Below are 55653 nucleotides of genomic sequence, written 5' to 3' on the forward strand. Positions count from 1 at the left end.
GTGGTGTTGTGGCTCCCCTAACCCCTCTGCGGGCAAACCCCCGCCCTGCGGGCCCCCGGGGGGGGGGGGGGCCCCCCCCCGGGGGGGGGGCCCCGGCCCTCCGCCGTTCGGCGCCGTGTCACGCGCCGCGCCGCTCCCGCTCCCGGGGGCGCTTCTTCGGCAGCCCCACCGTCACGACCTCGAACGAGTCCTTGGTGAGGTCGAGCCGGTGGAAGAGGTTGTCGGGCCCCGTGACGCACACCGTGCCGACACCGAGGCCCTGGAGACCCGCCACCACGTTCGGCCAGTGGATCGGCCGGTCGAAGGTGTCCAGCATCATCGCGCGCATCCCGGCGGCGTCGCGGACGACCGTGCCGTCCACGTCGTTCACCACGGGAAGCGCGGGATCGGCGAAGTCGTACGCCGCGAACACCTCCTCCTCGGCCTTGCGGCGCAGCTCCGAGAACGACGCGGCATGGACCGGCGGCCGCATCGCGTACATGGAGTAGCCGCCCGCGGCGCTGATGGCCGCCTTGAGCCCGTCGAGCTCCTTCTCCTGCACCGACAGCATGTGGAACCCGCTGTCGAGCCGTCCGGAGATGTCGTACCAGGCGCCGCGGTCGTCGAATTCCGCGAGGATCGCGTCGAACGGCTCCTGCGGCACGCGGACGAAGCAGTGGGTGACGACGTCCTGGTAGGCGTCGGCGAAGTACTCCTCCTCGCAGCGGGCGCACTCCGCGGTGAGCCGCACGACGTCCGCGAAGGACAGCGAGCCGGTGAAGGCGGCGGCGGCCTTCTGGCCGAAGCTGGGTCCGGCGCAGACGTCGGGGGCGTGGCCGAGGGCGTCCACGGCCCGGTCGGCCATGGCCATCGAGGCGATGAGGAAAGCGATCTGCGAATAGGTGGAGTAATCGTCCTCCGTGGCCCGGAAACGGTCGAAGAGCGAGTAGCCGAGCGCTTCGTCCGCCTCGGCGAGCCGCTGGCGCGCGTAGGGGTCCAGCAGCAGGAACTTCCCGATGTCGGAGAAGGACGAGGGCCCCATACCGGGAAACACGACGGCCGTGCGGGTGCGCTCCGCGCCGTCACCGGAATGCGGCTGCCGGGAAAGGGCGGTGATGTCGTTCTCGGGAGTCGGCTGTGAATTGCTCATGATGTGAATGCCTTTGCCGCCGGCCGGTCGCCCGGTCATGGTCGGTGTACGTCTGGAGCGGGTCGGGAAAGGGCGTTCGGACAAGGGGCCGCTTTTCGCCGTCCGTGCCGGACGTGCCGTACGTGCCGGACGAAAGCGGCCCCGCGCACCGGGCCGCGCGGTGCGCGCGGCCCGGTCCACGAGGCCCTGGGAGTTGCGGAATACGGAGGACGAAACAGGCGGAACGCGGACCGGCGGCGCGGATCAGTCCTGCGCCCGGCGCCGGAAGCCCAGGATGCCGATCGTCCCGAAGATCACGATCGCCGCGGTCAGCGCGCTCAGGTCCACCCACAGCGGGATCGAGGCGGGGCCGCCGGCCGGCAGCATCAGGTCGCGGATGCCCTCGCTCACGTAGGTCAGCGGGTTGAGGGTGCACAGCACCTGGTACCACCGCAGGTCCGTCAGGGCCCGCCACGGGAACTGGGTGCAGCCGGTGAACATCAGCGGGGTCAGCGTGACGGCGAAGACCACGCTGATGTGGCGGGCCGGGGCGAGGGTGCCGATGGTCAGTCCCACCGTGCTTCCGGCGAGCGCGCCCAGGAGCAGCACGCCCACGGTCGGCAGGAAGGTGTCCAGCGGCCAGGAGACGTCGTCCAGGACCAGCATGCCGATCGGGATCATCACCAGGGAGGCGACGACGCCGCGCAGCGCGCCGAAGACCATCTTCTCCACCGCGACCAGCGTGGTCGGGATCGGGGCGAGCAGCCGGTCCTCGATCTCCTTGGTCCAGGAGAAGTCGATGACCAGGGGCAGCGCCGTGTTCTGCAGGCTGACCAGGAAGCTGTTCAGCGCGACGACGCCCGGCAGCAGGACCTGCTGGAACCCGCCCCCGGTGAAGCCGAGATCGCCCAGCACCTTGCCGAACACGAAGAGGATGAAGAGCGGTTCCACGAGCACCTGCGCGAGGAAGATGCCCAGCTCGCGGCCGGTGACGAAGATGTCCCGCCAGAGGATGAAGAAGAACGTGCGGGTCGCCGTGCGCACTCCGGTGCGCTCTGGCCGCAGCTCCTCGGGGAAGCCGGCGACGGGGTCGGGGGCGGTGGTCGTGGTCATCGCAGCTCCCGGCCGGTCAGATCGATGAAGACGTCCTCGAGGGTGGCGGTGCCCACACTCAGGTCCTTGATGTCGCAACTGGCTTCCGCCAGGGCGGTGATGACCGTCGGCAGTACCGAGCCCGACGGGGCGTCGCTGTAGATGCGCAGGCGGACCGGGGACTGCGCGTCGGGCTGCTCCGCGGCATCCTCCTCGTTCTGCACCACCTCGACCCGCTCGACCGTCTCGATGCCCTCCAGCAGGCGCGTGACGCTCTCCGCCCCCGGCTGCGCGGGCTGCACGGTGACCGTGAGCGCGGTGCTGCTCAGGCTCTTCAGCAGCGCCTGCGGGGTGTCGAGGGCGAGCAGCCGGCCGTGGTCGACGATGCCGACGCGGTCGCAGAGCTTGGCGGCCTCGTCCATGTCGTGGGTGGTGAGCACGGTCGTCACGCCCCGCGCGCTCAGCTCCGCGATGCGCTCGTGGATGAACAGACGTGCCTGGGGGTCGAGCCCGGTGGACGGCTCGTCGAGGAACAGCACGTCCGGGCGGTGCATCAGGGCCCGGGCGATCATCACCCGCTGGGCCTGGCCGCCGGACAGCTCGTCGCCGCGGGCCTTGCGGCGGTCGGCCAGGCCGACCCACTCCAGGCACTCGTCGGCGAGCCGGTTGCGCTCGGAGCGGCTCATGCCGTGGTAGCCGGCGTGGAAGACGAGGTTCTGGCGCAGGTTCAGGGACCGGTCCAGGTTGTTGCGCTGCGGCACGACGGCGAAGGCGCGGCGCGCCCGCGCCGGGTGGGCCGCGACGTCGACGCCCTGGACGAACGCGCGGCCCGCCGTGGGGGCGACCCGGGTCGTCAGGACGCCGATGGTCGTCGTCTTGCCCGCTCCGTTCGGCCCGAGGAAACCGAAGACCTCGCCCCGGCCCACCGAGAAGCTCAAGCCGTCCACCGCGGGCCGGTCGCGTCCCGGGTATTTCTTGACCAGCCCGTCCACCACTACGGCGGAATCCGTGGTCTGATGTGATGTCATTGACGCCTACGAATCGTGCGGGACGCGGCAACGGCAGTCCGGGGATTCGCACGGGAATGTCGTGTGACCGGCCGCGCGTCGAGCGCCGACTGAAGAGGACATGGATGGTGCGCATCCTGTCTAGCACAAGGGTTTTCGCGGTACCCCGATTCCCTGTCGATCTAGGGGGCGGCGGGGAATGGTAAGGGGGGAATAGGGGCTGTCCCGCCCTTTCCCGCATTGCTTTTCCGGTCGCGTCGGCAAACATTGAGGAAAGTAGTGTTGCGGCCCGCTCGGGAATCCCTCTAGCATCGCGGCGTGATCGCGCCGAATTGCATCTCCGGAAATGAATTTCCGGTGGGTCGCGCCTGTGCGGTCCTTCCCGCGGGCCCCGGGTCACCGGGGCGGGCGGTGCCGTGCGCGACCGGCGCCACTGCTCTCCGCACACTTCCCCCGGGCAAGGAGGCCCCGTGAAGGCACTCGTCGTGCCGGCGAACGGACCGGTCCTCCGGCAGGTCCTGCGCGGCATCGCCGACGCGGGCGTCGTGGACGTGGGTGTCGTCGTCGCCGGCCCGGACGACGGCGTCAAGGCAGAGGCGGGGGACGGCTCCCGCTTCGGCATCAGCATCACCTACCTGCCCGGGCAGCCCCGGCACTCGGGCACGATCGGTGCCGTGCGCAGTGCCCGGGAGTGGCTGGCCGACGACGACTTCGTGCTGTGCGCGGGCGGCGCGTTCCCGCCCGGCGGGATCGTGGAACCCCTGGAGGAGTTCCGGGTCCGGCGGCCCGCCGCGCAGATCATGGCGGACCGGGCCCCGGGTCCGTCGTCCTGGGACGTGTACTTCTTCACTTCCGCACTCCACACGGCCGTGGAGGAGGCCGAGCCCTCGGCCGCGGGCGGCGCCGAACTGTCCGACGCCCTGCGGTGGCTGTACGACCGGGGCCTCGGTGTCACCGCGTGCACGAGCCCCGCCGGTGAGCGCGGCGAACCGGACGGTGACGGCTCCGCGCTCGGGGCGGCCGGGGCGGGACCGGCCGAGGGATGACGTCCGGGGCCGGCGGCCGCCTCCGTGCCGTCACGGACGTCGCGTTCGACGATGTCGTGCTCATCCGGATCGAGCAGCCGGCCGTGCCGAGCCGGTACCGGCTGGTCTGCTTCCCCGACGCGGGGAACTCCTCGGTGTGCTACCTCGCCATGTCCGAACTCCTGCTGCCCACCGTCGAGTTGCTCATCGTCCAGTACCCGCTGGCGGAGCCGGGGGAGGAGGAGCCGGCCGCGCCCTGCCCCGGCCTCGCCGACAAGATCTACGACGCGGTGCGCGAATGGACGGACCGCCCGCTGGCCCTGTTCGGCCACCGTCTGGGAGCCGAACTCGCCTACGGCGTCGCGCAGCGGCTGGAGCGGGAGACCGACACCGGGCCGCTGACGCTCTTCGTGTCCGGCCGCCCCGGTCCCGGCCACCGCGGATTCCTGGGGCCGCCCGCCCTCCAGTGCCGCGTCGTCGCCCTGACGGGGGACCACGACCCGCAGGCGCCGCTGCCCGGCGTACGGGCCTGGCGGCGCTGCACGGCCGGGCCGTTCGACCTGGAGGTCTTCCCCGGCGCGCCCGGCTACCTCGACTCGCACCGCCGCGAGGTCGTCAACCTCGTGCACGACCAGCTCATCTCGCTCCACGGACCCGAGCCCGACCGCATCGCGCCGAAGCAGGGGCCGTAGGGGGCGGAACAGGGGTACCCCGCGATGTGCCCTGGTCCCTAGCGTGACGGGTGGAGAACCGCGTCCACGGGACGGGACCGACAGCACCTCCGCGCAGCGCGGCGCGCACCCCCGCGATCCACCCCCCTGTGAACGGGTCCGGACCCGCCGTCGGCACCGCGCAGACCACGTCAGCACCGGCCACGTTCGGCCCAGAGGAAGGACTCAGTGCCACCGATGACCGCGATGATCTTTGCAGCAGACTCGGTACGGCCCGTCGAGGAGTTCGAGCAGGACGCCCTCCGCGTCGCCGATGTGCTCCGGGAACACGGGATCGGCCTCGGCGACCGCGTCATGCTGAAGGCCGGCAACTCGGCGAGCTGGATCTGCGTCCTGTACGCGCTGATGGAGGTCGGAGCCTCCATCGTCCTCGTCGACCAGCAGGAGCACGTCGAGGAGACCCGCCGCATCGCCCTGCGCACCGGGGTCAAGGTCACCATCGTCGACGACGAGACCCCCATCGACCAGGGCGCCGACCCCGTCTACCTGTACGAGCTGATGGTCGCCACGGCGGGCCTGCCCCCCGTGCCGGGCACCCTGTCCTTCGACGCCTGGGGCGAGCTGCCCGACGGCCTGATCATGTGGACCTCCGGCTCGACCGGCTCGCCCAAGGGCGTGGTCAAGTCCGGTGCGAAGTTCCTGCGCAACCTGCGCCGCAACGCCGAGCAGGTCGGCCACCGCCCGGACGACGTCCTGATGCCGCTGCTGCCCTTCGCCCACCAGTACGGGCTGTCGATGGTGCTCATCGCCTACCTCACCCGCTGCTCCCTGGTCATCGCGCCCTACCGGCGGCTGGACCGGGCCCTGCGCATGGGGCGCGACGCCAAGGTCACCGTCATCGACGCCACCCCCTCCAGCTACCGCAGCATCCTGAGCCTGGTGACCCGCAAGCCGGCGCTGCGCGAACACATCGCCGGCACCCGGATGTTCTGCGTCGGCGCGGCGCCGCTGGACGCCCCGCTCGTGGCGGATTACGTCGAGGAGTTCGGCCTCCCCCTGCTGGACAGCTACGGCTCCACCGAACTGGGCAACATCTCCTTCGCCACCCTCGACAACCCCGTCGCCTGCGGTCGTGCCATGGACGGCATCCGGCTGAGGATCGTCGACGAGGACGGCCGAGAGGTGGCCGCGGGACAGCCCGGCGAGATCGAGGTCGACACCCCCGACGCGTTGGAGGGCCAGATCGCCGACGACGGCTCCGTCGTCCCCAACCCCACCGGATGGCAGCGCACCGGGGACCTCGGGCACCTCGACGACGGCGGCAACCTCCACGTCCTGGGACGCAAGTTCGCCGTCCACCGCATGGGCTACACGCTCTACCCCGAGCTGATCGAGCGGAAGGTGGCGGCCGAGGGCTGCCCCACCCGGATCGTGCCGCTCCCCGACGAACTGCGCGGCTCCCAGCTGGTCTTCTTCGTCGAGGACGAGGAGCAGCGGGACGCCGGCTACTGGCGGGAGCGGCTGTGCTCGGTGCTGCCCGCCTTCGAACAGCCCAACCGGGTCGTCGTGCTGGAGCAGTTCCCGCTCAACCGCAACGGCAAGCCCGACAAGAAGCAGCTCGCGCGGATGGCCGCCGAGTGAGAAAGCGTTCCCCGCCCCGGAAGCCGCGGCGGGGAACGGCAAGAAACGAAAGGTGAGTCGGCTGATGCCCGATAAGCTGACTTTTGTCGTCGGTACCGGACGCTGTGGTTCCACGGCGCTGTCCGCGGTGGTGAACCTGCACCCGGACATCCTCAGTCTCAACGAGCTGTTCGCCAGCGTCACCGATCCGGCGGCGCTCTCCGAAGAGCCGCTGAGCGGTGCCGAGTTCTGGACCCTTCTGACCACACCCAACTGGGTCAGCGACACCCTGGTCCGCAACGGCGCCCCGCCGTCGGAGTTCCTCTACAACCGCCACCCCGAGTGGCGCTACTCCGCCGCGACCACCGGCATCCCCGCCATCAGCATGATGGTCCTGCCGCACCTCACGGACGACCCCGACGGGCTGCTGGACGAGCTGGAGCCGCAGATCAGCGCGTGGCCCGCCCGCCCCGCGCCGCTGCAGTGGCAGGCCTTCTTCTCCGTCCTCGCCGAACGGTTCGGCGCCACCGGCGCCGTCGTCGAACGATCCGGGCTCTCCCTGGGCAACGTCGGGACGCTGCGCGCCCTCTTCCCGCAGGCGCGCTTCGTGCACCTGTACCGCAGCGGTCCCGACTGCGCCCTGTCCATGAGCCGGCACATCGCCTTCCGCATGATCCCGATGATGCTGGAGATCGCGGAACGGTGCGGCGTGGACTCCCCGTACGAGCTGACCGCGGAGCACTTCGCCCAGGTCCCGCCCGACCTGGCCCCGCTGCTGACGGGCACGTACGACCCCGCCCTCATCATGGACCGGCCGATCCCGCTCCCCGTCTTCGGCGACATGTGGTCGCGCTGGATCGTCGACGGCGTGCGGAACCTGGAGGAACTCCCCGCCGGCATCCGCACCTCGCTCTCCTACGAGCACCTCCTGGCGGAGCCGCGCGAGGAGCTGACCCGGCTGGCGGCCTTCATCGGCGTCGAGGCCCGCCCCGACTGGCTGGAGGCCGCCGCCCGCCTCCTCGACGGCGACGGCCGCCGCGGCTCCGCGGGCCGGCTGGACCCCGCTGAACTGGAGGCGCTGCGCGCGTCCTGCGCCGAGGGCACCGCGGCCCTGGCGGGCACGGCCGCCGCATAGGACCGTCGCGGCACGGCGTCCGCGCCGGAGAATCCCGGACCTCAGCAGTCGTAGGGCAGATCGAGGGGCGCGAGCGCCTCGAAGAGGTCACCGGGGCCGGGATTCTCCGGACGCGTGGCGCCGCCCAGGTGCTCCAGGACGCCCCACACCGCGTTCAGCGCCGTCGTGACCGCGCCCTCGGCGAAACCGGCCGTCCAGGAGACGTCGTCGCCGCACAGGAAGAAGCCGCGCTCCGCGGCGGGCAGACCGCGCTGCATGAACTGGGTGAACAGCCGCCGCTGGTAACGGTAGTGTCCCGGCAGGTTCGCCTTGAACGCGCCCATGAAGTGCGGCTCGGTCTCCCACGTGATCGTGAGCGGGTCGCCGACGACATGGGAGCGGATGTCGAGCCCGGGGTAGACGAGGGCGAGCTTGTCCAGCAGGACGTCCAGCCGCTCGGCCGGATCCAGCGTGGCCATCTTCAGCGAGTCGTCGTTCCACGTGTACGACAGGCACATCACGCCGGGGCGGTCCGGACCGTCGTCGAAGAGGTAGACCCCGCGCGGCATGCGGTCCGTCAGCGTCATGCTCATCACCGGCTCGCCGGTGAGCGGGTCCGGGTCGTGCCAGAACGGCCGGTCGGTCAGTACGAACAGCTTGGACGCACCCATGTAGTGGGTGCGTTCCACCGCGGTCCACAGCGGCGCGGTCAGCAGTGCCGGGTCGCACTCCACCCGGTTCAGCAGGGTCCACAGGTGCGGGGTGTACACCACCGCGTCGAACCGTTCGCCGTGCCCGGAGGCGTCGGTGACGCGGAAGCCGTCGCCGTCCCGGACGACCGAGCGCACCCGGGGCCGGGCCGCACCGCCGTGCAGGGACGCCAGCGACGTCCCCGCCGGCCAGTGCGCGCACTGCTCCGGCCGGTGCTCCCACAGGCCGTACGGCAGCCGCTGGGAGCCGCCGGTGATGGCGACCTGGTTGTCGTCGGCCTCCGTGTAGACCACCCGCAGGATCTCCAGCAGCGAATTGGGGAAGTCGGTGTCCCAGCCGCCGGTGCCGAAGCCCACCTGGCCGAAGATCTCCCGGTGCCGGAACGACTGGAACGCCGAACTGGTCGCGAGGAAACCGTAGAAGGACTGGTCGTCGAACTCCCGGACCAGCCGGTTCCACACCCGCTTCAGGGTCTCGGTGTCGCGCCGCTGGACGGCGTCCCGCATCGTGGAGAGTTCGGCGCGCTCCTGCAGCGCCTTCTCCCACGCGGACGCCACCTGCACGTAGACATCGGGGAGGTCGTCGGCCACCCGCGCCCGGTGCCGCTCGCCCATGAGGTGGATCATCGTGCTCGGCGTGCTCGGCGCCAGCGGGTTGGGGAACGGGGTGGTGTGCAGCCCCAGCAGGTCCACATAGTGGAACAGGGACCGGGCGGAGAGCGGGAAACGCATCGCCCCCATCTCCGCCACGCGGTCCGGCTGCCCGGGGAACGGCACCGAGCGCATGCGGCCGCCGATCTGCTCCGCCTCGTACACGACGGGCCGCAGGCCCAGGCGCATCAGCTCGTACGCCGCGGTCATGCCCGCCATCCCCCCGCCGACCACGGCCACCGGGGACCCCAGGCGCTCCGGCGGGAGGGTGCCGAGCCCGGCCGGATGGCGGAGCCAGCCGTCGTACGAGAAAGGGAAGTCCGGCACGAGCATGGTGACGGGGGCCGGGCTGACTGACGTCATCGGGAATACCTCTCGGGCCGATTCCACGGCGCTTCCAGGAAACCGGAGACCAGTCGAGCGGGAGCCGGGGATCGCAGCGCCGGGCCGCGGGCCCCGGGTTCGGGACGCCGCGGCCCGCGGCTGCGCAGTCGCGCCAGGCAATGACGCTATTTCGGCGGGAGTCGGGGCAACAACCCCTATGGACCCTGGTAACCGACCGTGCCCGCACGGGTTTCCGGCTCCGCCGCGCCGAGAGCGGCCGGGAAGCCGATGGCCGTGACGACCAGTCCCCGGTCCGCGAGCCAGCGGCCGGTGAAGCGCTCGACCAGGCGGCCGTCGGGGGCGCGCCGCGGCCGCAGGATGCGCGCCGAGAACGTGCCCTGCGGCCGGGCGGCCGCACCGTCCTGCTGGAACGCGATGTCGGCGTCCTCGAAGTCCAGCTCGGTGCCCAGCAGCGGGTACCAGGTCTTGTAGACGGCCTCCTTCGCGCTGAACAGCAGGCGGTCGCGGCTGAACCGCGGCACGGCGCCGCCCGCGCGGACCCAGGCCAGCTCGCCCGGCAGCGCGATCGACTCCAGTACACCGCCGGGCAGCGGCAGGTCGGGCTCGGCGTCGATCCCGATCATCGCCAGGTCGGTGTCCCGGGCCAGTGCCGCCGCCCGGTAACCCTCGCAGTGGGTCATGCTGCCGACGACCCCGGCCGGCCACCGCGGGACGTTGCGCACGCCGGGCAGCACGGGGACCGGCGGCATCCCGAGGGCGGCCAGGGCACGCCGGGCGCAGGCCCGCACCGTGGCGAACTCCTCGCGGCGCCGGTCCACTGCCCGCGCGACGACCGCGGCCTCCTCGGGGTACAGCGCCGCGGAGTCGTCGGGCCCGAAGACCTCGCTGGTGGCCGCCCCGGGCAGCAGTGCCTCGATCATGACCGCCCCTCCAGGACTCCTGGGACTCCGGGTGCCGCGGCCGTTCTCGGCTGCTGGCCCGTGTACGGCAGGATCTGCCGCAGCAGCCCCTTGGGGTGGCCGCGGCGCCGCCACTCCCGCGGGTAGCCGATCGACACCTCCTCGAACCGCACCCCGTCGTACCAGGTGGTCCGCGGGATGTGCAGATGCCCGTAGACCACGGCGGCGGTGCTGAACCTGCGGTGCCAGTCGGCGGTCAGCACCGTGCCGCACCACTGGGCGAACTCCGGGTGCCACAGCACGTCCGTGGGCTGGCGCACCAGCGGGAAGTGGTTGACCAGCACCAGCGGCACCGACGGGTCCTGCGCGGCCAGCCGCCGCCGGGTCTCGGCCACCCGGGCCCGGCACCAGTCGTCACGGCCGCGGTAGGGGTCGGGGTGGAGCAGGTACTCGTCCGTGCACACCACACCCGCCTCGTGCGCCCGGGCCAGCGACTCCTCCTTGGTCGACGTGCCCTTCACCCGGAACGTGTAGTCGTAGAGCAGGAACAGCGGCGCCACCCGCACCGGCCCGCCGGCGCCCTCCCACAGCGGCCACTCGTCCTCCGGGGTGAGCACGCCCAGCCCCCGGCACATCTCCACCAGGTACCGGTAGCGCTCCTCGCCCCGCAGCTGCACCGCGTCCTCGCGCGGAGTCCACAACTCGTGGTTGCCGGGCGCCCACACGACCTTCGCGAACCGCCCGGCCAGCAGACCGAGGGCCCACGCGATGTCCTCGGTGAGCTCGCCGACGTCACCGGCCACGATCAGCCAGTCGTCGTCGTGGGAAGGCCGCAGCGACTCCGTGATCGGCCGGTTGTCGGCCATGCCGACATGCAGGTCGCTGACGGCGAGCAGCCTCGGGCCGGGAGACGGCGCCCCTCCCGTCGAGAGGGGGGCGCGGGATACGGCGGGGTCAGGCGATATGGGCGACATCGAGGTCCAAACTGACGGGCAGGTCCCTGCGGTGAGAGATGTTGATCTTCCGGTAGACGCGGGTCAGATGCTGTTCGACGGTGCTCACCGTGATGAAGAGCTTCGCCCCGATCTCCCGGTTGGTGTAACCCTGTGCGGCCAAGGAGGCCACCCTGCGCTCCGCGTCCGTCAGCGCCGCGGCCGCCGCCGTCGCCGGCGGCAGTGCCCGCTCGGGCACCTTCGGCGCGGCCTGGCCCGGCTGCTCGGACTGCAGGGACTGACGCAGCTTGTGGGCGCCGCAGCTCTCGGCGATCCGCCACGCCCTGCGGATGTGCAACTTGCTCTGGACCGGGTCGCCCAGCTGCTTGTGAGCCTGCCCCAGGTCACTCAGGGCGCGCGACAACTCGTAGCGGTCGCCGTTCGCCTGGAGGAGCGAGACCGCCTCCGAGAGCAGGGGCACCCGCTCGCCGAGAGGCCGAGCCGCCGCCAGCACGCGCAGCGCCGTCCCGCGGGCCCGCGGACCGGCGTCACGGGTGAGCTGCTCCCGCGCGAAGTGCTCCACCTGGTCGCGGCTCCCCAGCGCGAGCCATGCCTCCGCGACGCCGACCCGCCAGGGCGCCAGCGTGGCGCGGTCCATGCCCCAGCGCCTCATCAGCCGGCCGCACGTGGAGAAGTCCCGCAGGGCGGCGTGCGGACGGCCCGTCTCCAGCTCGTGCCGGCCCCGGGCGTACAGGTACTGCACCCCGTAGCGGGTCGCGAACATCTCCTCGGGCACCGGCCGGCCCACGATCTCGGCAGCGACCTCGTGGTCGCCCATCGCGGTGCTCGCCTCGATCAGGACCGACAGCGGGGCGCCGATGCCCACGCCCCAGCAGTGCGGGGGCAGATCCTCCAGGGCCTCCTCGGCCAACTGCCGCGCCTGCGTCAAGTGGCCCTGACGCAGCGCCATGTGCGCCCGGACGGTGCGCAGGATCGCCGTCGAACTCGCGGGCCAGCGGGCCGTGACCTCCGCCAGCAGCCGGTCGGCCCATTGCATCGCCGTCCCCAACTGGTCGGCGAAGACGAGAGCGAGCAGGCAGGACTGCACGGTCGGCTCGGTCTCCTCCGTCAGACGGAGCGCGGCCAGGATCCGGTCGGCGGTGTCGCAGAGGCGGCCGTCCTCCCGTGCCGGCGATGTCCCGCCCCCGGCGGGGTCGTCGGCGAGCGCGTCGTGCAGCGCCGTCGCCGCCGCCAGCCGGCTCTCGTCCGGCCGCGACACCGGGACGTCCGCCGCGCTGCCGTACAGCGGGGCGAGCGTCGCGTCGACCCGCTCCAGGACACCGGGGAACGTGCTCAAAAGAATGGAACGCAACCACCGTACTTCCGCCGCGAGTTCGGCGTCGGGCTGGGACGCCGACCCGGCCACGTGCCGCATCGCCATGACCGCGTCGTCCGTCCAGCCGTTCCACAGCAGGTCGCCCACGAGCCGCAGCGCGTCGGCCGCCGGCAGCTGACCGGCACGGACCGTCCCGGTGAGGGAACGGACCTGCCGCGGCCACGCGGAGGGCGTGACCCGCCAGATGAACCTGGCCAGGGCGATCCGCACCTGCGCACGCTCGCGTTCGCTCCGGCAGCAGCCCTCGGCCATGCGCAGGCAACTCACCGCGAGGTCCACCCGCCCGGCGGCCATCGCCTCACGGGCGGCGTCCGCCAGCACCTGCGGCGCCCACTCCTCGTCCGGTGGCGACGTGGCGTGCCCCAGCAACTGCTCCGCGACGAGCAGCGGCGGGGCGCCGTCCTCGTACAGCAGGCGGGCCGCGCGCCGGCGCAGCCGCGTCACCCCGTCGTCGTCCAGGCTCTCCACGACCGCCGTCCGCACGCCGGCGTGCCGGAACCGGCCGTCGTCCAGGACGCCCGCGTCGTCCAGGGCGGACACCACTTGCAGGACCGCCCTCTCCTCGACCTCCACCAGCCGGGCCAGCAGCGGCAGCGGGGTCACGCCGCCCAGCAGGGCGATCCCCTGGGCGACACGCAGGCCGTCGGCCCCGACGCGGTGGACGATCAGCAGCGCGCTGCGGAGGAACCGCTCGCCCGCGGCGGGCGACCCGTCCGCGGTGCCGTCGCCGGGCTGAGCCGGCGGGCGTTCGTGGGAGAAGTGGTCCTCGGCCATGCCGTGGACGAGCAGCGGATTCCCACCGGTGGCGGCGTGCACCGCATCGGCCGGCCGGCCGGTGGCCGCGGTGCCGGCGGGGCCCTCGCCCGGCTCGCCTCCGTGCGCCCGCGCGGCGAGCAGCCGCTCCACCCCGGCGACGCTCAGCGGGCCGACTCGCACGTGCAACCCCCGCATGGGGTGCAGGAGTTCCATCAGCGCGCCGGGCGGTCTGCGGCGCGTGTCGGCACCGATGGTCACGATCGCCGACACGGCCCCCGGGCCCGACGACGGGAACCGGCGCAGCGCGTACGACAGGACCTGCAGCGACTCGGTGTCGGCGTACTGCACATCGTCCAGGGCGATCAGGACGGGTCCTCGCGCGGACATCCTGCCCAGTTCGGCGTTGAAGCACTGCAGGACCTCGGTCGCCACCGGTTCCCCGCTCGCACGCGTGCCGCCCATCCCCGACGCTTCGGCCAGTAAGGGCGGCAGGGAACCAGGTTCGGGTTCCCTCGGATCGCGGAGCAACTGCTCCATCACACCGAACGGTATCGAGTGTTCCGCGGGGGAGCCGACAGCGGTGAGCAGCCCGTGCTCCGCGACCGCGCGGTCCTCCAGGACCCGGTGGAGCAGTGCCGTCTTCCCGGACGCCACCGGCCCGCTGATCACGGCTATCCGGTCGGACCCGAAGGCCGTTCCGGAGCTCCGGCCGGATGCGAAGGCGACGAGGCTTGCGATCTGTCCATTTCGTTCCACTAGCATGACGTCAGACCCTCCGCAATGCGTTGTGAAATAGCGCCACGGTGGGCGTGTTTTCCGTTGTCCGGCCACTGTGCCTGGTTCCGTGGACGGGATCGCGAAAATGACGCGGCGGTAACATAGAGAAACTCGCAGGTGCTCACAAGGCGCATTTCGACACCCCCGGTCATTTCATTCCGGCCCCGTTCCGGACTGTATCAACGTCCCGAGCGCGTCGGCATCTCAATCTGTCGCCCGGGTATTGCCGCACAGTGAGCATCCGATGGACGTCCGGTAGCCGGGAGGATGTGTGTTGTCACAGGTCATGGGGGCTGGGCGGAGGGAACAAGAATCGGAACCTCAATAGAACCTCAAATGCGGAATGCAGCCGTCTGGAACCGGGCGTGGGAAGGCGTTCCAGGCAGGGCCCAGGATGGGGGAAAATGGGGATGAGCGACGCACCCGCACGCGGAGGGCCCGAATTGATCGCTCGCGGCTCCGAGTCGAACAGGTGGCGTGAAATACGCTCACAAGAGCGCCGGGGCGCTCTATCCGCATCGGTGGAGCGTCATGATCTTACGCACAGCTCCTCGCGGACCTATACCTGATCAGCGGTGAGGAAGATCACGTTTCCACCGACAAGTGCCGACCCCCCGCACTCGGTTGTGTGCAGGCCCGATGCTTCACGAGGCAGGGACCACGCAGCGAATCCCGGGGCGGAGGAGGCGAACTGCCGCTCGCCGCGTCGAAGTCGGGCGGCCAGGTCGCCGGCGGGCCGCCCGTACCGTCGGATCCGGCTTCCCCGCCGCCGCGCGGCGGCGTCCTATCGGCCTGCGTGCCCGCGGCCTTGGGGGAACTGCCCCAGGTGGACCGCACGGTGGATCACGGCGGCCAAGTCGTGCATGTCCTCGGTGAAGGTGTCGACGCGGATCCGGCGTCCGCTGTGCAGCTGGATCTCGCACGTCGAGCCCATGCCCCGGGCTTCGGCAAGCGGCCGGTCGTCACCGCTGGACGTACCGACCCGGGCGACGTCCTCCCATGGCACGAGGGTGGCGGTGCCTGCCACACGGTAGGTGAACCCGCGCTCGTGGACGTCGAAGCACTGCTCCCGGGTACGAAACGCCTGCACCAGGCGCCAGATCCCCAGACCCCACCCCACCAGGCCGACACCGAGCAGCAACCCCGCCAGTTCCGGAGCCCCCTCGGTGGTGCCCACCGATGCGACCGTCACCGGAATCCCGAACGCCGCGCCGACGGTCCCGACCGCCAGGCAGATCCCTGCCTGCCGCAGGCGCCGCGCACCGTCGGTACGGTGCTCGCGCACGAACCCCCCTAACTGCCTGGCTGCCTCCGTGCGCCTCATGCCGCCCCCCTCGCTGGTTGTGGACATTTCAATCTAGGCCCGCCTCGCCGAGTCAACCACCCCTGCAGTCAGGCGTTGTTGACATCGCAGGACGGGAATCGGCGGCCAGGACGGTCGCGGGTGGCACCGCCATCAGGACGCGGCTGTCCGGGAACGGCGCCGTCACGCCCAGGCCCGTCGCGGCGCGCGGCACAGGCCACCGGGTTAGACTCGCGCCCCGGACGCGGGAAGGAGCGGACAGGTGAGCGCAGCACCCATACGGTTCGGCATCGTGGGCAGTGGCTGGCGGGCCGAGTTCTTCGTGCGGCTGGCGAGGGCGCTGCCCGAACGGCTGGCGGTGGCCGGCGTGGTGACGCGCTCGGCCGAACGGGCCGCCCAGGTGGAGGCGGAGTGGGGTGTGCCCGCCTTCCGGACGGTCGGCGAACTGTGCCGCCGCGAACCGGAGTTCGTGATCCCGTCGGTCCCGTGGGAGGCCTCGCCCCAGGTCGTGCGGGAACTCGTCGAGCACGGCGTGCCGGTGCTCGCGGAGACACCGCCGGCGCCCGACGCGGACGGGCTTCGGCGGCTGTGGGACGCCGTGGGGGGCGCGACGCGCGCCGGGGGCGGCGCACTCGTCCAGGTCGCTGAGCAGTACACGCTGATGCCGGGCCACGCCGCCCGCATCGCCCTCGTACAAGAAGGGGTCATCGGCGAGGTCACGTCCGTCCAGGTGTCCTCGACCCACATGTACCACGCGATGTCGCTGATCCGGCACACACTGGGTGTGGGCTGCGGGCCCGCGACGGTGACGGCCCGGGCCTTCACCGCACCGCTCGCCGACCCGCTGTCCCCCGGCGGCTGGTCGGACGACCTCACGCCCAAGGACGCCGTCACCACCCTCGCACTCCTGGACTTCGGCGGCGCCCGTACGGGCCTGTACGACTTCACGGACAACCAGTGGTGGAATCCGCTGCGCGCCCGCCGGATGGTGGTGCGCGGCTCGCTCGGCGAGATCGTGGACGACACGGTGGTGCGGATGGCTGATCCGCGCACACCCGTGGAGTCCCCGCTGCTGCGTCGTCGCACCGGCACCGACCTCAACCTCGAAGGGGCGGAGGTGCACCACATCTCGTTCGACGGACGGGTGGTGTGGCGCAACGACTACCTCGGCGCGAGCCTGTCCGAGGACGACCTCGCCGTGGTGGACCTGCTGTGCCGCACCGGCGCCTGGGTCCGGGACGCCGGTCCGGAACCGTATCCGCTGGCCGAGGGCTGCCAGGACCATCTGCTGGCACTGGCGGTGGAGGAGTCGGCGCGCACGGGGGCGCCGGTGACCACCGCGGTGGAGGCATGGGCGGCCCGCTGATCCCGCGCCGGCCGCCCCGGCCCCGCCCATGACGGCGGGGTCTACCGCCGGGCGGGCCCACCGTCGACCGGGATCCGGTAGAGCACGTACGGCTTGCGCCGGAGGTCGACGCCGGCGTTGTAGGCCGCCTGCCGGTTGAGCTGATTGGCCATCACGTAGAGGTTCCGGTCGTAGCCGATCGACAACGTGTCGGGCCAGATCAGCCGCTTGTCGTGGACCAGGGTGCGGAAGCGCCCGTCGGTGTCGCGGAACACCAGCGAGTTGTGCTCGATGTCGCCTCCGTACACGCGGCCCGCGCTGTCCGTCTCCAGCCCGTCCGACATCCCCTTCTTGCCGAGATCGCGCACGGTCTTCGCGATCCGGGAATCCGGTACCCGGCGGTCGGTCAGACCGCTGGTCGGCACCGAGTACAGCGTGCGGCTGGAAAGGGGGCAGTAATAGAGGGTCTTGCCGTCCGGGCTCAGCGCGATGCCGTCCGACCCGATGTTGATGGGGCTGGTGGGGCCGTGCGCCGGCCGGTTGAGCATCCGCTTCCCGTCGATGACGGGGACGAAGTCCGGCACGGGGCGCACCGAGGGCACGTTGTTGAGCCGCCGCCAAGAGGTCCCGGAGGCCAGATCCACGACGATCAGACCGTTGGGGCCGTCCGAGGAGGCGTCCGTGAGATAGGCGGTGCCTGCCTTGCCACGGCTGAGGTCGAGCCGGACGTCGTTGACGAAACTACGGGGCCCGGCGACCTGACGGGGCAGCAGGATGGTCCGGACGACCTTGTTGGTGCGCAGGTCTATGGCGACGAGCTTGGGGCCGCCCACGGGTGCGTTGCCGAACTGGATGCGTCCGGTGTCCACCACCCACAACCGGTCGGCCGCGTCGACGACGACGCTCTGCACCCCGAGGAAGTGGTGCGCGGGATCATGTGTGTCGGCGGTGTTGATCTCGCGGTTCGGGTAGGGGACGGCCTTTCCGTCACGCACTTCGGCGACGGAGAAGGGCACCTTGTCGCCCCAGTGGGGAAAGTTCACGAACACGCGGCCGGTGCGTGAGACGGTCACCCCTGTGGGCATTGCCCCGTCGAACTCGGCAACGGGTTCCAGGCGTTCCTTTCTCTGCGTGGGGGAATCGGTCGGCGAGCTTGCTCGGGCGCCCTGCGTGACACCGCCACCGATACAGAGGGCCGCCAGCAGTGCGATGACGCCGCGGCTCGATAGTGAGTTACCAGTCATGTCCTGCTCCTGTTCCTGAATTCGAGGAACGGGTAATTCCAGCTGATGATGTGCGATGACCGAAGTACCCAAAATCTATGACCTGTGCGTTGGGTTCGCAAGTAGAACGTTTGGGAGCGGACCGCCGGTGGTGCGGCCGGTGCACACGCTGAGCGTCTGTTCAAAAACTCTCCGGAATTCGCGGACCGGATATTAGTGCTCGGCTGCGTCCAGGGCAAATGCGGATTACATCTGCGCAGGTGGGAGGCGGTGTCGCCCAGGCTGTCCGGAGTGAGTCGGACTCTGCAGGCCGGCTGTCCCCGTAGCACTTCCATGAACTCGGCAAATAGCCGCCATACCAAGTATTTATTGGACTCGCGGGCGGCCGGAGGAGAAGCTGGTTATCGTGCGACGACCCGGGGTCGTGAATTCGGCACTGCTCTTTCCGGGGAGTGCCATGCCCGTCGCGGGAAACATCGCACCGTCCTTTCGCCGGGCCGACGCCGCCGTATGTTCTCGTCGACAAGGCAGGGGAGATTTCCGATCCAGCCATCGTCGGGCCGCACGGCAATATCGGGCCGGGTGGACGAACGCTGGGCAGCGTGGACCCCGCGAGCTTCAGTCCATTCCCGCCGTGTCCAGCAGGGCCGCGGCGGTGCCTGTGGCCAGCCCGCCCAGGCTTTGGGCCTGGGCCGCGACGCGGGCGCTGGATCCGTCGAAGACGACGGTGAGTTGGCGGGCGAGGAGATCGGGGTCGTGGGCGCCGCCGCGCCGGGCTTCCTCGCGGAAGAAGTCGGTGAGGGCGTCCTTGTAGCGCCGCGCGACCACGCTGGCGGGGTGCTCGGGCTTCTTGAGCTCGAACGCGGTCGCCAGGAACGGGCACCCGAGGTACTCCGGTGATGTCGACAGCGACTCGAGCCGGTCGAAGACGTACATGATGCGATCGCGCGGTGGCAGGTCGGTCCCCGGGGCGGGCAGCACCTGGCTCAGGTAGTCGGAACCGGCGCGGTCAAGGCTGGCCGCCAGGACGTCGTCCTTGCTCGCGAAGAGCTGGTACATCGACCGCTTGGAGACCCCGGCAGCCCGGCACAGCGCCTCGATGCCGACGTGGACGCCCTCCTGGTAGAAGAGCACGGCCGCGGCATCGAGGAGCCGCTCGCGCGTCGGAGTCGCCGCCGCGGCGGCCGCGGGCGAGGCAGGTGTGCTGGACGTCATGGAAGTGAGCTTACGCCTTGTGTTGCCGAGCGGAAACCGATCGGTTTACGGTGACTGCAATCGCAGGTTCGACTGTTCTCGTCACCGGAGGCAGCAGAGGCATCGGCCGGGCCTTGGTCGAGGCCCTGTACGCCCGGGGGGCCAAGAAGGTCTACGCCACCGCCCGTGACCCCCGCACCATCACCCACCCCGGCGCCGTCGCGCTGCCTCTGGAGCTCACCGACCCCGCCGCGGTGGCCGCCGCAGCGGCACAGGCGCAGGACGTCACCATCCTGATCAACAACGCCGCCGGAGCCGTGGAGGCATCGTTCCTGACCTCCCCGGTGGACGACATCCGCCGGGAGTTCGACACCAACTTCTACGGCCCGCTGCTGATGACCCAGGCCTTCGCCCCGGTCATCGAGGCCAACGGCGGCGGCCACCTGCTCAACGTGCACTCCGTCCTGTCCTGGGTCGCGCTCGCCGGTTCCTACAGCGCCTCCAAGGCGGCGCTGTGGTCCCAGACCAACTCGCTGCGTCTGGAGCTGAAGCCACGCGGCATCACCGTCACCGGGCTGCACGTCGGTTACGTGGACACCGACTTGGCGGCGCACATCGATGCCCCGAAGACGTCCCCGGAGAGTGTCGCGGAGCAGGCGCTGGACGGGATCGAGGCCGACGCGTACGAGGTGCTGGCCGACGAGCTCTCCCACCAGGTCAAGGCGGGTCTGACTGCCGACCTCGCGGTCCTGTACCCGCAACTGGCCGGCTGACCGGAGCGTCCCGCCGTACCGCCTCCCGGGCCGGGTCCCCCGAACCATCACGGGGGACCCGGCGTCAGGCGGAGGGCAGCCCGGTTCCGGGGAACGAGACCCCGGTCAGCTCCTCGGACATCGCCCACAGCCGGCGCTGGAGCGACGTGTCGTAGGAGGGCCCGCTCGACCGGACGGCCTTCGGGTAGCCCCTGCTCTGCTGGAATCCGCGCGGGCCGTAGAAGTCGCCTCCCCGGACGCCCGGGTCCGTCGCGGCACGCAGGACGGGCAGGGCCCCCATCGCGGGGGACTGGAGGAGGAGCGGCCGGACGGCCGCGAAGGCCGTACGGGTGAGAGCGGACGCATGCGTCATCGCGTCCTTGGAGCCCGAGGTGTCGGCGCCGCCGGGATGTGCGGCGACGGCGAGCGGCCCGCCCGGGGGCAGCCTGCGCTGGAGTTCGTAGGTGAACAGCAGATTGGCCAGCTTGGAATGCCCGTACGCGGCAGTCCGGTTGTAGGGCCGGGTGCGCCAGTCGAGGTCGGCCAGGTCGATGGGACCTCCCATGCGGTGGCCGGCGCTGCTGAGGGTGACGACGCGCGAGCCGGTGGAAGCGGGCAGCAGGTCGAGCAGCAGCCCGGTGAGTGCGAAGTGCCCCAGATGGTTGGTCCCGAACTGGAGCTCGAAGCCGTCGGTAGTCGTCCCGTGCGGGGTGTACATCACGCCGGCGTTGTTGATCAGCAGATCGATCCGGGAGCAGCTGCCGCGCAACTCGTCGGCGGCATCGCGGACCGAGGCCAGGGAGCCCAGATCCAGGCGCAGCACACGCACCTCCGCGGCGGGCAGTGCGGAGGTGATCTCGGCTGCGGCCCGTTTGCCCCTGTCCGGGTCGCGGACCGCGAGGATCACGCAGGCGCCACGCCGCGCGAGCGCCGTGGCGGTCTGGAAGCCGATGCCGGTGTTGGCGCCGGTGACGACGACGGTGCGACCGCGCTGGTCGGGTATGCGGTCTGCGGTCCAGCGTGCGGGGGCCGGTCGGGGCATGGAGTCTCCACGTGTGGAGCGGGGACGGCCCGGGTTCGGGTCCGCCACGAGGTAAATGCTATTCACCTCGTGGTTAATAGTGTTAACCTCGGAGATGTGACAGTCAACAGGCGCCCCAGCGGCACCCATCACGGAGATCTGCGCAACGCGCTGGAGGAGGCCGCGCTCGCCTTGGTGGCGGAACGCGGCCCGCACGGCTTCACCCTCGCCGAGGCGTGCCGGAGGGCCGGGGTGAGCGTGTCCGCGCCCTACAAGCACTTCGCCGACCGGGATGCCCTGCTGGCTTCTCTGGCGCTGAAGGGCTACCAGGAACAGCAGCGCCGCTACCGAGCGGCACTGGCCTCCGGGACCGACCCCGCCGAACAACTGGCCGCGTTCGCCGCCGCCTACGTGCGCTTCGCCGCGGAGGAACGCGCACTCTTCGACATCACGTTCCTGGCCGGCCTCGACAAGACGCGCCACCCCGAACTGGCTCAGGCGGGCAGCGCCCTGCACGACGACCTGATGCCGGTCACCAGCCGGATCGCCGGCGACCCGGAGGAGGCGTTCGGCCTCCTCGTCCGCATCTCCGCCGCCGCCCACGGCCTCGCCCTGTTCCTGCAGCAGGACATGCTGCCCGGCACGTGGAACACCTTGGCAGCGGTCGAGGCGCAGGCCGCACGCACGGCCCGCGCCCTCATCGACCAACTGGCCCGCCCCACCAGCGCGGAGGGCGCCCGTGTCCACCACGACCGATGACTTCGCGCGCGCCCTCGACCGCATCGGCCGGGGCAGGTACGTCAGCCTGACCACGCTCCGCAGGGACGGACGCACGGTCGCCACCCCTGTCGGCTGCGTCGTCCGCGACGGCATCCTGTACGCCTTGACCCCGCCGGGCTCCGGCAAGGTCAAGCGCATCCGCAACAACCCCCACGTCACGCTCGCGCCTTGCACCATGCACGGCACGGTCCCCGCCGGCGCCCCCGTCACCGCGGGCACGGCCCGGCTCCTCGACGAGGCGGGGACCGCTCGCGTACGCGAGCTGATGCGGAAACGGTTTCTCATGTATCGCGCGGTGCTCCTCGCCGACCGGATCCTGGGCCGCGAACGCCCACTGGTTGCGATCGCCGTCTCCGCGTGACCGCCCAGCGGGGTGGTCGGCCGCAAGAGGAGGGCAATGGGCACCTCCCGTGCCGCGGCCCGCAAGGGGGGCCGTCGCGGGCCGCGCCAGGCCGCACGGCAGGCGGGGCCGGACGGTCGGGGTTGCGGGGCGTCAGTCCCGCGCCGCGTCGTAGTCGACGCGGGACCGGTTGATCTCCTGGGCGTGGGCGTCGGCCCAGCCGGCCAGGGCGCGGACGACGTGGAGCAGCGAGAGGCCGCGTTCGGTGAGTGCGTAGTCGACCTGTGGCGGGACGGTGTGGTGCACGGTGCGGCAGACCAGGCCGTCACGTTCCAGCGCACGCAGCGTGGTGCTGAGCATTTTCTGAGTGATGGGCCGGGTCAGTCGCCGGAGTTCGTTGAACCGGTGGGACGACTCGCCGAGTTGGCAGACGACAACCACGCTCCACTTGTCGCCGATCCGCTCCAGCACGCTGCGGATCAGGGGGCGGGACTCCTCCCGGCATTCCGGGGCCCCATGGGCCGCTTCCGACCGGATCTCTTCTGCAGTTACCGCGGCCACGGTTCCCTCCGGGATACCTGGGCACTTCGAAGTGCTCTCTTGTCGCTGTCGGCTCGGGGCACGACGCTCGACCGTGAGCAGTCGGCGGTGCCGGAGCGCATCGCGCGTGTCCCCCCACTGTAAAAGCCACGAGGCGGTGACCGGAGACCCGCGGCGGATGGTCAACCACGCACAAGGAGAACCCCATGAAAACGATCGGTGTAGGCATCATCGGCGGCAGCACCACAGGCTGGGCCGCGATCTCGCACATCCCTGCCATCGCGGCGTCCCCGGCGTTCGAGCTGCGCGCTGTCAGCACCTCCCGACGCAGCTCGGCGGAGGCGGCGGCGGCGCAGTACGGAGTGGCCGCCTACGACAATCACCAGGCCCTCCTGAACCACCCCGGCATCGATCTGGTCGTGGTCGCGGTGAAGGTCAGCGAGCACCTGGAACTGCTCACGGCCGCCATCGAGGCCGGCAAGCACGTCTACAGCGAGTGGCCGCTGGGCAACGGACTGTCCGAGGCCCAGCACCTCACGGAGCTCGCGGAGAAGGCGGGCGTGCGCAGCGTCGTCGGCGTCCAGGGCCGCTACGCCCCGCAGGTGCGGTACGCCCGGGACCTGATCGACGGGGGGTACATAGGCCGGGTGATCGGCACCACCATGGTCGGATCGGGCATGGTGTGGGGCCCTGAGGCTCCCACCCGCAAGGCGGCCTACTTCTACGACGACGCGAACGGCGCGACACCGCTGACCTCGCCGTTCTCGCACGCTGTCGACCCGCTGAACCACATTCTGGGGGACTTCGCGTCGCTGAATGCCCGTCTCGTGGTGGGCCGCTCCGAAGCACGGATCGCCGAGGACGGCGGCACCGTCCCCATCACCGCGCCGGATCAGGTCGCCGTGATCGGGACCCTCGTGAGTGGCGCGGCCGCCTCGGTGTTCTACCGCGGCGGCACCTCGCGGGGCGACAACTTCCGCTGGGAGATCAACGGCACCGAAGGCGATCTGATCATCACGGCGGACTGGGGCAACATGCAGGTCGCCGATCTCTCCCTGGCCGGGGGCCGTGGCGCTGACACCACCGCGGCGCCCCTGGAGATCCCCGCACCGTACTTCGGCGACGGCCTGTCCGCCGACCTCTCCCGCTCCATGGCGGGCAACGTCGCCCGCCTGTACGCCGACCTCGCCCGCGACCTCTCGGGCGGCGGCCGTACCGTCCCCGACTTCCGCCACGCTCTGGACCGGCACCGTCTCATCGACGCCATCGAGCGCGCCTCCGCCACCGGCATGGCACAGACCCCTGGCTGGTGACCGACTCGTCGGAGGACCGGGCGGTCGGTGGACGACAGGTTCCGTTCACAGGATTCCGAATCGCGGGTCGCGGCAGGGTGTCCTGCGTGATCCGGTGAGGCGAGCAGGCTGCCTCAGTGCCATTGGGAGGACACGATGCTGCTTGACGGTGTGATGCTGCTGTGGTTCATCGAGGTGGCTGCGGCCGCAATGGCCGTCACCACGTTGATTCGTGATCGTCGCGGAGTTCAGCGGCCTTTTCGGCGCCTTCATGTACGTGCTCAACAGACGCGAGCCGCGCACCGGCACACACGAGCAGTGCGTCGCAGCCCGTAGCAGCGACCTTCCCATGCGGGCCGACGGCCTGGTCCGCCGTGGGCGTGCCCTCGTGCGCCAGGTCGCCTCCGCAGCCCTCGTCGGCGCCGCGCAGACTGTCCGGTGAATGGCGCCTCGCTGTGCCGGCCGGGGCCGATCGGACAGGTATCCCGGGCCCGGAGCGTCACGCGGGAGACGCACCGGCAAGTCGGTCGGCGTGGTTGCGTCGGCAGTAGGGCCGTCAGCCGGATCCGGCTGACGGCCATGGCGTGCAGGGCGGAGTTCGGCTGTCGGCCTCCTGCTCGTGACAGCCGGTGTCGTCCCACGTCCACGCCTACAGGGGGCGATGCCGAGGTGCAGGCGGGAGGGGGCCGTGGGGTCTCAGCGCGCGAACTTCTCGATGGCTGCCGGGGTGACGGGCGTGAAGAAGTTGACGAGGTTGCCGTCGGGGTCGCGGAACAGCAGTGACCGGTTGCCCCAGGGCATGGTGGTGGGCTCGGTGACGAAGTCGGTGACGACGCCGGTCAGGTTCTGGTGGACGCGGTCGACGTCGTCGACGAGGAATTCGGTGATGACGCTGTGGTTCTCCGCCGGCCGGGCCGAGCCCGGGGCGAACAGGGGCACGGTGCGGGTGCCGGCGATGGCGAGGGTGGCGCCCGCGGTCGTGAGTTCGGCGAAGTCCTCGGTGGCCCACGTCGCCCGCACCCCGGTGGCTTGCTCGTAGAACGCGACGAGGCGGGCGACGTCGCCGGTGATGATGCGGATCGAGACGAAGTCCATGGGAATCTCCTTGGCTGTGCTTGAGGCGTTGCATGTCGCAGGCTAGGAGAAATAGAGGACAGAATCGGTCCGGTATTCGCGCTAGGCTGTGGATGTGTCCCGCCCCACTGTCCGCGTGCTGACCCTCCTGGAACTTCTGCAGTCGGGCGGCACCCGTACCGTGGCGGAACTCGCCGACCGGCTCGGAGTCGAAGGGCGCACGGTGCGGCGGTACGTGGACCAGTTGATCGACCTGGACGTGCCGGTGGAATCGGTGCGCGGCCGCTACGGCGGGTACCGGCTCGCGCCCGGATACCGGCTGCCTCCGCTCATGCTCAGCGACGACGAGGCGCTGGCCGTGCTGCTCGGCCTGGTCGCCGGCCGCCGGGGAGGCCTGACGACGACGGAGCGCACGGCGAGCGAGACGGCATCGGCGAAGATCCGGCGAGTGCTGCCCCAGCACGTCGCCCACCGCCTCGGCACCCTCCTGGAAGCCCTCGCCTTCACGGATCAGCCTGGTGAGTTCGACACCCCGGACGCCGAGGTCCTGCTCACCCTCGCCGACGCGGTGCGCCACCGCCGGCCGGTCTCGATCCGCTACACCGACCGCGACGGACGGCTTAGCGAACGCCCGCTGCACGCGTACGGGATCGTCGCCCATGCGGGCCGGTGGTACGTCACGGGCAAGGACGCCCGGCTCGACGAGGACCGGACCTTCCGCCTCGACCGCATCGCCGACGCGCGGACCCTGCCTGGCTCGTTCGAAGCACCCGAGGACCTCGATCCGGCACAACGCCTCATGACGGCCTTCGCCACGGCCGAGTACCGGCATGAGGTGACCTTGCGGATCCACGGCACCGTCGCACAGATCCGTGCACGCCTCCCCGCCGGCGTCGCGAGAGTGGAGGAGTACCCGCCCGTGGCGGGCGAGGACGAGGCGGCCGAGCGCTGGCTGCGCGTCGAGCTGCGGGCGGAGCGGCTGGACTGGTTGCCGCCGGTACTCGCCGCACTGGACCGGCCGTTCGTCATCGAGCGCCCCGCCGAGCTGCGCGACCTCGTCACCGCGCTCGCCGATCGCCTCGCCTCCTGCGCCCGTGAGGTCTGACGGCGAGGAAGCGCCGGCAGGGTCGTCTTTGCGAGACTGGTGGTGTGCGGCGCGGCGAACGGCAGATGGACGAGCGCCTGGAGCGAGCCATCCTGGAGCTGTTGGAACGTCGTGCCCCGACCGCGACGATCTGCCCCTCCGACGTTGCGCGGGCGGTGTACGAAGGGGACGACGACGGCTGGCGGGGGCTGATGGAACCGGTCCGGTCTGCGGCCCGGCGGCTGGTGACCGCCGGCGAGGTGGAGATCACGCAGGGCGGCCGTCCCGTCGATCCGGCCGAGGCCCGCGGCCCCATCCGCATACGTCGCCGTCGCTGACCGGCGATGTATGGGGGGCGTCACGGAATGTCGGGCTGCGGCGGGCCGGGGCGGCGTCCCGCCCGCCACACCGCGGGGTGGCGTCGCGGTGAACGGTCGGGAGTGAGGGAGAAGCGGGTGGGTGTTGATGTCCCGTGGGCGTCACGGTAGGGCAACCACCCATCTGCGGGGGCGGGATGCCGGTGGGCGGGGACGCATGATGGTGCCGGTAGGGGGACGGCTGAGGGGGTTGTGGAGCGGTGGAGTTCACGGTTGAGCGGACGTTGAGAAAACGCGGGTCGTGGTGGGTGGGGTGGGGGCTGGCTCTGCTGGCGGGCTCGCTCCTGTGGCTCGTCGCTTCTGGCAGCCCCGAGCCGGGGCAGGGGCTTTTCGCGGCGTTGTCGGTGCCGGTCGCCGGGTACGGGTGGAGCCAACTGCGCAGGGCACGGCAGCCGTTCCGGCTGCGGATCGACGCGTTCGGGATCACGCTGCACGACGCCGTACTGCCCTGGGGGCAGATCAGCGCGGTCTCCCTGTGGTACGAGCAGCCGGCGGACAGCGACACCACGCCCCCCAAGCCGCGGCTGCGGCTGTGGACGGCGCCGGGTGTGACGCTGCCGCGCAAACCGGACCGCGGCCGGGACGCCCTTGACCGCTACACGCTGCTGAACTGCGCGGACCTGGACCAGCACGTCGGGCATCTCCGTGACGCGCTCGCCCAGTACGCCGGCGACCGCTTCGAGACGGCACCGCGCGCGGTGCGGCCGCCGATCCCCGTGACGGTTGCCGGGCCCGAACTGAGCGTCCCCGGCGGGGAGCGGACCTTCACCGCCGACCTGGGCGACGGCCGGCGGACGCGTGTCTGGACGATGTGGGCGCTGCTGTTCAGCGCGGTGTTCGTGTCGGTGTACGTGCTGGTGATCGTCTTCCACAACCGACTCGGCAGCGATTCGGCCATCGGGATCCCGGTGACGGTGTCGATGCTCGGCACTCTCATCTGCTGGATCCAGGTGCGCCAGTCCTACGTCCGCTGGCGCAAGCCGATGGAGCTCCGGATCGATGCCACCGGCATCGCCATGCGCGAGGTGGCCAACCCGGGGAACTTCTTCCGGTGGAGCGACATATCCACCGTGACGGTCGGGCGGCCGCCGTACAGCCTCGACCCTCGCCCCTGCCTGACGGTGTGGGCGCTGCCGGGTGCGCATGACTCGGATCACGCCCGGCATCTGATCGGCGGTCACCGCGGCTACGTTCTGGACCGGATCGACAGGCTGCCCGGGGGCGCGGAGGCAGTGATACCGGTGCTGCGGGCGTATGCGGGGGAGCGGTACGCCGAGACGGCATGACCGCCGCGGCGAGCGGACCGGCTCTGGAGCGGTCGACCGGTCGCTGTGCCCGGCGCCTTGCGGGCCGAGGCGCCGGACGACGCGGTCGGCGCCGCGTCGTCCTTGTCGATGGGCACCAGGTCCTTCGTGTCGGTCGGTGAGGGCCGTGGAGACGTCATGACGCGCGGTGCGTTCGCCGGCGTCGGTGGTCATCACCCACGGAGCGGGACCGAGGGTGAAAGGGCGTCAGCGGTGGTGGGACAGTTCCAGGAGTTCGGCGAAGGTTCCGCCGGCGTGGACGAGGTCGTCGTGGCGTCCTTGTTCGGTGATCCGGCCGTGTTCCATCACGATGATGTGGTCGGCGATCTTGGTGTTCTCCAGGCGGTGGGTGACGACGATCGTGATGCGGTCGGCGGCGATGGCTTTGATCCGCTCGAAGATCCGGTGTTCGCCGCGGGGGTCCATCTGGGAGGTCGGTTCGTCCAGGATCAGCAGGTCCGGGCGCCGGTACAGGGCCCGTGAGCAGGCGATGCGCTGCCATTGACCGCCGGAGAGTTCCGTGCCGCCGAAGATGTCGCGGGCCAGGAGGGTGTCCAGGCCGGCGGGGAGCTCTTCGACGGTCTCGCGCAGCCCGACGGCGTCGACGGCCTGCCACACGGGTGTGTCGTCGTGGGTGCGGGGCTGGCCGAGGGTGATGTTCTCGCGGACCCGCAGCGGCCACTGGGCGAAGATCTGCGGCACCAGGCCCGTGTTCGCCCATACCGAGGCGGGGTCGATGCCGGCCAGGTCGGTGCCGTTCCATGTGACCTTGCCCTTGTCCGGCAGGTAGATCCCGGTGAGCAGCCGGGTGAGTGTGGACTTTCCCGAACCGTTCGCGCCGACGATGGCGAGGATCTGGCCGCGCCGCAGGGAAAGGGAGACGCCGTCCACGGCGGGCTTGTCCTTGCCCGGGTACTGGAAGACGACCTCGTCGAGGCGGATCTCCTCGGTCGGCGCGGTGTGTGTGCGCCGGCCGCGCTGGGGGGCGCGGGCGGCGGCGTCGTCGAGGAAGGCCTGGAGGTCGCCCAGGTACAAGCTGGTGTGGAAGACGGCGGCGCCGTTGACGACCACCTGGGAGAGCGCGGCGAGCGTGGTCTGCACGGCGATGACGGCGGTTGCCGCGACCGCGAGTTCGATGCGGCCGGACACGGCCAGCCACGCCAGCGCGCTCCAGGTCCCGACGAGGAAGACGCCGCCGGCCAGCGCGGCGAGCAGGGCGATCCGCAGGGTACGCGGCGCGGCGGCCAGGGTGCGCCGGTCGCACCGCTCGGACAGGGCCCGGTACCAGTAGGTGAGGTAGTCGGTCATGGAGTTGGCGCGGACCTCGTCCGCGTACTTGGACTCGGTCGCCCACCAGCGCATCATGCCGCGCACGTTGCGGTCGGCGATGTTGGCGTAGTGGATCTCGTAGTCGACCCGGGCGGTCAGCACCGCGCCGACACCGGCTGGCAGCACCGCCAGCAGGAGCGGCGGCAGCATCAGCGGGTTCAGCACGGACAGCACGCCGCCGGCGGTGATCATACGGATCAGCGCGGACAGGAACCGCTGGGCGTCGGTGACCATGACGTGCGTGCGGATCACCCCCATCTCGGCCGCCTCGTGCCGGTCCGAGAAGCCGTCCTGCGCGTACGCTGCCGCCTCCACCCGGCACACCGCCTCGACCAGCGCGGAGTCCGTCTCGGTGGTCAGCCGCGGGGTGATCCGCCGCTCGGCGTACGTGGCCACCGCGCCCGCCGAGCGGCTCAGCGCGGCTGCGAGCGCCACCAGCAGCAGCGCCGGTAGGGCGTCGCGCAGCCGCTCGCCGGCGCTGCCGTGGCCGAGGACGGGCTCCATGGCGCGGGCGGTGGCGGCCAGCAGCACGGCGGCGGCGACACCGGTGACCGTCTGGCAGCCGAGGAGCAGTTGCACCGCGCGCCGGTCGGTCCGCCACGACAGCCGGGCGATGCGGCCCAGGACGGAGGGGATCTGCGCGCACATCCGCCGGAAGGAGACCTCGGCGAGCGGATTGACGGAGTACTGCCCGTTGTAGGTGATCTGCGCGGGAGGTGGTGGAGGCGGTGGTGTCTGCTGCTGGTTCGTGGCGGCCGAAGTCAACGTGGTTCTCCCCGAGGGTCGTCCGGCGTGGTCGTGAGGCCCAACGAGCCGCTCCGCGAGTCGAACTGGTGTGTTTCAGTCGTTCCCTGACCCCGGGCACCGGGCGCGTGTCGGAGGGTGGAGGATGCACCGACCCGTCTCCCGCAACAGGAGCACGGGGAAGAAGGATTGGCCGAATCGCCGACGGTGCCCCGCCGAGCGAGAGCTGCCGGCGGTCCCCACGGACCGGACCACTCGATCAGGTGATGGCCGGGATCGGCACCGATCCGGCACGCCGGCCGGCGGCAAACTGTGGCGTGGGGGACGCCCGGCCGCTGGTGGACCACGGAGAGGAGCCGACAGTGGAGACGGGTGCGGGTGTTTCCGACTTCTACTGCCACCAGGCGCTGGCCGGCCGGGTGTCGGTGAAAAAGGTGGCGGAGACGGACCACGCTCTCGCGTTCCACCACACCAACCCCTCGTTTCCGGTGCACATCGTGGTGATCCCGAAAGAGCACGTGCCGTCGCTGACCGACCTGGGCGGCGCCGGCGAGGACCTGCTGACGGAGGTCGTGCACCTGGTACGCACGGTGGCCGCACAGGTCGAACGGGAGCACGGCTCCTGTTCGGTGACCACGAACGTAGGGCTGTACCAGGAGTCCAAGCACCTGCACTGGCACGTGACCTTCCGGGGCGAGACCGACGAGCAGGTCCTGGCCGCCTACGGTCACCACGACGGCTGAATCATGCGGAACGCCGCAGTACCCGGGTCCGACAACACAACCGGACCGCGCGGGGCTTGAGCCCCGTCTCCGCTGCCTTCTCGGGCAGCGCCGCGTGTCCGTTCGGGTAGTCGTGCTGACGAGCCATCGGTTCCCGCGCCCGGATCAGTACAGTTGAGGCATGGGCCATCTTTCCGAACCGATGGCAGCCACGGCGAAGGAGCGCGTCCCCAAGCCCGTGCGGGCCGACAGCGCGCTCACGGTGGCTCATCCGGGCACCCCCGGCGGCGTACTCGCGATGCAGCGGACGATCGGCAACCGGGCCGTCGGGGCGATGCTCGCGCAGGCACGCCCGGCGACCGCGGTGCAAAGAGCCGATCCGCCCCACGACAAGCCCGACCCGGCGGCACCCTACGTCGCCCACCCCGCAGTGCTCGCCGACTGCGCCAATCTCCTCACGCGGCTGTACGCGACGTTGAATCCGGCGACGCTCGCCGTGCTCCGGCAGTGGAAGACGCTCGCGATCGGGGCGGTCGTCGATCCGGACGATCCGGACGTGACGATATATCACTGGACTGCCAGCGGGAACTGGAACGATCCGGCGGTCGCGGCCGCGCTCGCCGGGCTAGGGGTGCGGCGCTGGGACGCGGACGCGGCGAGGCAGCCGCGTGGTGCGCAAGGGGCACCGGGCGATGCCGAGCAGCGCCTGATGTCCGGGGACCACACACTCAAGGCCATCGCGGTGTCCCGCCCGCCCTGCCCGGACTGCGCCGCGGCGCTGGCGGACTACGGCCACGAGCACGGGCAGGTGCTGCTCTCCGTCGTGACCCCGCCGGTGGAGCGCGAACAGCAGGCCCGGGCCAAGGCCGCCGACGCGATCAGGGCCGCGGCCGACCGGGTGCGCAGGCAGCTGGAACTGTACGAGGGTGAGCACGAGGTCCAGGCCGCCCTCATCAACGAGCCGTCCTTCACCGGCTTCGCGGGCTACTGGACGAACCACCTCTTCAACCGCGACGTCCCGCCGCCGACCATCTGGATCAACGCCTACGGTTCGCTGCTGGCCGTGGAGTCAGCACTCGCCCGCGGAGACATCAGGGAAGCGACCGCGCATCTCATCCGGGCGCGCCGGCAGCTGCTCGTCGCGCTGAAGACCTACACCACCTGGAAGGACGGCATCGAATCGGCGGGCACGAAGGCGGAGGTGGCGATCGCCGCAGTCGCGGTCGCCGCGGTCGCCGCTGTCGTCGCCGGGCCGCTGGTCGTCGAATGGCTCGGCCAGCTGTTGGGCGAGGGTGCCGTCGAGGCGAGCGCGGAAGAGCAGGTGGCGGCCCGCATCGCGGAAACCATCGAAAGTTCGGACGCCGCCTTTCTGACCGCGGAGGAGCAGATCGCCGAGGCCGAGATCCAGGCGGACGCGCTGGCGGAAGCCAACGAGTTCTACGCGACGCTGGGGCATTGACCGGGCGACCGTCCGGGGCGCGGGAGGCCATGGCGAAGGCCCGTGAGGGCGACCCGCGGCTGCGGCGGTGACACGCCCGCGGTGTACGGCAGTCAGCGCTTTACCTCGTAAACCCGGCTGACGAGCCCTTGCGTTGCCAGTTTCCAGCTGCCCAGGCCGGCCCTGCTCGCGATATCCCGCATAGCCTCCTCGCCTGCGTGGTTTCCCAAGGCTTCAGGCCCCTTTTGCGCCATCGCGGACGGCAGGCACAGGGCAGTGGACAGCCCCGCGAAAGCACGGCCGACCGGGTTGATGTTGCCCTGGGGTTGATGCGAGGTATTCGGTTCCACGATCATGCAGGTCCCGTCCTGTGCCAAAGCCTGCTCGGCGCGGTGCAGCACATCGCCGGGATTTCCCATGTCGTGGAGGCAGTCGAAAAAGGTGATCAGGTCGTACGTAGCGCCCGGGAAGTCGCCGACTGTGGCGGCCTCGAAGGACACGCGGTCAGCCAGACCGTGTTCCGTCGCCAGTTTTCGTGCCGCCTTGATCGACGGCTCGTGGAAATCAAAACCGTAAAAGCGGGATTTCGGGTAGGCCTCGGCCATCAGCAGAGTGGAGTATCCATAGCCGCAGCCTACGTCCGCTACCGACGCCCCATGCTCCAACTTGTCCACGACGCCGTCGAGGGACGGCAGCCATTCAGCCACCAGCGATGCTGCGTACGTGGGACGGAAGAACGCCGCAACGCCCTCGAAGAGCGCATCGGAGTGGTGCTGCCACCCCACATCCTGCCGCCCGCGGAATGCCTCCACCAGGGCGTCCTCCGTCGCGTACAGGGCCTTCATCAAGGCGAACAGGCCCCCGGCGTAGGCAGGCGAAGCAGGGTCGGCGAGAACCGCCGCGTGCTCGGCCGGCAGGGAATAGGCGTTCGCCTCCGCATCGAAGAGCACGTACTCGCCTGCGACCTGGGTGTCCAGCCACTCCCGCACATATCGCTCGACAAGACCGGTCCGCTCGGCCAGCTGTGCTGAGGTCATCGGCCCTGCCCCCGCCATCGCCGTGTACAGGCCGAGTCGCCCTCCTATCGAGGTCGACAGTCCGGCAACGGCGGCCGCGCCATCGCCGACGACGCGTCCCAGAAATGCCATCACCGCGTCCGGATTTACAGCCCCAGAACCCTGTGTCATGACCGTAACCCTCTCCGTGTGCAGTGCTTCGCCACACGATAGAAACGGTAACAGCGGTATTCGTTAGGGGCATTTGCTCCCGAGCGTCCCCGGTCGAGGTCGAGGTGGGCCGGGGAGTGCGTCAGTCGCTGCCTTCCGGTGGGGTGTCTTCCAGGAGCGTGCGCAGGAGGCTCTCCAGGCGCCCGGCCAGCTCGTTGGGATCCGCTTCGACCAGTGCCGTGTTCCCGATCAGTTTCCGCATCAGCCACACACCGGCGATCAGTGACAGCGCGAGCGCAGAACGTTCCGATGTGTTTTCGCCTGTCATCAGTCCGGTGAGGTGCCGTTCCACATGCCGTTCGATGCCCTGGCGGGCGATTTCGGCGGTTCGTGGATTGGACGCGGACCGCAGCATCAACAGGAAAGGGCTCAGTTCCTCGGCCTCGGGCGCGGTGCGCTCCACCAGCGACCGCGCGATGTCGTGGACCAGGGCCGCCGGATCGCTGCCCACCACGGTCCGCGGGGCGAAGGTGCTGTCCACCACCTCGGCAAACAGTTGCTCCTTGGATCCGAAGTAGCGGTTGACCATCATCGCGGTGACGCCGGCGTCCTTCGCGATGTCCCGCACGCCGGCAGTGTCGTAGCCGAGCCGGGTGAAGGCCTCCACAGCGGAGGAGAGAATCGCCTCGCGGGTCGCTGCCGCGTTACGGGACCGGCGGGGGGCGGCGGGCGGCGGCTCGTGCCGAGGCGATTCGTTGTCCACGACACGAGTGTAGTGAGGCAGAAACGGCGGTCTACGGTCGTAGAGCAACGAGGTTGTCCGCGGCCCGTGCCGCGATTCGGCCCGTGGGGCAGGACTCCCCAGCGGGCCACATCCGCGCCGTGCAGTCGGGCGCGGACGCCACGCGCCCGACCGACGCACGGAGCGACCGTGCGGGCCGCCGCGCGACGCATCCCGAATCCGGGAGCCATTCGGCGGGCGGCCCGCATTGGTGCCCCGCTCAGAACGCTGAACGGATCAGTCCGCCATCCACGCGGATCGTGGCTCCGCTGATGTACTCGGCGTAGTCGCTGCACAGGTACGCCACGGCGGCGGCGATTTCGTCAGGCTTGCCGAAACGCCCGTGGTCGTTCGGAATGAGGGCCTCAACCGCGTTCGGCTGGACTTCCTCCCAGGTCTGCCCCCACCCGCGGGCGGGACCGAGCGCTGTGACGAACTCCTTCGTCGCTTCGACGAGGATCGCGCCGGGCGAGACGACGTTCGAGGTGACGCCGGTGCCCTTGAGGTCGCGGGCGAGCGACACCGCGAGGTTGTGCCGAGCGGCCAGCGTGGCGTTGTACTGCGGATGGGTGTTCATCGGCTGGGAGGCGAGACCGCCACCGATCGTGACGACACGGCCCCAGCCGCGTTCGCGCATGGCCGGAACCAGATGCCGGATCATCCTGACGCCCGAGACGACATTGACGTTGTAGGCGTCGGTCCACTCCGCCGGACTGGCCTCGGCCCACGACAGATGCCGGTAGAAACCGGCGTTGTTCACGAGGATGTCGACAGGACCGTCCGCGGTGGCCGCCTGGGCGACGGTGGCGGCGCCTTCGTCTGTGGCCAGGTCACCCAGCGCCGTGCTGGCGGTGCCTCCGGCCCGGCGGATGCCTTCGGCGACCAGCTCCGTGCGGTCCTTGTCCCGGCCGTGGATCACGACTGCGGCGCCCTCCGCCGCCAGCAGTTTCGCGGTGGCCTCGCCCAGGCCGGCACTCGAGCCGGTGACCAGGGCGCGCTTGCCCTCGATATTGAGGTTCATTCCTTGCTCCCATACGGATTTCTCCCGCGCCGCAGCGCGGGGAGGTCGTGCTGCACCACTAAGTATACAGCTGTAGACTTGAGTGTGTTCCGCGTGGGCATCCGGCACAGGCGATGGCCCCCGGCCGGGTCGCTCCTCGGACAACGCCCCGGTAGTGGAGCCGACCGGTAGCCCGGCTTCGCGCCGCTGGACGATGCGGTCGGCGAGCCGTCCGACGGTCCGCAGGTTCTTCGCTCAGGCGCCGACGCGTACGGACATCAGCTTTGGCGGCCGGGGAGCGTGGCCAGGGCCTTGGCGCGCTGTGCGACGAGGCCGTCGTAGGTGCCTTCGCGTTCGGCCCAGCGGTGCTTGAGGACGCCCTTCACGAGGATCTCGTGGGGCGTGGGGTCCTGCGAGAGCAGCTGTACGACCTCGGTGGCGAAGGCGTCGAGCGGCAGCGCGTGCGGGTTCACCTTTTCCTGGCCCGCTGACGCGACGGCCGGAGGCACGAGCTCGACGACATCGACACCGGTACCGGCGAGCTGCGCCCGTAGTGCCTCGGAGTAGGCATGCACCGCGGCCTTCGAGGCGGCGTAGCTGGGCATAGGGGGGAACGGCAGGAAGGCGATGCCGGACGTGACCGTCATGAACGTGCCTGCACCCCGCCGGATCAGATGCGGGGTGAAGGCGTCGATGACCCGGATGGTGCCGAGCAGGTTGGAGTCGATCGTCGTCCGGGCCGTCTCGAAGTGCGCGGGGTCGCGCAGGTCCTCCAGGAGCATGACGCCCGACATCGTCACCACGGTGTCGAGCTCGGGGTACCGGGCCAGAACGGCGTCGCGGGACGAGGTGACGGAGAAATCGTCGGTGACGTCGATGCCGAACGTGCCGAAGCCTTCTCCGGCGAGTTCGGAGAGCGCCTGAGGCTTACGGCCGGCGACGGCCACAGTGCTGCCCGCCGATGCGAACCGGCGGGCCAGCTCCCGGCCGATTCCCGACGTCCCGCCGACGACGAGCACGGTGCGGTTGGGGAGATCCACGAGATCTTCCTCTTTTCAGATCAGGGCGCCGATGGCTTCCCGGCCCGCGGCGCAGATGGTTCTCCTGGAGTCTTGGTGGCATCCGCGCCATGGGGCAGGACCCCCGTTGTCCCTGGTCCTGTCAGGGCCCCCTATGGGACACGCGCACCGGATTACGGTGGCGGTATGAAGGAACAGGATTCCGACAATCGGCTCGGCCGCTACCTCCGGGCCCGGCGTGAGCTGGTGTCCCCGGCACAGGCGGGACTCCCGCCCGGCGGCAACCGACGGGTGCCCGGACTGCGCCGCGAGGAAGTCGCCCTGCTGGCCGGGATCAGCCCCGACTACTACCTTCGCCTGGAACGGGGCCGGGACAAGAACCCCTCGCAGCAGGTTCTTGAAGCCCTCGCCCGCGTCCTTCAACTCGACGACATCGAGCAGACGTATCTACTCGGCCTCTCGGCGGCACGCCCCAAGACACCGCGCCGAAAGAGGCCCGAGCATGTACCGGCGCGAGTGCACCAGCTGCTCGCCCATCTCCAGATGCCCGCTTTCGTGGAAGGGCGCGCGTTCGACGTCCTGGCCTCCAACCCCATGGCCGTCGCGTTGTCCCCCCGCTTGCGGCCCGGCGAGAACCGGCTGCGTTCCCTCTTTCAGGATCCTGAGGAACAAGCCTTTCACCAGGACTGGACGAAAGCCGCCGCCGATTTTGTCGCTGCCCTGCGCACCACCATCGGGGACGACATCGACAACCCCCGGTTCGTCGAGCTCGTCGGAGAATTCGCCTTGTCCAGTCAGCGGTTCCGCACTCTTTGGGCCCGGCACGACGTCCGCAGTCTGGACGGGGGAACGATCACGGTGAACCACCCTGTCGTGGGTGAACTACGCCTTCACCGCGACAAACTCGCCATCGATGACGTCATCCTCGTCGTCTACTACCCCGACAAGGGCAGCGACAGCGACGAGAAACTGCAACTCCTTGCCGCACTCTCACCTGCCGAGCCCGCCGGCACTGCCCCCGACAGGCCGATCGACGACCCCCGCCGGGTGGAATGGCGAGGCGCGGCACCGCATCGATCGGCCACTGACTGACGCACATCAGGCCGCGCCGTCCTGCTACCTGGTCGGTTCGTGGCTGATGGGGCTGGTCTCGGTGGTCGTTTTCGTTGCGGCGGTGGCACCGCGGTAGCTGTTGAGTGGGATGTTCCCGCGGGACCGGGTGCTGACTGCGGGAGCCTGAGGTCAGCGTGGGCGCAGGCCCTCGACCAGGGTTCTGACCGCGCCTGCGACCAGATCGACTGTAGGTCCTGTTCCTGCCAGTCCGTGCCCGGCCACGAATGCGAGCCCGTGCAGCATGGCGAGCACGGCCGTATTCACGGCGTCGGTGTCGGCAGCTGCGATGTCCCCGGTTTCGGCGGCTTGGCGCAGGAGTTCGACCGCCGGGGCGAAGGCCCGTTCGTTCGCGGCGATCAGGTGTCCGGCGTCGGGCCAGGTCTTGGACGAGAGCATCAGGGTCATCAGTTCGTCGTTGCGCTGGGTGAAGTCGACGTAGGCGCAGGCGAATGCCGTGAGTCGTTCGGTGAAGTCGCCGCCGGTGTCCGTCAGGGCTGATTCGATCCGGGCCCCGAGTTGTTCGTAACCCTGCTCCACGAGTGCGGACAGCAGCGCCTGCTTGTCCGGGAAATGCCGGCGCGGGGCGCCGTGGCTGACGCCCGTCCGCCGGGCGACCTCGCGCAGCGACAGGGCGTCGGCCCCGGATTCGGAGAGCAGTGTCTGCGCCTCGGTGAGGATGGCCGCGCGCAGGTTTCCGTGGTGGTACTGGTTCGGGCCGGTCGGCATGGGTCCACGGTACCAGCAATGTTGACAGCGACTACATTGGCAATGTAGTCGTTGACTACTTCGTTGAGTGCGATCCCCTTCCCAACCAGGAGCGTGACCCATGACCACGACCATCACTCCGCGCCACCATCACGTCAGCATCTCGGTCGGCGACCTCGACCGTCAGACGATCTGGTACCAGCAGGTCCTCGGGTTCGAGACGATCATCGAGCAGTACGAAATCCCCGAGCCGCCCGTGCGCACCGCCGTCCTGCAAGCCCGCACGGGAGCCCGCGTCGAGCTCATCGAGCGCGCCGGCTCCATGCGTCCGCGGGTCTTCGCCGACCCTCTGGATGCCTGCCGCGAGCAGGGCTACGGCCACTGGGCCCTGGAGGTCGACGCCCTGGACGCGGTATTCACGGCGCTCACTGCCGCCGGCGCGCAACCGGTATGGCCGCCGGCCGACGCCGTCCAGCCCGGAGCCCGCTTCGCCTACGTGAAGGACCCCGAGGGCAACCTCATCGAGCTCATCCAGCCCCCGGCCGCTGCCTGACCCCCGAGCGTCGGCGACGACCGCATTCACGGAGGACGTGCCCGCCGGGCGCCGGCCAGGACGGTCGTCGGGCCGATGCGGGTCTCGAGCCTGACTTTCAGCGTCGGCCTGAGTTGCTTCGTGCCCACAGTGCGGCCCGGACGGTACTGTCCTGGATGTCCTGCTGGGGCAGTTGAAGGCCGAGTGCGTCGTCCAGGGCATGGAAGTACAGATCGAATGTGTCGATCAGTTCTGGGTGGTCGAGTTCGGCGCGGCGTATGGCCTGGTTGAGGAAGTCGAGCCGGCCGCCGCGGTAGTAGGGCGCGCGGCCTTCCTCGTACCAGATCAGTTCCAGCGTCCCCCCGCCGTCGTCGACGCTGCGCCCGTCGCGCGTGTAGTGAAAGCTGTAGATGGCCTTCGCGGAGGTGGCGTTCAGCCCCACGGTCTCTGTGACTCCGAGCCGGGAGAGAGCCCCATGGTCGGCCCGGAAGGCCGGTGGCGTCTCGTGGTACATCAGGAACACCCAGTCGCCTGCCTGCCCGAAGCAGCAGGACTCCCAGGCGATCTCCGAGTAGTCGCGGCCGGAGCCTTCCAGCCCGCGCAGGTCCGACAGGCGCATCCCGGCGGCAATCTGTTCCGGGTCGGCTCCGTGGAGCAGGGCGATCTGTTCGGCGCTGACGTCCTTGCCGCGGAAGAAGGCAAGGTGGGTGTAGGGGTCCTGGTCGCGCCACGTGTCGGCGATCCAGGCGAGGCGTTCCAGCGGGTCACGTCCGCACGGCTGCGACGTCTGCGTTGCGTCCATGCCGCCACTGCGGAACCTCCTTCCCCACGCAGGGTCGATCCGGTCCATCATCTCCGCCTGCTCGGTGACGAGATTGGTGGCCAGGCCCAGGGTGGAGGAGCGGACATGCTCGAGGACGTCTTTCTGGGTGAGGTATTTGCAGCTTCCCGTCGGCGTCCATGGCGTGAGGACAGTCGGCACAGTGGCCGGAATCGCTGCGTGGGGGCGTGCTTGTCATGGGTGGTTCGGGTGTTGGTGTGGCTTGGTGGGCTTTCCGGCCCGTATCCGGGACCGTGCGGCCGTCCACGGGCCGACGGTGAGGGGAAGCCCGTAGATGTCGACGCGCATGGCCCGTTTGGGCCTTCGGCCATCCGTCGGCGGGGCGTCGCAGGTGCGTTGGACAGCTTGTCGTCACCTTGGCGACGACCTTCTCGACTAGCTTTGTTACGCAGGATTTCGGGGGATCCAGGCGGAGGGGGAGTCTGTGAGTTCCGACGACGAGGCGGGACCCTACAAGAGGCTGAGCGTCAACTTCGCACCGCCCACGACGTTCCCGGCGATCGGGTTCGGCGTTGCGGCGTCGGTCCTGGACGGCATGACCTTCGGCGGTTTCCTGTCCGCATTCGCGCCGGCACTGGTGGTCGGAGGGGGAAACGCCCTCACGACGCGTCGTGCCGAAGCCGCGGGGATCAAGGTCGCCTCCTCGTTGCGCTGGCCGCCGACCCGTAGGCCACTTCTCGCCGTCATTGTCTACTCGACCTACTTTCTCATCACGGTCTTGGTCAACGCGGTCGCTCTTCCCGTTCTGGCCTGGCTGTGCGGACTTGTCGGCTTCGACACCCCGACCACCGGCTCAATCGGCACCACCCTGGCCGCCGCTGGCACGGTGTCCCTTGCCGCAGTCATCGGAGACAGGATCCCGGAACTGAGCCTGTTCGCCGAACGGAAGGGCAACCGGCCCTGACACGCCTTCGCGGCTGCGTCGCAGCCGCCGCACGTCTGCGGTCTCCGGCGTGGACCGCTTTGGTTTTGTGCTGCGCGCTGTGAGGCGCGGCGGGGGAGCGGGGCCGGCGCATGCGAGCGGCCGATGGACCGATGACCGGCGTAGGAGGCTGCCGGGGGAGGTCACGTGCCGAGTAGCTTGGCCAGATCCAGCAGCTGGTCGACGCGGGGAAGTATGGTCGAGGGCTTGACCTTGCCGTGCCATATTCCCACGAGGAAACGTCCGTTGACGCGCCACAGCGGTGGCATGACTCCTGCCAGATGTGCGTTCATCAGCTTTTGCGTGAGGAGCCGGCGCCCTGCGGCAGGGTCGTTGCAGCGGACCTGGAAGCCCCGGTCGAAGGCCTCGTGCCCCGGCGCGGCCGGCTTCCGGCCTGCCGAGCGAGCCAGGCGGGCAGCCGCGCCCCGCCTTTTCACACGCACGTCCGGGTACCGAACCGGAAGCGGGAGGACGACCACCATCAGGACGTCCACCTCGCTTTCCGTCCCCCACTCGCTGGGCGACTCCCGGATCTTGCACCACCAATGCGCGACCAGCAGATGGCGGCCACGCCGGGCGCCCTCGAGCTGGAGTACCACCCGGCGCTCGATCCCCTGTTCCAACTGCTGGGTCCATGGGCCCCCACCGCCGACCTGGTACGCCCAACCTTGAGCCGCCGCCCATTCACTGAGTCGCTTGCGGTAACGGCGATCTGCCACCGCGCCCAGGACAGCGGCCAGCACCAAGAGCCCGACGATGCCGACCGCTATGAACACGAACAGCTCCGTATTGGAGAATTTCACGCTGCCCCCAACCCCCGGTCCCACGACCATCGTCGTGGCGGTACTCGGGGGTGTCCAGCCATCCGAGGAACCCGCTCGGTCGTGATCACGTGTGCCACCGCGAGATTACAAAACCGGTGTGCTTTGCCCTGCGGACATGTCTGCTGCCGTGATGCGGGGGCCGCCGGTCCAGGGGGTTGCCTCGGCATCCGGCTCTGCGTCGATGCGCCTCCAGCCGGTCGGGACTTGGTGGTTGTGGGGCGGTTACCGCTGCTCTGGCAGGAGCCGCTGCGCTGATTCCTCGGCGGTGCACCGGCGTTCGTGTGCCGTTCCCTCTCGCCATATGTCCCGTCCGTGTGCGGTGACGACAGGAACGTCCGGGCACGTCGAGGCAGCGCATACCGGGGCATCGCCTTCGAACTCGTCGATCGCCAAGTGGCAATGCGTTCCAGCGGGTGGTCTCATCGCGTGGCCGGGGACGCCCGGATCCGCTCCGTGGCGTCCCGGTCCGCCGTGGGCGGGTTGCTCCGCGCGGTCACTGGCATCGGAGCCCGTGGCTCGTCCAAGTCGTTGGCGTAGACCTGGCGCTGCGGGCGCCGGTGGCCGCGGGTGGCGGCGACCGGCGCCCTGGTGCGTCACGGCTTGGGCGGCACGGTGTTGCAGTCGGGGACCCCGTCGAGCCAGGCGGGTCCCTGGATGTAGATGTTGGTCATCCAGGCCTTGTAGTCGGGCAGGTAGGCCCAGACGTCGTTGGAGTAGCCCTCGGCCTCGACGAGTTCGGCGTGCTTCTGGCACTGCACGCGGATGGTGGTCGGGCCGGGGAAGGCGTAGACGCGGCCGGCGCCGAGCGAGGGTGCCTGCTTGGTCCACACGCCGCTGCCCCAGGTGCGGTGGATGTGGCCGGTCACCGTACCGGTGTTGACGCGGACGGCGCCGTAGTAGTCGCCGCCCAGGCGGACGTCACTGACCATGAGGCGGGTGCCGGACTCCTTGGCCTCGACCATTTTGCCTGCGCCGAGGTAGATGGCGATGTGGTGGAGGTCGTCGGAGCGGCCCCAGGCCAGCAGGTCGCCGGGGAGCAGTGGTGCCAGGCCCTGGGCGGCGGTGAAGCGGTTCGCCGCGCGGTGGGTGTAGTACTGGGTGCTGGCGGTGCCGTTGAGGATGTCCGAGCCCGCCGCTCGGGCGTAGGCGTGGCGGACGAGGCCGGAGCAGTCGAAACCGAGGCGTTCGGGGTCGTGTGCGCTGTCGGGGTCGGTCGGGTCGATCTGGCCGTAGGTGGCGCCGGGTTGGGCGCCGTGACCGCCGCCCCAGGTGTACCAGGTGCCGGCCGCCACCTCGGCGCAGGCGGCGGCGATGGCGGCTTCGGCGGCGGCGGAGGCTCCCGGGGCGAGAGCGCCGCACGCGGCGGCTTCCCGTTGCGGAGCGTGCCGCGGGCCTGCGGCGGCGGTCGTGGCCGGTGCGGCGAGGAGAAGGGCGAGAAGGGCGATCAGTGTGTGGACGACTCTCGTCCGGTAGGTCATGCCGGAGTCCCCGTTTTCTGGTGGTGTGCGGAACTGGTCGGACAGCAGCCTGGTGGCCGCGCCCCCGGCCCGTCGAGGTGCGAGGCGTCGCCCCGCTGTGCTGGGCAACGGGAAACCTTCGGGAAACCTCTGCCCACCTGGGAGTACGGCCGTCACCTCCGGCGGGCTCGCGGGCGTCCGGGCCCGCCCGCAGCCGGCAGATCGCTGTCAGCCGGGCCTGCGGGTCGAGGTCCGGAGCCGGACGGTGCCGTCGGTGCTGCTGGCGGCGAGGGTGCGCACCGCGCCGGTGCGGCCGGTGATGATGGCGAGCCGGCGGTGGGTGGTGGCCTTCCGCAGCCGGACGGTCGAGTCTTCGCCCGCGCTCTCGAGGAGGCGTCCGGCGGGGCTGGAAGGGCCTTCGCGGTCCGCTCCGGCAGTTTCTTCGAACGGCCGCGTGATCGGGTTGATGGTCACCGGCAGCCACCGGTCGGCCCCTGGCATCGGGAACTCACCGCCGTGGCGCCGGGAGGGGACCGGCGTGCAGCAGGGACGGCTCACCCGCGCCGGACGGCGCGACGAGCATCGGCACCCGCTGCGGAGCCGTTCGAAGACCCGCCCGATCAGAGCGGCGGTCGCCCGTTCCCGGCCGAATACCCACGCCGAGTTCTGCGGCACGAGCGCCGGCAGTCCCCGGCATTGCGTGCCGGTCCCGTCCGCCTGGTCGCATGGTCCTGGCAGCTGTTGCGGCGGCGCGCGCTCGGCGAGGCGGGGCACCTGCGGTTTCGCGTCCAGCACTTGGTTGCAGAGCCCCGCTCGATCGTGCTGAGGCAGTCGTTGCTGCAGTGGCTCTTGTGGGCCGGGTCGGAACCGGCAGGCCCCGGGTTCTCCGCGTTGTGGTGGTCTGTTTCGGTTGCGTGGCGTGGGTCGGCCACGATGTTCCCCGGGGCAGTACGGCCGTGCCGCGGCGCACGGCAAGGCTGCCGGGGAGACGACCGGGGCATCCCGGCGTTTCTTCGGCGTGCAAAGACGCACGTCCGAAGCCGCGTCGGCGGCTTCGGACGTGCGTCGCTGCGGTGTGTGCCCCCAGGTGAGAGCGGCGCCCCCGCTCGCCGGCCGGGCGGATCAGGTCAGGGTGGCTCCGCAGCCGCCGCTGACCCACTGGTGCGAGCGGATGTTGTTGTCCACGACGTTGCCGTCGGTGAACTGGTTGTCGGACAGGTTGTCGGCGTACAGCTCGCCCGGGTACAGGCAGGTGTGGCCGCCCTGGTGGTTCTCCAGGTAGAAGAACTTCACGATGGACAGGCTTCCGGTGTAGCCGCGGTTCATCACCGAGGATGCCCGGTCGTTCGCGGCGCCCCAGCTGGAGCTGTCGCCGGCGGCGACGACGAGCGGGCTGCCGTTGCAGTCGTAGGCGTCCCAGGCGTACATGTTGCCGTTGCGTGCGCCCCACTTGCTGTCGCACACGGTGCCGGCGACGGCGCTCTCGGCGGCCTGCGACGTGGCGGCCGGGACGGCCACGCCCAGGGCGGTGAGCCCGATGAGCGCAGCTGAGACGGTGAACTTGCGCATGGTGGTTTCCCTCGTTTCTCGATGGTGCCCGGTGGTGGTGCGCCGGCGGGGCGGGGCGTCAGTTGCCCGTGTGGTGCCCGCGCCGGCAAGGCGGGGCGCTTCGGCGCGCGAGATGGTCAGTCACGCTCCGGAACGATGCGCACCGCCCGGTCGTAGGCCTGCCGGCCGAGACGGCGGTAGGTGTCGATGTCCTTGACGTACCGGTCGGGCAGGTGGTCCAGGTAATGCTTCTCTCGGGCCGTGGCAACGGCCCGCAGGCGGGTGCGGCGAGCGCAGCCGGCGTCCGCTACGGCGGTCCGGCGTTCGGCGGCGAAGGACTCGTCGGCGCGGGCCGCGCCCCGTCGTACGGCCGCCGCCCGCACGCCGTCCTGCGCAGCCTGGGGGTCGGGGTAGGGTTCGCCCGCCTCACGCATGCACGCGGACCACCCCCGGACGGCCGCGGTGAGCTGCGGGTCCTTCATCAGCCGCCCGGCGTAGAGGTAGTTGGCGCTCAGCGCGGTCTTGCTGGTGCGGAACCACTCGGCGGGATCACCGTAGAGTGTGCGCTCGGCTTCCTCGGTGCAGCCGCCGATGCGCTTGCGGATCTCGCCGCCGCCCGGCATCGGGGCGGTGAGCATGCGGGCGCTGTCGCCGCCGTCCAGGGCCTGGTCGAACAGGGCGCGGCGCGTGGCGGGCAGGTTTTGGCGGTAGGTCCCGTTGACGTTGCGTTCGCGCAGCCGCGCGCTCTTGGTCTCGATGCGGCTGCCGTAGCCGTAGACCTCGGCCCATGCCGGGTCGTCCTGGACGAAGCGTACGGGCCGGCTCTCCTGGAGCGTCAACTCGCGCTCCTCCTGGTAGACGAAGCCCTGGCGCCCCATGCACCGGCTGGTCAGCCGCTGGAGGGCGTCGTTGACGCGGGCCTCCTCCCGCCAGGTCAGCGCCGGTGTGCGCACGCCAGTGTCCTGGCGGGTTTGTCCGTGGGCGTCGCCGGCGCCGACACCGCTGTCACCGCAACCAGTCACTACGGCGGTGGCGAGCGCGGTCACCGCGCACCACGACATGAGCGCACGTCTCATGGATCCCGATTCCCCCTGCCACCTCATGGCTCCGGATCCCCGGTGCCGCCCGGTCCCCCGTGCGGCACCGGAGAGGGCGCCCCCTTGCGTTGCCGCCGGCCACGGTCGTGCCGTATGCCGACGGGACACAGACTTGTGGCGCCGCCCGCCGGGGTCGACGGGTTTCCCGTTGCCCTCCGGCCGCCGGGCCGGGAAACGGGGGGTGAGGTGGGGGAACGGGGCGGGGGAGGCAACGTCGGCCGGCAGCCCGGCGGAGGGAATACCGACGTCAGCCCGGACGCGCGGGCGGGGGCTCGCCGGCGGTCGCTGATTCCGTCTCGCCGATGTCCTGCGGTGCGGGGTCGGGGTCGCCGGGTTCCGCTGCGTCTCTCCGGGCCTTGCGCCGGTCGTTGAGAAGCGACAGGACAACGGCGGCGAAGTAGAGCACCCAGATCGGCGCGGCCAGCGCCAGCATGGTCAGCGGGTCGGTGCTCGGTGTCGCCACGGCCGAGAAGGCGGTGATTCCTATGATCACGCCGCGCCACCAGCCGATGATCCGCCGGGCGGACAGTACTCCGGTGAGGTTGAGCATCACCAGCAGCAGGGGCATTTCGAAGGAGAGGCCGAAAACGACCGCCATGCGGGTGGCGAGGTTGAGCAGGTCGTCGAGCGGCAGGAGGTTGTCGACGCCGTGCGGGGTGAAGTGGATCAGCACCGTCGCGGTCGTGGGGAGCACCTTGTAGGCCAAGACGGCGCCGCCGAAGAACAGCGGGACGCCCGCGCCGGCGAACGCGTAGGCGTATCTCCGCTCGTGCTTGTGCAGGCCGGGGGCAACGAACGCCCACAGCTGGTACAGCCATATCGGCGAGGCGAGTACGACGCCGGCCATGAAGGACACCTTCAGCGCGAGGGTGAAGGGTGAGAGCAGGCCGTTGATGGTGATGTGCGCGCAGGTGGTGTGTGCGGTCCGCTTGGCCAGATCGGCGAAGGACGTCGGGCAGCCGACCGAGTCCAGTACCGGCCTGGTGGCGAAGTTCACGATGCCCTTGTAGTGGAAGGCTGCGGCAATCGTGACGACCAGGATGGCCAGGACGGCCTTGGCGAGGCGGTTACGGATCTCACGAAGGTGCCCCGCGAGCGGCATCCGCCGCTCGGGATCCTTTTCCTTGTTGCGGGCTGATGGAGGCACGCCACGTCCTCGTCTCGTGCGGCGGACCGGGGACTGCCGGTCCTGCGTCAGTGCGGTTGACCATGGCGCCGGTTGCGGGTTCAGATGGCGGTTGGTCCAGGCCGGAACCGCGGACGGCGTTGCGGGTGGAGCGGGAGCGCGGGAGGCCAGTGGGCCGGCAAGGCTTCGGCCAGGGGCGCCGATTGACGGGGCTCAGTCTCGGCGGCCGGTCGTGCTGTCCGTCGGCGCGGTGGCTTGGGGAGCGTCCGGGATCGTCCCCGGCCCCGGTCCGGGTGCGGGTTCAGGCTCGGGGTGTGGCTCGCGTGAGGCGCCGTCGTCGTGCATGGCCTTGGTCTCGCTCTTGAGGATCCGCATGGACTTGCCCAGCGCCCGGGCGGCGTCGGGTAGTTTCTTCGAACCGAAGATCAGAACGAGCACCGCGATCAGGATCAGCAGGTGCCAGGGTTCCAGTGCATTGCGGAACATGGTCACACCATTCCTTCGGACGTGTCGGGTTTCATGCCCGCCTCGGTGGTCGTGCTGCTTGTTGCTGCGGGGCAGTAGTGGGAACGGGGGCGTCCGCGGTGCGTCGTGTCGTGCTGCCCCGCGCATGTCCCCGGCGCTCTGCGGGCGCGCAGGGCCTCGGCCGCTGCCACGAGAGTTGTCGTCCCGTTCGCCTGATTCAGGTTCCGGGGCGGCCGGCGGCTGTCCAGGCGGCGTATTCCTGGCGGACGTAGAAGCGGCAGGTGGGGGCGGGTGCGGTCGTGTCGGGGTGGTGGGGGCCGGCCACTTGGTCGGGATGGCGGCGGTCGTGCAGGAGGAGTTGTTCGGCGGTTTCTGCGGCTGCCGCAAGGGGGCCGGGGCGGGGGTCGTCCAGGGCCATCCGGTCCATGAGGGCGGCCCGGCGCAGCAGTCGGGCCCGTTCGGCGGCTGTCGCGTTGGCCGGGGGGCGGGTGACGGGTCGGGCTTGGCGGCCGTCGCGTTCGGCGTCGAGAGCGAGTACTTGGTGCATCTCGCGATGCAGATCGGGCGCGTTCGTGTACGCCTCGCGCGCGGGTCGGGCGCCGATGTCCTCGTGGCGGCGGTTCGGGGTGACGTCCACGGTCACCACTCCGCCGGTACGCAGGGGCCGGCGCTGCAACGTGGAGACAGCACCCTGTCGTGGTCGGGGGCCGGTGGATGCGCCGCGGACCGCAGGGGGACCGGGCCAGTGCCGGGGCGGCCGTCGATGGGGCAGGGGCCACGGGTCGCAAGGGCCGACGCACGGGATCGTCGGGTGTCCCGGCGCCACGGCTCGCGCGGAACGCCCGGGCCGGTCATGCCGAACACCTCAGGCAGGCGCGGACCTCGCGGCCGCGGCGTGTCTGGTGGACCTCGGTGGACTGGGCGAGGTCCTGGACGATGCCGGTGCCCCGGCCGTGTTCGTCGGGGGCGATGTCGCGACGAGGGCGCTCCACGGTCGTGCCGGAGTCGGTGACCACGATGTGGAGGGTGCCGTGGTCGAGGACGAGCATTAGGGTCATGTGCTCGCGGCCGTACTGGGCCGCGTTGGTGGTGAGTTCGTCGACGATGAGTACGGCGGAGTCCCGTTCGCCGGTGGGCACGCTCCAGGTCTCGAGCAGGTCGGCCGCGAAGTGGCGGGCGGCGGAGACGTGCGCTTCCTGTGCGGGCAGGGTGAGCAGCGCCTGGTGGCGGCAGGGCTGGTCGAGCAGCGGACTCGGGTGGGGCGAATCGGTCACGAACATGGTCTCTGGCTCTTCTGTGGGGGTGCGGAGCTCGGATTGGGGGACCGCGGGCAAGGTCGGGGCGGTCGGTGGGTCGGTCCTGCATGGGCGCGCTCATTCAGTTCCACGGACGGCGCATGCTCATCGGTTCGAGCCATTCGCACCTTTTGCTCTATTTCTCGTCGGTCGCTCCAGTACGGCGGCCCGGCTGGACCCGTGCGCCTGTGTGAGGGCTTGACCGGTGCCGTATTCAGCCGGGCAGGGCGCCCGTGGCGCTTGGTGCGCCCGGCCGATCGTCGGCGCGCTCGAAGCGTCAAGCCGGCCCAGGACCGCGCTGGTTCGCGGGAGCCGGTGGTGAGGGTGCCCGGCTCCTGGGGGTCCCGGGTAGGGGTGGCCGGCCCGCTATTGCCGAGGCCGTGTGACGGGAGTGGACGACAGCCGGCGGCCGGGCCGCGACAGGTGGTGCGGGCGCAGCGGCAGCGCGGTGTGAGGTGGGCGTCAGTGCCTTACGACCGGATGGTGACCAGCTTGTGGCCGTCTCCTGTGAGCATCTCGAAATGCTCGATGGCTCCCGACGACATGGCGACCGCTCCTGTGATCGTCGTGCCGGGTGGGTACTCGCCTGCCCGCCAGCTGGCGCCGTCCGCCCTGGCGCCGCCGGGCCCTACCGCCTGCAGGCGGCAGGTGATTCCGGCGGGTGCGCCCTTGGCGGAGACCTGCAGGACGCTGCCCCAGGCGGAGGGGTAGACCTTCACTGTGGCCGAGACGCCGGTGGCGGGATCGGTTCCGGAGAACGTGCGCCAGGCGGCCGATGCGGTCGGTCCGGGTGGCGTCGCCTGACTGCTCGGGGGTCCGCCGGCCGCCAGCCATGTGCCGCCGGCCGCTGCCGCGATGAACGTCAGGGAGGCGGCGGCGCCGGCCAGTTGCAGGCGCCAGGTCCTGCGGCGCCGTGCCGCGGCCCGCCCGAGCAGTCCGTCCAGGACACCGGCCTGCGGCGCCGGCGCCGCAGGGCGTGGCGCGGCGTCTCGGTGGCCCTGTGTGCTCATCGCTGCCCGTGCCACCAGCCGGTCGGCCTGCTCTCCGTTCGCCGCCGACACCGTGTGCCCCGCGGCTTCGGCCGCTGCCGCGGTGACTGTCGCGAGCAGTGCGGGCAGTCCCGACAGCCGGATGTGTTCGGCCCGGCACTCGTCGCATTCCGTGAGGTGGGCGCGGACCTGTTCCGCTTCTGCCGGGGGCAGTGTGCCCAGGACGTATCCCCCCAGCGCCAGCCGGAGGGCGTCGTGCTCGGCGCTCATGGTCGCCACCTCCTGCACCCCGCGGTCATGGCGCGGTCCTCCGTTCCCGGGGCGCCGGCAGCGGGTCGTGCAGGGCGTCGTACGTGCGTGACGTCACGGTGCCCGGCGAGATGCCCGGCACCCGTGCGGCCTCCACCGTGGTGCGGCCCCGGTAGGAGGTCTGCGGCGGCAACGCGCGCTGGTCCAGGGAGGGCGTCCGTACGGCGTCGGCGGGCGTGGCCTGCCGGGTCCGACGGGCGCCGATGATCGGAGAAACCGGGCAACCGTGCACAGCAGTGCCCGGGCCGGGCAGCCTGCGTGATCGCATGCGGCGGGATGCTGCCACGCCCGCGGCAGCATCCCCTGCACCACGTCCTCCGGCCATTGCCGATCTCCTGAGTAAGTCGCAGCACGTAGTGGAACAGGTGCCCTGGGTGCAGCGGTCTCCTCGTCCGCGGCCGGAAGAGTCCCTCTACCTGAGACACGGCCTGCGGAGCGATCCGGATCGGTCTTCGGGTCACGTTTTCGGAAATTCCAGGACATGCGTCGGCCGTGGTGCCTGGGCATGGCTCATTTTCTGTGACGCACAGGCGGGCGCGGAACAGCGCTCTGTGAGTGCTGCGGGGGTGCGTCGGCGGCTGTCCCGCGACATCGCCGGGGTCGTGCGTGCACGGGTTCCCGGGCCGGCCGATCTGCGGCGACACCAAGAAGCCAAAGAAGCAGCATAAAAGTCCATATGTGTCGAACCGTATGGCCCTCGTCGTCCGTGGAGTGGGGCAGAAGCCGGCTTCCGCGCAGTTCCTCATCGATTCCCGATGTGCCTGAGGACGGATCGGAGGCGACCGGGACACACCGTGCGACGCATGCGTTCCTGGCGCCGGTCATGCCCGTCGTGCCTTGGCACATCGAATTCGGCGCCACCGAGTGGCCCCGGCCGGTACCCGGCGCACGCCGCGGCGGCGGCTGTGCGCGGCGCTGCACGCGTACAGCACCGGGACAGGCCATGAACACGGCATACGGCATCCACCACACATCCCTGCGGTTGCCGTCGCAGCTCCCGTCTCCTCCCGACCAGTCAGGAACCAACACCATGCATCTGAACTTCCGCACACCGGGCCGGCGATCACGCGCTGCGGCCGGGCTGGGCGTCGCCACCCTCGCCACCGTCGGCGCGCTGGGGCTCCTCAGCTCATGCGTTCTGTCACCCCATCCCTCGTCCTCGGGACCCGGCGCCGTCACACCCGGTCCGGGTCAGCACCGGACGGCCGGGATGCCCGGTGCCGCAGGGCCGGGGAACACGGCGGGCACCCCTCCCGGCGCCTCGCCGATGCCCAGCATGCACATGCCCACGACTTCCTCGAGTGCCGCGCCGGCCGCGCCGGTGAGCGGCAACGCCGTGGCCATCAAGAACTTCGCCTTCTCCCCGGCCACGTTGAAGGTGAAGGCGGGGACGACGGTGACCTGGACCAACCAGGACACCGACGCCCACACCGTCACCAGCGCCGCGGCGGGCGGCCCGCTGCAGTCCGCCGCCCTGGCCACCCACGCCACCTACCGCTACACGTTCACCAAACCCGGCACCTACGCCTACCTCTGCACCATCCATCCGTTCATGACCGCCACCGTGGAGGTGACCTGATGACCGACCACTACAGCCACGACACCGACCGGGGCGGCACCGAACACGGCATGACGCGCCGCCAGCTCATGCGCCATGCAGGGTGGTTCGGCGGTGCGGTCGTACTGACCGTGGCCGGCGGAGAGGTGGTCAGCCACATCGCCGAGGCCCAGGACGCCCACGCTCACGCCAACACGGGTGCCGCCGTGGGAAGTGGCGCGCTGCGGTTCGTGCAGGTCTCCGACAGCCATATCGGGTTCCAGGGTCCGGCGAACACGGACGTGGCCGGCTCGTTCACCGAGGCGATCAACCAGGTCAACTCGCTCGGGTTCAAGCCTGACTTCGTCATGCACAGCGGCGACCTGACCCACCTGTCCACGGCTGGGCAGTTCGACCAGGTCAAGCAGATGATGGCGGGAATGAGGACAGACCGCGTCTTCACCGTCCCCGGGGAGCACGACTCCATCGGCGATGCGGGCCGCACCTACCGGCGGCTCTTCGGTGCGGGCACGCTCGGCGACGGCTGGTACAGCTTCGACACCCACGGCGTGCACTTCATCGCCCTGGTCAACACCCTGAGCCTGGAAAAGCTCGGCCACCTCGGCAACGAGCAGGTCGACTTCGTCCGCAAGGACCTCGCCGGACTGTCGTCGGACACTCCCGTCGTGGTCTTCAGCCACATCCCGCTGTTCGCGATGTACCCGCAGTGGGGCTGGAGCACCGACGACGCCCTGAAGGTCATCGCTCTCCTGCGCCGGTTTTCCTCCGTCACGTGTCTCAACGGGCACGTCCACCAGCTGTTCACCAAGACGGAGGGCAACATCACCTTCCACTCCGCGACCACCACCGCCTACCCGCTGCCCAAGCCGGGCCGGGCTCCCGCGCCCACCCCGCAGGTCGTTCCCGCCCGGCAGCTCAAGGACGCACTGGGCATCCGCAGCGTCGGCTACCGCCAGGGCGACCGCGAACTGGCCATCAAGGATGAGAGGCTGGCATGAACACCCGAACACTGCTCATCCCGGCCTTGCGGTGGGCGACTGCCGCGACGCTCGCCGGCGGCGGATACATCCACGCCCAGCTCTACCTCGCCGAGTACCGCTTCGTGCATATCGTCGGCCCGATGTTCCTCCTGCAGGCCGGGGCGTCCTTCGCCTTGGCCGCGCTGCTGCTGTGGGGGAGCCCGCCCCTGCTGCTGAGGGCCGCGGCGGCAGGCGTCGCGCTCGGGGCTCTGGGCGGTTTCGCCGCCTCGCGCACCGTGGGCGTGTTCGGCTTCACCGAGCGCGGTCTGCAGCCCGCACCACAGGCCGTCCTCTCCCTCCTCGCCGAGACCGGGACGCTGCTGCTCCTGACGGTCTGGCAGATGGCGCTGTCCGCACAGCACCGCGCTGCCCGACCCTGCGTCACGTCACCGGTCCGGGACTGAACCCCCACGACGAAGCCCGCTCCCGACGCCACCCGCCACTCCTCCCGGAACCCAAGGGGTATCTCCCATGCACCTGGAACCACGCCCAGGAATCGCCTGGCCGAGTCCGCACCTTCGCGAACTGGCCGAAGCCGTGCGCGTTCTGCTCGGTCTGGACGACGACACCGCCGTCAAGATCCGCCAGTTCGGCCGTGGTGAAGTCGGCTGCCCGCCGTGGGACACCGTCGTCGAGGTGCTGCCCATGGACGGCGGGCGCCGCCGTTGGACACTTCACCGCCCCGCCGACGAGATCACCGAGCACGACCTGGCCGCCGCTTTCCGGTCGGCTCCGGCCGAACAGGGACGACGGCATCGGTGACGTCCTGCCAGGGGCCCGGGCGCGCACAGGCCGGGCCCCCAAGGGCCTGGATACGTGGGTGGGCCGGGCCGGGCGAGGGCCGACTCGCCGTTGAGCAGGAAGGTCCAACGTCCGGGAAAGGGGGCTGACAGGTGCCGGGGGACAAGCGCCCCCTCAGCAGCCGGCGGGGCCCCCGCCCCCGCCCGTGACCTGAGAGTCCGCTTGGCCGGGCGGCAGGCACCGGCGGCCCGGAACCGCCGTCCGCCCCGTGCGTAGGGGAGCCGGGGGCGGGTGATCACCGCCGGCCACGGGGTACAAGCCGGGGCGGAGGCCTCACGCCGACACGGTGAGAAGCTTCTGGCCGCTGCCGGCGTAGATGTCGAAGTGGCTGATCGCTTCCGGGAACATGGGGACCGTCCCGGAAATCTTGGCGCCGCCCGGGTATTTGCCGGCCTGCCAGGTGGCGGCGGTCGCCGTGGTGCCCGTGACCCCGACCGCTTGCAGCCGGCACGTGATTCCGGGGGGCGCTCCCTTGGCCGAGACCTGCAGGGCGCTGCCCCAGGCGGCGGGGGAGACCTTCACGGAGGCGGACACGCCGGTGGTGGGGTCGGTTCCGGAAAACGTGCGGACCGGGGCAGGTGACGTCGGTGCGGGCTGCGCCACCTGGCTGCCGGTGGAGGCGATGACCGCCAGCCACGTGCCGCCCGAGGCAGCTGCGGCGATGAGCGTCGTGGCCGCGGCGACCCCCACCAGCTGCCTGCGCCAGGTGGTGCGACGCCGGGACGCGGCCTGCTGGAGCAACCGGTCGAGCCGGCCTCGCTCGGTCTGCCGCGGGGTGCCCGGTACGGCAGCGGTCGAGGGCAGCGGCGGTGTGCTTGCCGCGGCCCGCCGCACCAGCCGGTCGGCCAGTTCCCCGCTTGCCGCAGGCGCGGCCTCGGTCGCGGCTTCGGCCTCGGCGACGCTGACCGTCGCGAGCAGCGCGGGCAGTCCCGCCAGCTCGGCATGCTCGGCGCGGCACTCGTCGCATTCCGCGAGGTGGGCGCGCACCTGTTCCGTCTCGGCCGGTGACAGTGTTCCCAGCACGTACCCGCCCAGGGACAGCCGGACGGCGTCATGGCCGCCATTCATGCTCCACACCTCCTCCATGCCGCTGTCACGGCTCGATACCCCGTTCCTGCAGCGCCAGCCGCAGCGCCTTCAAGGCGTAGTACGTCCGCGACTTCACGGTGCCCACCGGAAGGCCGAGCACCTTTGCCGCCTCGACCATCGTCCGGCCCCTGTAGTACGTCTCCAGCAGCACGGCCCGATGGTCCGGGGACAGGGTCCGCAGGGCGTCGGCCACCGCCCAGCTCTGCAGCGCCTGCTCGATCTCGTCCTCCCCGGCCGTCCGCTCCGCGATCTGTTCCAGCGCATCGCCGTCGACCTCGGTCGGCCGGGCCCGGCGGGCCCGCCGGGCGTCGACGACCAGATGCCGCGCAACCGTGCACAGCCACGCCCGGGCCGGACCGCGTTCGGGGTCGAACGCCGCGGGATGCTGCCAGGCCCGCAGCAGCGTCTCCTGCACCACATCCTCGGCCCATTGCCAGTCTCCCGAGGTCAATCGCAGCACGAAGTGGAACAGCGGCCCAGCATGCTCGGCGTACAACGTGCGGAGCAGTTCCTCGTCCGCGGAGGAGATGGTCCCCCGGTCGGAGACGCGACTCCCGGGACGATCCGGCCGACTCGTCGGATCGCGCTTCGGAAGACTCCACGGCATAAGAGAATCATCCCATATTGTGCAAATCTCCAAAATTCCACAAAGGGTACTTATAGGCCCAAACAATGCGGCGCCCGGCACCCGCGAAGCCCGACAAGCACCGATCCCCGGGATCTTTCTCCCGTCCCGCAGGGCGTGAGCCGAGACGACCGAGAGGATCCCGCCACCCCTCGGGGCCTCCCGCACCGTGCGAGCCCTGCGCATGCGACACGACCTCGTGCTGCGGCGCCACGATGCGCTCGACGGATGTGCTCCGAAAGCGGGGGGTAGTGATGACGATCCGGCATCCCCGCGGCGGAGCTGCTGCTGACGTACTGGGACGACCTGCTGACCACCGAGCTCGCGACGCTCGACGAGCGCAACGCCGCCCGGGTGGAACGCATCGCCGCCCAGGGCACCCCGTACCACTACGTCGCCGGCGCGGAGCCCGACCCGGAGTACCGCGTGTGGCTCTGCGGGGCCCTGCCCGACGTCACGATCACCGTGCTGCCCGGCAGCGGCCACTTCCCGCACCTCGCCCACCCCGCAGAGGTCGCCCGGCTCCTGACATGAGACGGCGGCACGCTCCGCGGGGGTTGAGGCGGGAAGCCGATCCTGGCGGGGTGGCCGGCAGGAGACCCTCGGCACCATGGGGAGAGGTCTTCGGGGGCCTTGTTTACATTGACGGGGCTCCTTGAAAATCCCCACCCGGCGCTCAGGGGTGACCCCACTCGCGCTCTGTGGATCTCCCCACCGATAGGCCGCCTAACCTGCGGACGGGCTCCACAAGGGAGTGGCCGCCCGATACCGAGGGCGACGCTTCAGGGTGACCAGGTCGCCACGAAACAGCTCACGCCGTCCACGGTCTCGGCGTACAGGAGCCGGTGGGTGGCCAGGTCCTCGTCGGCCCCGTCCAGCAGCTGCCAAGGCGACCGCCCCGACACTCCCAGCTCGCGAGCAAGGTCCGCGTCCAAGTTCGGGAAGAACCCGTCCACGTCACCGCTGGCCAGCGCGGTGGCAATGCCTGAGTCGATCTCCTCGGCCTGCGGGTCAGGGCGCAGAGCCCCGTCCGTGCCGACGCGGGTCGGACCGTTGCCCATCACCAGCAGCCCAACGCGGTCTGCCCACCTGGCCAGGTGGACGCCGTCCTCGCCGTTCGCTGACCAGCTCCGGGCATCGTCAAGCTCGTAGGCACGCACAGGACCGCTCCAGCCTGCCTGCTGCAGCAGATGCGCACCGATGCTGAGCGCCCTCGGCAGCCTGATGGCCGTCGCTTCCGCGGGCCGGCCCTGCCCGAGGTGTCGGTTCATGGGGACTCCGAGGCCCCTCGACGCCCAAGGGGCACCCACCTCGTAGAGGAGGGATCGCGTTCCCTGGGCGACCACGGCCACGATCTCCGGACCCTCGCTCAGAACTACTGCCACTGCCTCCGCACACGCCGCGCGC

The 55653-nt window shown here is 70.7% G+C and carries 57 protein-coding genes; 23 read left to right on the forward strand and 34 right to left on the reverse strand.

Annotated elements, in window-relative coordinates; translation table 11 throughout:
* Positions 1–118: 118 nt before the first annotated feature.
* From ABZ883_RS34330 to ABZ883_RS34340, 3 genes are all read right to left on the reverse strand, one after another.
* Positions 119–1129 carry an ACP S-malonyltransferase gene (locus ABZ883_RS34330; RefSeq protein ID WP_360913273.1) on the reverse strand — a complete coding sequence of 337 codons (1011 nt, stop codon included), beginning with the start codon at positions 1127–1129 and terminating at the stop codon, positions 119–121.
* 243 nt (positions 1130–1372) lie between these two features.
* Positions 1373–2221, reverse strand: a complete 849-nt coding sequence (locus ABZ883_RS34335; RefSeq protein WP_360913275.1) for an ABC transporter permease — start codon at positions 2219–2221, stop codon at positions 1373–1375.
* On the reverse strand, positions 2218–3228 hold the full coding sequence (locus ABZ883_RS34340; RefSeq protein ID WP_360913277.1) for an ABC transporter ATP-binding protein: 1011 nt from the start codon (positions 3226–3228) through the stop codon (positions 2218–2220). Before ABZ883_RS34340 ends, ABZ883_RS34335 begins: the two co-directional genes overlap by 4 nt.
* 449 nt (positions 3229–3677) lie before the next feature.
* Here ABZ883_RS34340 and ABZ883_RS34345 point away from each other — a divergent pair, with 449 nt between their 5' ends.
* From ABZ883_RS34345 to ABZ883_RS34360, 4 genes are all read left to right on the forward strand, one after another.
* A complete protein-coding gene (locus tag ABZ883_RS34345) occupies positions 3678–4253 on the forward strand; it encodes a hypothetical protein (protein WP_360913279.1) in 576 nt (191 codons plus the stop codon).
* On the forward strand, positions 4250–4924 hold the full coding sequence (locus ABZ883_RS34350) for a thioesterase domain-containing protein (protein WP_360913280.1): 675 nt from the start codon (positions 4250–4252) through the stop codon (positions 4922–4924). The genes ABZ883_RS34345 and ABZ883_RS34350 overlap by 4 nt, the downstream gene beginning before the upstream one ends.
* Positions 4925–5140: 216 nt before the next feature.
* Positions 5141–6544, forward strand: a complete 1404-nt coding sequence (locus ABZ883_RS34355; protein WP_360913282.1) for a class I adenylate-forming enzyme family protein — start codon at positions 5141–5143, stop codon at positions 6542–6544.
* Between the two features lie 64 nt (positions 6545–6608).
* Positions 6609–7658: a sulfotransferase gene (locus ABZ883_RS34360; protein ID WP_360913284.1), complete on the forward strand. Its 1050-nt coding sequence runs from the start codon at positions 6609–6611 to the stop codon at positions 7656–7658.
* Between the two features lie 41 nt (positions 7659–7699).
* Here the strand turns inward: ABZ883_RS34360 and ABZ883_RS34365 are convergent, their stop codons facing one another.
* From ABZ883_RS34365 to ABZ883_RS34385, 5 genes are all read right to left on the reverse strand, one after another.
* Positions 7700–9361, reverse strand: coding sequence for an NAD(P)/FAD-dependent oxidoreductase (locus ABZ883_RS34365; RefSeq protein WP_360913286.1), 1662 nt, complete (start codon positions 9359–9361; stop codon positions 7700–7702).
* 176 nt (positions 9362–9537) lie between these two features.
* Positions 9538–10263 (reverse strand): 4'-phosphopantetheinyl transferase superfamily protein, encoded by a 726-nt coding sequence (locus tag ABZ883_RS34370; RefSeq protein ID WP_360913288.1) that lies wholly within the window; start codon positions 10261–10263, stop codon positions 9538–9540.
* Positions 10260–11216, reverse strand: a complete 957-nt coding sequence (locus tag ABZ883_RS34375) for a metallophosphoesterase (protein ID WP_360913290.1) — start codon at positions 11214–11216, stop codon at positions 10260–10262. Before ABZ883_RS34375 ends, ABZ883_RS34370 begins: the two co-directional genes overlap by 4 nt.
* A complete protein-coding gene (locus ABZ883_RS34380; protein ID WP_360913292.1) occupies positions 11197–14088 on the reverse strand; it encodes an AAA family ATPase in 2892 nt (963 codons plus the stop codon). Before ABZ883_RS34380 ends, ABZ883_RS34375 begins: the two co-directional genes overlap by 20 nt.
* A 799-nt stretch (positions 14089–14887) precedes the next feature.
* Positions 14888–15388: a hypothetical protein gene (locus tag ABZ883_RS34385; RefSeq protein WP_360913294.1), complete on the reverse strand. Its 501-nt coding sequence runs from the start codon at positions 15386–15388 to the stop codon at positions 14888–14890.
* Between the two features lie 280 nt (positions 15389–15668).
* Between ABZ883_RS34385 and ABZ883_RS34390 the strand changes: the two genes are divergently transcribed.
* Positions 15669–16772: a Gfo/Idh/MocA family oxidoreductase gene (locus ABZ883_RS34390; RefSeq protein WP_360913296.1), complete on the forward strand. Its 1104-nt coding sequence runs from the start codon at positions 15669–15671 to the stop codon at positions 16770–16772.
* A gap of 41 nt (positions 16773–16813) precedes the next feature.
* Here ABZ883_RS34390 and ABZ883_RS34395 read toward each other — a convergent pair whose 3' ends face one another.
* On the reverse strand, positions 16814–17800 hold the full coding sequence (locus ABZ883_RS34395; protein WP_360913298.1) for an L-dopachrome tautomerase-related protein: 987 nt from the start codon (positions 17798–17800) through the stop codon (positions 16814–16816).
* A gap of 792 nt (positions 17801–18592) precedes the next feature.
* Positions 18593–19189 carry a TetR/AcrR family transcriptional regulator gene (locus ABZ883_RS34400; RefSeq protein WP_360913300.1) on the reverse strand — a complete coding sequence of 199 codons (597 nt, stop codon included), beginning with the start codon at positions 19187–19189 and terminating at the stop codon, positions 18593–18595.
* Positions 19190–19239: 50 nt separating this feature from the next.
* Here ABZ883_RS34400 and ABZ883_RS34405 point away from each other — a divergent pair, with 50 nt between their 5' ends.
* Positions 19240–19941 (forward strand): SDR family oxidoreductase, encoded by a 702-nt coding sequence (locus ABZ883_RS34405; RefSeq protein WP_360913301.1) that lies wholly within the window; start codon positions 19240–19242, stop codon positions 19939–19941.
* Positions 19942–20005: 64 nt separating this feature from the next.
* On the opposite strand, the gene ABZ883_RS34410 is transcribed toward ABZ883_RS34405, so the two are convergent.
* Complete coding sequence (locus ABZ883_RS34410; RefSeq protein WP_360913303.1) at positions 20006–20962, reverse strand: oxidoreductase; 957 nt, start codon at positions 20960–20962, stop codon at positions 20006–20008.
* A gap of 96 nt (positions 20963–21058) precedes the next feature.
* Here ABZ883_RS34410 and ABZ883_RS34415 point away from each other — a divergent pair, with 96 nt between their 5' ends.
* Complete coding sequence (locus ABZ883_RS34415; protein ID WP_360913305.1) at positions 21059–21700, forward strand: TetR/AcrR family transcriptional regulator; 642 nt, start codon at positions 21059–21061, stop codon at positions 21698–21700.
* Positions 21681–22082: a PPOX class F420-dependent oxidoreductase gene (locus tag ABZ883_RS34420; RefSeq protein ID WP_360913307.1), complete on the forward strand. Its 402-nt coding sequence runs from the start codon at positions 21681–21683 to the stop codon at positions 22080–22082. Before ABZ883_RS34415 ends, ABZ883_RS34420 begins: the two co-directional genes overlap by 20 nt.
* A gap of 132 nt (positions 22083–22214) precedes the next feature.
* Here the strand turns inward: ABZ883_RS34420 and ABZ883_RS34425 are convergent, their stop codons facing one another.
* Positions 22215–22622: a helix-turn-helix domain-containing protein gene (locus tag ABZ883_RS34425; protein WP_360913309.1), complete on the reverse strand. Its 408-nt coding sequence runs from the start codon at positions 22620–22622 to the stop codon at positions 22215–22217.
* Positions 22623–22807: 185 nt separating this feature from the next.
* On the opposite strand from ABZ883_RS34425, the gene ABZ883_RS34430 reads away from it, so the two are divergent.
* Both ABZ883_RS34430 and ABZ883_RS34435 read left to right on the forward strand, forming a co-directional pair.
* On the forward strand, positions 22808–23914 hold the full coding sequence (locus ABZ883_RS34430; RefSeq protein WP_360913311.1) for a Gfo/Idh/MocA family oxidoreductase: 1107 nt from the start codon (positions 22808–22810) through the stop codon (positions 23912–23914).
* 211 nt (positions 23915–24125) lie between these two features.
* Positions 24126–24335, forward strand: coding sequence for a hypothetical protein (locus ABZ883_RS34435; protein ID WP_360913313.1), 210 nt, complete (start codon positions 24126–24128; stop codon positions 24333–24335).
* A gap of 254 nt (positions 24336–24589) precedes the next feature.
* Here ABZ883_RS34435 and ABZ883_RS34440 read toward each other — a convergent pair whose 3' ends face one another.
* On the reverse strand, positions 24590–24988 hold the full coding sequence (locus ABZ883_RS34440) for a VOC family protein (protein ID WP_360913315.1): 399 nt from the start codon (positions 24986–24988) through the stop codon (positions 24590–24592).
* Between the two features lie 94 nt (positions 24989–25082).
* On the opposite strand from ABZ883_RS34440, the gene ABZ883_RS34445 reads away from it, so the two are divergent.
* From ABZ883_RS34445 to ABZ883_RS34455, 3 genes are all read left to right on the forward strand, one after another.
* Positions 25083–26072 (forward strand): YafY family protein, encoded by a 990-nt coding sequence (locus ABZ883_RS34445; RefSeq protein ID WP_360913317.1) that lies wholly within the window; start codon positions 25083–25085, stop codon positions 26070–26072.
* 44 nt (positions 26073–26116) lie between these two features.
* Positions 26117–26389, forward strand: coding sequence for a DUF3253 domain-containing protein (locus ABZ883_RS34450; RefSeq protein ID WP_360913319.1), 273 nt, complete (start codon positions 26117–26119; stop codon positions 26387–26389).
* Positions 26390–26628: 239 nt separating this feature from the next.
* Positions 26629–27714 (forward strand): hypothetical protein, encoded by a 1086-nt coding sequence (locus tag ABZ883_RS34455; RefSeq protein ID WP_360913321.1) that lies wholly within the window; start codon positions 26629–26631, stop codon positions 27712–27714.
* Between the two features lie 225 nt (positions 27715–27939).
* Here the strand turns inward: ABZ883_RS34455 and ABZ883_RS34460 are convergent, their stop codons facing one another.
* Positions 27940–29826 (reverse strand): ATP-binding cassette domain-containing protein, encoded by a 1887-nt coding sequence (locus ABZ883_RS34460; RefSeq protein ID WP_360913323.1) that lies wholly within the window; start codon positions 29824–29826, stop codon positions 27940–27942.
* Between the two features lie 341 nt (positions 29827–30167).
* On the opposite strand from ABZ883_RS34460, the gene ABZ883_RS34465 reads away from it, so the two are divergent.
* Positions 30168–30548, forward strand: a complete 381-nt coding sequence (locus ABZ883_RS34465) for an HIT domain-containing protein (protein WP_360913325.1) — start codon at positions 30168–30170, stop codon at positions 30546–30548.
* Between the two features lie 160 nt (positions 30549–30708).
* Positions 30709–31986 (forward strand): hypothetical protein, encoded by a 1278-nt coding sequence (locus tag ABZ883_RS34470; RefSeq protein WP_360913327.1) that lies wholly within the window; start codon positions 30709–30711, stop codon positions 31984–31986.
* 92 nt (positions 31987–32078) lie between these two features.
* Here the strand turns inward: ABZ883_RS34470 and ABZ883_RS34475 are convergent, their stop codons facing one another.
* The 4 genes from ABZ883_RS34475 to ABZ883_RS34490 all read right to left on the reverse strand — a co-directional run bounded on the left by ABZ883_RS34475 (position 32079) and on the right by ABZ883_RS34490 (position 35952).
* Entirely contained in the window at positions 32079–33152 is a 1074-nt protein-coding gene (locus tag ABZ883_RS34475) for a class I SAM-dependent methyltransferase (protein WP_360913329.1), read from the reverse strand.
* Positions 33153–33273: 121 nt separating this feature from the next.
* Complete coding sequence (locus tag ABZ883_RS34480; RefSeq protein ID WP_360913331.1) at positions 33274–33894, reverse strand: TetR/AcrR family transcriptional regulator; 621 nt, start codon at positions 33892–33894, stop codon at positions 33274–33276.
* A 238-nt stretch (positions 33895–34132) separates the two neighbouring features.
* The gene (locus ABZ883_RS34485) at positions 34133–34933 is read right to left on the reverse strand and encodes an SDR family oxidoreductase (protein ID WP_360913333.1); all 801 of its coding nucleotides are present in this window, start codon (positions 34931–34933) and stop codon (positions 34133–34135) included.
* 257 nt (positions 34934–35190) lie between these two features.
* Complete coding sequence (locus tag ABZ883_RS34490) at positions 35191–35952, reverse strand: SDR family NAD(P)-dependent oxidoreductase (RefSeq protein WP_360913335.1); 762 nt, start codon at positions 35950–35952, stop codon at positions 35191–35193.
* A gap of 165 nt (positions 35953–36117) precedes the next feature.
* On the opposite strand from ABZ883_RS34490, the gene ABZ883_RS34495 reads away from it, so the two are divergent.
* Positions 36118–37023 carry a helix-turn-helix transcriptional regulator gene (locus ABZ883_RS34495; RefSeq protein ID WP_360913337.1) on the forward strand — a complete coding sequence of 302 codons (906 nt, stop codon included), beginning with the start codon at positions 36118–36120 and terminating at the stop codon, positions 37021–37023.
* A 150-nt stretch (positions 37024–37173) separates the two neighbouring features.
* Here ABZ883_RS34495 and ABZ883_RS34500 read toward each other — a convergent pair whose 3' ends face one another.
* Positions 37174–37770, reverse strand: coding sequence for a TetR/AcrR family transcriptional regulator (locus ABZ883_RS34500; RefSeq protein ID WP_360913339.1), 597 nt, complete (start codon positions 37768–37770; stop codon positions 37174–37176).
* A gap of 100 nt (positions 37771–37870) precedes the next feature.
* On the opposite strand from ABZ883_RS34500, the gene ABZ883_RS34505 reads away from it, so the two are divergent.
* On the forward strand, positions 37871–38302 hold the full coding sequence (locus tag ABZ883_RS34505) for a VOC family protein (RefSeq protein ID WP_360913341.1): 432 nt from the start codon (positions 37871–37873) through the stop codon (positions 38300–38302).
* Positions 38303–38399: 97 nt separating this feature from the next.
* Here the strand turns inward: ABZ883_RS34505 and ABZ883_RS34510 are convergent, their stop codons facing one another.
* Positions 38400–39263, reverse strand: coding sequence for a hypothetical protein (locus ABZ883_RS34510; RefSeq protein WP_360913343.1), 864 nt, complete (start codon positions 39261–39263; stop codon positions 38400–38402).
* 283 nt (positions 39264–39546) lie between these two features.
* Here ABZ883_RS34510 and ABZ883_RS34515 point away from each other — a divergent pair, with 283 nt between their 5' ends.
* Positions 39547–40026, forward strand: a complete 480-nt coding sequence (locus ABZ883_RS34515) for a hypothetical protein (RefSeq protein WP_360913345.1) — start codon at positions 39547–39549, stop codon at positions 40024–40026.
* Between the two features lie 161 nt (positions 40027–40187).
* Here the strand turns inward: ABZ883_RS34515 and ABZ883_RS34520 are convergent, their stop codons facing one another.
* From ABZ883_RS34520 to ABZ883_RS34570, 11 genes are all read right to left on the reverse strand, one after another.
* The gene (locus ABZ883_RS34520; RefSeq protein WP_360913347.1) at positions 40188–40847 is read right to left on the reverse strand and encodes a hypothetical protein; all 660 of its coding nucleotides are present in this window, start codon (positions 40845–40847) and stop codon (positions 40188–40190) included.
* A 614-nt stretch (positions 40848–41461) separates the two neighbouring features.
* On the reverse strand, positions 41462–42346 hold the full coding sequence (locus ABZ883_RS34525; protein WP_360913349.1) for an NlpC/P60 family protein: 885 nt from the start codon (positions 42344–42346) through the stop codon (positions 41462–41464).
* Between the two features lie 207 nt (positions 42347–42553).
* The gene (locus ABZ883_RS34530) at positions 42554–42826 is read right to left on the reverse strand and encodes a hypothetical protein (protein ID WP_360913351.1); all 273 of its coding nucleotides are present in this window, start codon (positions 42824–42826) and stop codon (positions 42554–42556) included.
* A gap of 621 nt (positions 42827–43447) precedes the next feature.
* Positions 43448–43894, reverse strand: coding sequence for a hypothetical protein (locus ABZ883_RS34535; protein ID WP_360913353.1), 447 nt, complete (start codon positions 43892–43894; stop codon positions 43448–43450).
* 116 nt (positions 43895–44010) lie between these two features.
* On the reverse strand, positions 44011–44949 hold the full coding sequence (locus tag ABZ883_RS34540) for a hypothetical protein (protein WP_360913355.1): 939 nt from the start codon (positions 44947–44949) through the stop codon (positions 44011–44013).
* A gap of 268 nt (positions 44950–45217) precedes the next feature.
* A complete protein-coding gene (tatC, locus tag ABZ883_RS34545) occupies positions 45218–46117 on the reverse strand; it encodes a twin-arginine translocase subunit TatC (protein ID WP_360913357.1) in 900 nt (299 codons plus the stop codon).
* Between the two features lie 192 nt (positions 46118–46309).
* Positions 46310–46582, reverse strand: coding sequence for a Sec-independent protein translocase subunit TatA (tatA, locus tag ABZ883_RS34550; protein WP_360913359.1), 273 nt, complete (start codon positions 46580–46582; stop codon positions 46310–46312).
* 196 nt (positions 46583–46778) lie between these two features.
* On the reverse strand, positions 46779–47198 hold the full coding sequence (locus ABZ883_RS34555) for a hypothetical protein (RefSeq protein WP_360913361.1): 420 nt from the start codon (positions 47196–47198) through the stop codon (positions 46779–46781).
* Between the two features lie 214 nt (positions 47199–47412).
* Positions 47413–47835: an ATP-binding protein gene (locus ABZ883_RS34560; protein ID WP_360913363.1), complete on the reverse strand. Its 423-nt coding sequence runs from the start codon at positions 47833–47835 to the stop codon at positions 47413–47415.
* Positions 47836–48326: 491 nt separating this feature from the next.
* Entirely contained in the window at positions 48327–49115 is a 789-nt protein-coding gene (locus tag ABZ883_RS34565; RefSeq protein WP_360913365.1) for a zf-HC2 domain-containing protein, read from the reverse strand.
* A gap of 25 nt (positions 49116–49140) precedes the next feature.
* On the reverse strand, positions 49141–49422 hold the full coding sequence (locus ABZ883_RS34570; protein WP_360913366.1) for a hypothetical protein: 282 nt from the start codon (positions 49420–49422) through the stop codon (positions 49141–49143).
* A gap of 1014 nt (positions 49423–50436) precedes the next feature.
* Here ABZ883_RS34570 and ABZ883_RS34575 point away from each other — a divergent pair.
* The 4 genes from ABZ883_RS34575 (at position 50437) to ABZ883_RS34590 (ending at position 52493) form a co-directional block, all read left to right on the forward strand.
* A complete protein-coding gene (locus ABZ883_RS34575) occupies positions 50437–50733 on the forward strand; it encodes a plastocyanin/azurin family copper-binding protein (protein WP_360913368.1) in 297 nt (98 codons plus the stop codon).
* The gene (locus tag ABZ883_RS34580; protein ID WP_360913370.1) at positions 50733–51710 is read left to right on the forward strand and encodes a metallophosphoesterase; all 978 of its coding nucleotides are present in this window, start codon (positions 50733–50735) and stop codon (positions 51708–51710) included. The genes ABZ883_RS34575 and ABZ883_RS34580 overlap by 1 nt, the downstream gene beginning before the upstream one ends.
* Positions 51707–52135, forward strand: a complete 429-nt coding sequence (locus tag ABZ883_RS34585) for a hypothetical protein (RefSeq protein ID WP_360913372.1) — start codon at positions 51707–51709, stop codon at positions 52133–52135. The genes ABZ883_RS34580 and ABZ883_RS34585 overlap by 4 nt, the downstream gene beginning before the upstream one ends.
* A 67-nt stretch (positions 52136–52202) precedes the next feature.
* Entirely contained in the window at positions 52203–52493 is a 291-nt protein-coding gene (locus ABZ883_RS34590) for a hypothetical protein (RefSeq protein WP_360913374.1), read from the forward strand.
* A 312-nt stretch (positions 52494–52805) separates the two neighbouring features.
* Here the strand turns inward: ABZ883_RS34590 and ABZ883_RS34595 are convergent, their stop codons facing one another.
* On the reverse strand, positions 52806–53600 hold the full coding sequence (locus ABZ883_RS34595) for a zf-HC2 domain-containing protein (RefSeq protein WP_360913376.1): 795 nt from the start codon (positions 53598–53600) through the stop codon (positions 52806–52808).
* Positions 53601–53625: 25 nt separating this feature from the next.
* Positions 53626–54228 (reverse strand): sigma-70 family RNA polymerase sigma factor, encoded by a 603-nt coding sequence (locus ABZ883_RS34600; RefSeq protein WP_360913378.1) that lies wholly within the window; start codon positions 54226–54228, stop codon positions 53626–53628.
* 306 nt (positions 54229–54534) lie between these two features.
* Between ABZ883_RS34600 and ABZ883_RS34605 the strand changes: the two genes are divergently transcribed.
* Positions 54535–54780: an alpha/beta fold hydrolase gene (locus ABZ883_RS34605; RefSeq protein ID WP_360913441.1), complete on the forward strand. Its 246-nt coding sequence runs from the start codon at positions 54535–54537 to the stop codon at positions 54778–54780.
* Between the two features lie 248 nt (positions 54781–55028).
* Here the strand turns inward: ABZ883_RS34605 and ABZ883_RS34610 are convergent, their stop codons facing one another.
* The gene (locus ABZ883_RS34610) at positions 55029–55517 is read right to left on the reverse strand and encodes a hypothetical protein (protein ID WP_360913380.1); all 489 of its coding nucleotides are present in this window, start codon (positions 55515–55517) and stop codon (positions 55029–55031) included.
* Positions 55518–55653 lie beyond the last annotated feature (136 nt).

Origin of the sequence: Streptomyces sp. NPDC046977 (genome assembly GCF_040644455.1) — a bacterium.
Lineage (GTDB): Bacteria > Actinomycetota > Actinomycetes > Streptomycetales > Streptomycetaceae > Actinacidiphila.

Excerpts from the sequence above, each read along its gene's own strand:
- ABZ883_RS34380 (WP_360913292.1), bottom strand. The coding sequence starts at position 14,088 with ATGCTAGTGGAACGAAATGGACAGATCGCAAGCCTCGTCGCCTTCGCA.
- ABZ883_RS34610 (WP_360913380.1), bottom strand. The coding sequence starts at position 55,517 with ATGAACCGACACCTCGGGCAGGGCCGGCCCGCGGAAGCGACGGCCATC.
- ABZ883_RS34430 (WP_360913311.1), top strand. The coding sequence starts at position 22,808 with ATGAAAACGATCGGTGTAGGCATCATCGGCGGCAGCACCACAGGCTGG.
- ABZ883_RS34580 (WP_360913370.1), top strand. The coding sequence starts at position 50,733 with ATGACCGACCACTACAGCCACGACACCGACCGGGGCGGCACCGAACAC.
- ABZ883_RS34340 (WP_360913277.1), bottom strand. The coding sequence starts at position 3,228 with ATGACATCACATCAGACCACGGATTCCGCCGTAGTGGTGGACGGGCTG.
- ABZ883_RS34595 (WP_360913376.1), bottom strand. The coding sequence starts at position 53,600 with ATGAATGGCGGCCATGACGCCGTCCGGCTGTCCCTGGGCGGGTACGTG.
- tatA (WP_360913359.1), bottom strand. The coding sequence starts at position 46,582 with ATGTTCCGCAATGCACTGGAACCCTGGCACCTGCTGATCCTGATCGCG.
- ABZ883_RS34590 (WP_360913374.1), top strand. The coding sequence starts at position 52,203 with ATGCACCTGGAACCACGCCCAGGAATCGCCTGGCCGAGTCCGCACCTT.
- ABZ883_RS34485 (WP_360913333.1), bottom strand. The coding sequence starts at position 34,933 with ATGAACCTCAATATCGAGGGCAAGCGCGCCCTGGTCACCGGCTCGAGT.
- ABZ883_RS34440 (WP_360913315.1), bottom strand. The coding sequence starts at position 24,988 with ATGGACTTCGTCTCGATCCGCATCATCACCGGCGACGTCGCCCGCCTC.
- ABZ883_RS34600 (WP_360913378.1), bottom strand. The coding sequence starts at position 54,228 with ATGCCGTGGAGTCTTCCGAAGCGCGATCCGACGAGTCGGCCGGATCGT.
- ABZ883_RS34350 (WP_360913280.1), top strand. The coding sequence starts at position 4,250 with ATGACGTCCGGGGCCGGCGGCCGCCTCCGTGCCGTCACGGACGTCGCG.
- ABZ883_RS34375 (WP_360913290.1), bottom strand. The coding sequence starts at position 11,216 with ATGTCGCCCATATCGCCTGACCCCGCCGTATCCCGCGCCCCCCTCTCG.
- ABZ883_RS34355 (WP_360913282.1), top strand. The coding sequence starts at position 5,141 with ATGACCGCGATGATCTTTGCAGCAGACTCGGTACGGCCCGTCGAGGAG.
- ABZ883_RS34525 (WP_360913349.1), bottom strand. The coding sequence starts at position 42,346 with ATGACCTACCGGACGAGAGTCGTCCACACACTGATCGCCCTTCTCGCC.
- ABZ883_RS34565 (WP_360913365.1), bottom strand. The coding sequence starts at position 49,115 with ATGAGCGCCGAGCACGACGCCCTCCGGCTGGCGCTGGGGGGATACGTC.
- ABZ883_RS34365 (WP_360913286.1), bottom strand. The coding sequence starts at position 9,361 with ATGACGTCAGTCAGCCCGGCCCCCGTCACCATGCTCGTGCCGGACTTC.
- ABZ883_RS34330 (WP_360913273.1), bottom strand. The coding sequence starts at position 1,129 with ATGAGCAATTCACAGCCGACTCCCGAGAACGACATCACCGCCCTTTCC.
- ABZ883_RS34495 (WP_360913337.1), top strand. The coding sequence starts at position 36,118 with ATGAAGGAACAGGATTCCGACAATCGGCTCGGCCGCTACCTCCGGGCC.
- ABZ883_RS34470 (WP_360913327.1), top strand. The coding sequence starts at position 30,709 with ATGGGCCATCTTTCCGAACCGATGGCAGCCACGGCGAAGGAGCGCGTC.
- ABZ883_RS34370 (WP_360913288.1), bottom strand. The coding sequence starts at position 10,263 with ATGATCGAGGCACTGCTGCCCGGGGCGGCCACCAGCGAGGTCTTCGGG.
- ABZ883_RS34400 (WP_360913300.1), bottom strand. The coding sequence starts at position 19,189 with ATGACGTCCAGCACACCTGCCTCGCCCGCGGCCGCCGCGGCGGCGACT.
- ABZ883_RS34575 (WP_360913368.1), top strand. The coding sequence starts at position 50,437 with ATGCCCACGACTTCCTCGAGTGCCGCGCCGGCCGCGCCGGTGAGCGGC.
- ABZ883_RS34500 (WP_360913339.1), bottom strand. The coding sequence starts at position 37,770 with ATGCCGACCGGCCCGAACCAGTACCACCACGGAAACCTGCGCGCGGCC.
- ABZ883_RS34475 (WP_360913329.1), bottom strand. The coding sequence starts at position 33,152 with ATGACACAGGGTTCTGGGGCTGTAAATCCGGACGCGGTGATGGCATTT.
- ABZ883_RS34505 (WP_360913341.1), top strand. The coding sequence starts at position 37,871 with ATGACCACGACCATCACTCCGCGCCACCATCACGTCAGCATCTCGGTC.
- ABZ883_RS34360 (WP_360913284.1), top strand. The coding sequence starts at position 6,609 with ATGCCCGATAAGCTGACTTTTGTCGTCGGTACCGGACGCTGTGGTTCC.
- ABZ883_RS34335 (WP_360913275.1), bottom strand. The coding sequence starts at position 2,221 with ATGACCACGACCACCGCCCCCGACCCCGTCGCCGGCTTCCCCGAGGAG.
- ABZ883_RS34410 (WP_360913303.1), bottom strand. The coding sequence starts at position 20,962 with ATGCCCCGACCGGCCCCCGCACGCTGGACCGCAGACCGCATACCCGAC.
- ABZ883_RS34585 (WP_360913372.1), top strand. The coding sequence starts at position 51,707 with ATGAACACCCGAACACTGCTCATCCCGGCCTTGCGGTGGGCGACTGCC.
- ABZ883_RS34570 (WP_360913366.1), bottom strand. The coding sequence starts at position 49,422 with ATGCGATCACGCAGGCTGCCCGGCCCGGGCACTGCTGTGCACGGTTGC.
- ABZ883_RS34530 (WP_360913351.1), bottom strand. The coding sequence starts at position 42,826 with ATGCCAGGGGCCGACCGGTGGCTGCCGGTGACCATCAACCCGATCACG.
- ABZ883_RS34540 (WP_360913355.1), bottom strand. The coding sequence starts at position 44,949 with ATGAGACGTGCGCTCATGTCGTGGTGCGCGGTGACCGCGCTCGCCACC.
- ABZ883_RS34535 (WP_360913353.1), bottom strand. The coding sequence starts at position 43,894 with ATGCGCAAGTTCACCGTCTCAGCTGCGCTCATCGGGCTCACCGCCCTG.